Origin of the sequence: Pseudomonas sp. PS01299, from assembly GCF_029960145.1 — a bacterium.
GTDB lineage: Bacteria > Pseudomonadota > Gammaproteobacteria > Pseudomonadales > Pseudomonadaceae > Aquipseudomonas > Aquipseudomonas putida_A.
Window position 1 is genome coordinate 56,409 of the sequence record NZ_JASCPO010000001.1, and the last position, 54,176, is coordinate 110,584.

A 54,176-nucleotide genomic window follows, 5' to 3' on the forward strand; every position below is an offset into this window, starting at 1 on the left:
ATGGGCTTCTTTCGTCGCAGCTTAGCGCTCCTGATTCTTTCTCTTCTCGCGCTCCGCTTGTTTCTCCGCCTTGCTGTTCTCGCGATCAACCACATCCTGGGTTCGAGCATCGCCAGAGTTCGTACTAACCCAACTCAGGACAGGCTTGTAGTCTTTGATCATAAGCTCGAACTCATAGGTTCGATTGCTACGCTTTTTGTCGCCCGCCGGCCCTTCGCTCACGGAGCGGCCGGTAACGTAGAACTTGTTCTCGTTGAGGTTATCGCGGAGCACTTTCTGCGGCTCGAAGCTTAAGGTCACACGATCCTGGCGGATCTGATGAATCTGAGTATCGAGAACCTTCATCGTATCTTGATAGATCGACTTATCGAGGATAGGCCCCAGGGCATCTTTTACGACAGAGGCATTATGCGGGGTGACGTTGCCTAGCATCATCGCGATGTAAAGAGCCCATGCGTCGGCGTACTCCCCGGAACTTTGCGTTTTACTGACCCAGGCGGTCTCAGTCAGGGTAGGTGGTATCACGGTGACCACTTCATCCTTGTTGAGAGCAGAGCAAGACACCAGCAGATTGCTCAATACAAGGCCAGCAACGGCAATGCGCAAAAACTGATTTTCTCCGCGCATGCCATCGAACGAATTGCTAAGCGACTTAAAAAGCATCAGACGAACTCTCTCTCGTAGGAATTGGGCATGGATCGCACACTCTTCCGGCCAATGGCTCCCCAGTGCCAGTAAATGGCGTGAAGCAGATAGCCGTCAGGGCGGTTGTCGCAGAAGCGACGATAGAAGCGAGCGAGCAGGAGACCCACCACTGTGCAAAGAATCAGCTGTGCCAGAAGAACGCCTGCAACCAAACCGATCCCTATCGGCATGACCTCATCCAAACGCCAAAACATCACGTGTGGCGGCTGGTCGATGTATGCCGGAATTTTGATTGGCTCGCTCACTTGGCACCCCCTGCTTTGCTGAGACTGGCAATCGCTTTGAGGATGCCTTCATGACTAGCGTTAGCACCTTGGAGAACCATCGACATGCCTGTCTGGTTGTCCAGGAGCAGGGTTGAAGGGGTCTGTTGGATGCCCAGCTTTATGGCTTGATCAAGATCGCCAGTAACTCGCTCGATGGCCTGCTTCGAGTCTGTGCAGGCTGCAAAACGCTTCCCATCCAGGCCAAGCTCTGTCGCAAGAGAAACGAGTGATTCTGAAACCCCCTTGCCGTTGCCACCGGTTTTATCGAAAACCGTCTGGGTGTACTTCCAGGCAGCATCTGAGCCGCCTTGCTCACCAGCACACTCGATCGCCAGGGCTTGCCGGCGTGATGCCTCGCCAAGGGCGGGGACATGGAGAATCGCGGCATTGATTTGCCCCGCTGACGACTCGATAAGCGCTTTCAGCAGGGGGAAGTGATCGCGGCAGTAAGGACATTCCGTATCCGTCATCTCGACGAGCGTGTACCGAGCAGATGAAGAGCCATAGATCCAGTTGTCCGGAGCTGCGGGGATATCATCTTCTGGAAGCTGTTTGAGGTTACCGATGATCTCTTGGATAGAGGCGGGGTCGACTGCTTGTGCTCTCGCAATAGTCAGCTCACCTTCGAGAGTATTGATCTGGCCTTCCAGCACGCTCACGGTGGAGAAATAGTGATAGGAACCAACAACCAAAGCGGTGGCAAGGGCTGTGATGGTGATAGCAAAGGGGATGGTTTTCGTTGCCATAAGGGTCAGCCTGTCGTGGTGTTAGGGGCATTCTGCGGACAAACGCCGCCTGAAAGTTCCGTTTTCAGGCGGTTTTATGGTCAGAATTCAAATGCGCTTTGGCAGGTTACTGATCAGCACGGACAGCACGACAGGCAGCATGATGACGATGAAGGTTGAGATAACGAGTGGCGGTAAAGGTAGAGGCATCAGCACGCTGAGCACGATGAGCATTCCGCCCCATGACAGGACGATCGCGGCGTTGTTATTCAAGAACGGTGATGAGTAGTCGAATCCATGCCGCTTGGCATTCCAGCGCATCCAGCCGGCGTAAATAGCAGGCACCAGAACCGCGATCAGCAGTGGCAACCAGTAAAGCGTTAAAACGATCCGGTAAACCATCTGGTAGATGATTTTCTGGACGGCCTCACCTCGGGACTCAAGATACCGAAACCACCAATCCACGTTTTTTTCGAAGGCATCCACGGTGCCGCCACGAGGCATCAGCATGTCGGAGACAATCTTTTTTGCCCCGGAGTCGATGACAAGTGCCGAGTAGTAGCGATTGGTTTTTTCCAGCACCTTCTCCATGTCCGAATCGCCAAGCAACTCAATGCCCCATTTCCGCTCTTTCAGCATCACCGTATCCACAAGCTTGTTCGGCGCAACAGTCGCCAGCATCAGGATCAGGACAAAGAAGAACGCTATAGAGGCCATAACGCCCTTTGGCCACTTCTCTTCAAGCATCTCAGCCATTGATCAGGAACTCCCGGATAGGTTGCGGGACATTTGTTGTTTCGCACCACAGGACAACATCATCCGGTGCAGGGGCGTTGCCGTAGCTCGTGAGGATCTGGAGGATGTGGCCGAGCACCACCCGGAGCCGAATAAAGTCGCTGATGCCCTCACGACACATACGCTGGTAAGCCACCAGCACATCAATCAGGGCAGCACCAATTACCTCGGGTTTATGGCCCGCCTCAAGCATCTTGAAGATGAATTGCGTGCCACAACGCCATTCCAGGTCAAACGTGCGCAGCCGAGTTGTTGAGGCCTCATCCAGGCCAGTGAGCCGCTGAATTTCTAGTGGAATCGAGACAGTCATTTTTTGCTCCGGAATCAGTTGGCAGTCGGGCCGGTAAGAATGGGTAGTCGCCCCTTGCGGATATCACCGCCCGCAAACACCGCGAGATATTCGAGATCTGGTAGCTCGCCGAGGAGCGCTGTTGGGAAGCGCTCACCCTCCTCTTGCATAAGGCGCTCACCAACATTCCCGCCCTGCACCACCCCGCCTTCACCTGCCGAGTTGCCCTGAGTACGCATCACGTATTTGTAGCGAGTTGGCGTCATCTTTTTCGCCACGAACTCCTGCGTATCGGTATCAAGGATGCGGAGGCAGATGATGTTGTTCGCGTTCCCCAAAACCTGCATGGCCTTGGCTTCGTCACCCATGCGGGCCTTGAAGTCGGCGATGGTCTGGGTTGCGATGTAGAGGTTTATTCCTGCGCCGCGGCCCTTGTTCAGCAGCTGGATGAGCTGGTCATTGATCACCTCGGCGGCCTCGTCGACAAAGATGTTCACCGGCTTAGGCAACCTGTGGTTGTAGATCTCGCCCGCTGTCGACGCCAGATCGGCCAGGGCCAGCGACCCGATGGTTGAGCCCACCATCGGGTCGGCAAGCGAGTCGAGGCCTAGGTAAAGAACCTGGTCGGCATTGATGACCGAGTTGAGGTCACTGATTCGGCGCGGGTCTTCGTCGTCGATGTGCGGGGAAAGCAGCGGCCCCATTTCACCGGAGGTGAGCATCACCAGGATTGGAAGAAGGCCAGCGATCATCTTGCTGAAGTGCGATCGCTCGTGCTCGAGCATCGTGAGCAGGCCTTCCAGATCGGTATTGGCCTCAACTTTCGCGATATCGTTGTAATAGACCTTCCGTAATACCTTCGCCTTCTCTTCGATGTTCCGAACCTTGGCCGAGAGAATTGCTGATTCGGCCATCCTCGCGAATTCATCTTCACCGAAGACCTTTGAACCGAAGGCCATGACCACTTTGATGGTTAGCCCTGGAACATCTCCCTCAAGGGTTCTCCTGAGACCAACAAGCGTGGGCAGGATGTTGCAGATCAACATGGCCTGAATCACGCTATTCAAGGACATTTGAGCAAAGGCTTGGAAGGGATCGCCGGCTTCGCTTTTCATCAACACTGCCACACGGGAGGCAACTTCCGTTGCCCGGCCGTAGTTCTTTGTCAGCGACAAACGAACCGACTTATCCGGATGTGCAGGGTGGAAGTATTTGAACAGGCTGGCCTTCCCCATCGCCTTGCATGTGCGCTCGCATGTTTCGGCTAGGCCTTTATCGCCTTTCGGATCGATTACGATCACGGGCTCACCACGAGCGATGCACTGAGATATGGCCAGGTCGAACCAGCGGGTCTTACCGGCCCCTGTTGTGCCCAGCACGAGGTGGTGGATCGAACGCTGGTCTGCTGGCCGGAAACATGGCTCCTCTTCATCCATGCCGATCCCGTGTATCCATTTCGTACCCTTAACCTCAGCGTTGCGGCGGCCACGCTTACCGATAATGGCCTCAATATCCATCGCTTGGAGCTCGAATGCGTACTGCCCGTGCCGCTGTCGCCAAGGGAAAGCCTCGCCGAAATAGAACTCGTGTGGGTGTCTCTTAACCAGCTCCATCACCTCCTCCAAGGTGATGAAGGAGAGATCTGCTCCAACGAGACAGGCTTTTGCCCGATGAACGCGGAGGGCCCTTGGTATGGCCGCTAACGCAAATCCAGCCTGCACGCCAAGCGTTATCAGGTATGGGGTTACCGGCATCTCCGTCATCAATTGAACGGCGGTGCCGGCGAGCATGGACGAACCCCACGCAACTGCTTCCCGCGCCTCGTAGTTTTTCCGCCAGTAACTGGTGTAGTCCCATTCACTCATTTTTGGGGAAGCTCCTCGTAAAGGGGGCGAACGAAGATTTTTCTGCGCTTGGCGACCTTGACGGCATCGCGGAAGCAGAACACCGCGTTCTCTAGAGATGTTGGCGTGATGCCGAACTGCTCAGCGACATTCGTGAGCATGTAGGTTGTGAGGCTGAGCACAGGTGATCCGCCTATTTCCTCAAGTACGGCCTTCTCGATCAGCGACTTCACAGCCTGCTCGAGGCTTGGGATGTCGGCCTCGCGAAGCCGGGATATGTGAGGAATAACCCAGTCCAGCTCCGCTAACTTGCAGTAAATAACGCTGTAGTCGGACGTGAGCATGAAGCCTTCACGGGACTGTAGGGTTCGGGTCAGGGCTGGCCCCTCGACGGTAATGTCCTGCCACAGCCAGCCCGCATGGACGAGCGGGTGGATGTCCTCAGCAAGGAAGGAGGATTTCCCCAGTCGAACGAATACCTTGTTTCTCGCTAATGCCGCGTTCTCGGGGTCTTGAGTAGCGGTGATGAGCTTTTGGGCAAGATCAGGTTGTTGTTCCAGCAGGTAGCATTCGTGCGCTGTAAGCTTCGAGACGACACCGGCTGGCAAGATGCTGGAAGCGCCTGGCACCTCCTCCGCCACGCGGCAGACCTCTCCGTCTTTCTGCTTCTTCGATTCCACCGGAGGCGTAGTTTTAGGCGTGCGTTTGCCTTGCCCCATGATGGAGTTGAGGGAGATCTTTTCCTGACGAGGCAACAGCTCCTGCGCCCCCTGCCCTGATCCAGCCTGCGTATCAGCATCAGAGGGATCGGAGCTAATTTCAGCCTCAGCTGGCGGGAGTGATTCTTCTTGCTGAGGCTCAGCCGCCGGCGAGTGAGGACTCAAGAAAAGCAGCATTTCCTCAAGGCTGGCAGGAGGCTCCTGAGGTGCTTCTTCCTCCTCCTCAGCATCCACAGCTTCCTCTGGTTGGGAGGAAGCAATTACAGCCGTATCGTCACCTGCCGGCTCTGACTCCACACCCACAGGGGCGTCTTCGGCGGGGTTCTGCGCTTGTTTGAGGCTAACCCCTGAAGAGGCGGTTGTTGGTACCGGAGCTGCTTGCCTTGGAGCCGCTTTTTTCTTTCTTGCTGGTTTCGACGATGCGGATTCTTTTGGAGGTGTAGGCCCCGAATCAGCGTCAGTATCCCCGCTCGAGTCCCCAGTCAGATCAGCCCCAAACAGGTCTTCCTGATGCTCACTCAGCGCGTTCGCTGCTGCGCCAGCCGTATCGTTAGGAGCAATGACATCCTTCTGCTTTCCCTCCTTCCCAAGGCTGATGGAAACTGGCGGCGGAATCGGTGTGGTTGGAAAAAGGATGTCCGGATTCACAAGCTTCATGCAGCGCAGCGCCGGGCCTTTGCCGTTCTTGCGCAGAAGGTGAGGCGTAACCAGCCAGTACAGGTCGCCGTTTGGGGCTCTCTCTGCTATCCCGTGCTCTACCAAGGTACCAATTAGCGTGTCAGGTGATCGCGGGATGGCCACAACCCCATCACCGACCAGCATGCTCACAATCTCCTCGGCACCCTGGTTCCAAGCGATGTAGACGCCATCAGTTGCAACCCATACGCGGCCGGCAGGCGTGTTGATCTTCCAGGTTCCGTCACTCAGCAACCGCAGCATTGCATCCGACACCAACCGCGGTACCGGGACACCTGTTGCATTGCCCCCGCCATTATTCGAGCCTCGATTGAGGTCACGCTTGGTGGATGCAGAGTCGGCCCACTTGACCAACTCGGTCAGAGGCGAGCTTCCGCTCCCGGAAATTGCATCGAGGAGCGCTTCATAGATGTCGTGGCCACCTTCAATCAGCCACGCCTGTACGGCTGGCGGAATGATCCGTGTTGCTTGCGCTACAGAGACCTGAACGTGATTCCCATGCCTATTGGAATTCCAATGCAGGAAATAGCGGGTCAACTTGTTGCGCACAGACCAGTCATGAAGCGTTTCCTGCGCGTAGATCCACTGGTTGTTGCCTTCAAAATCGGTGGCGCGAATATCCGTGAGAGGCTTCCCTGCGTCGTGTAGCAGCCCTGACGCGATGCCCGCGACGTACCACCGACGCAGGCGCATGCTTCGCCGTGCCGGGGTCTCGTTTGTATCAAAGGCTGTCGTAAGGCACCCATCCAGGGTGAGCGAGGCGACCTCAAGGCTATGTCGGAGCAACCCCCCTGGGCCGGAGTGATGGTGGTTCTCCGACGCCGGCAGCATGTGCGCCAATTCGGCGAAATTCACCAGGATCGGCTCAACGTAGAGCTTGAGGTCACTGGCAGGCATTCCGACTGAATGAATAATCCGATCGAACAGCTCGTGCTGATAATTGCGCATGAACCACTGCCCGCTAACCAGCCCTGGATAACCCTCTTGGTAAGGTGGGTACCGAAGGTTTCGCCAGTTATGGTTCTCCAGGTACCGCTTGATTTCAGGAGTAATCATCTGCTCGGCCGGGTGCGCGAAGCTGTCCGTAAGGGCACGCTCGCTTCGAGGCCACAGGCGTTTCAGGAATGAAAATGGAGGCATACGCTTCTCGGCCATGTTGTGTGCTGAGAATGATGCGTGAGGGATACCGCCTTGAGTTTCGTTTTCAGGCAGTTTTATGGTCGAAAAAAAGCCCGGCAAGTGCCGGGCTGAGGGGTTAGAACCAGAAGGTTCCGAAAAACTGTGACGGCTCTTCGACCGTCTCATTTATTGCGTCCACCTTTTGCCGTATGCGGGGCAACGGCTCAGGTTTGGCCTTACTTTCATCGTAGGAGGCATCCACAGAGACCCGCGTAGCCATTGACGAACCGGTCTGGTGTCTCGCGATCACATCGGGCGGAATAACCGCCTCCAGCTCGTGCGCAACACCTTTCCAATCCACAGTGCCAGCCACTTCGTAGCTCGTGACTTTCACACCCAGAGCATCGGCCCGGCGGAACTCCCCCAGCAACGGCAGGATCTCGGCCTCAAGGTCTTTTGCTTCCTTGGTGAGCACTTTCAACTGGGCCTTCAGCTCAGCAATCTTGCTCTCCTTCGCTCTCCTGGCATTTGCTAGCGGACGCCATGCAGCCAGGTCCAGCCTATCCAGCGGAATAACGTCCCGCTTTGGATCGGCCTCAGGCGGCACACCGCGCATCACCAGCCCCCAGAAGATTTCTTCTGCCTGAATGATTCGTCTCACCAGAAGGTCATCCCAGTCAACGATCAAACAGCAGGGTTCATGCTTCGGCGACCAAAACCACAGGTAACCGCGCCGTGCTCCACTGACGATCATCTGGTGCATCACTTGCCAGCGGTACAGCTTAAATGCCTTGCTATGCTCCCTGAGTTGCAGCACCTCCAGATGGTTGGTTTCGGAGAGATTCTTGATCTCTACCGGAGACTTGTCATCCAGAACCCCATCGAACGATGCCCGAATAAAAGGGTATGCGGTCGACTCTGCACAGAACGGCAAAGCCATCTTGCCGTACTTATCCTCAAAGGCTTGTAGCGCTAGCGGTTCGAATTTGACTCCCCTCCTAACCTGCGGGATTACCGACAAGTCAGCTGGCTCGACAATTCCAACCAATTCCTTCCACAGCTCCAGGGGCGTTTTATCAGGGTTTTCACCCATGATGACAGCGCAACTGGTTGCACTGATGCCTTCCCTTCGCCACTCGTGCCAATCAGGAGTCCGCTGCGCGATGTCAACGATTTTCATTGTCGACACCCTCATGGAACCCCAGCCTGGCCATTACCTCATACGCATGCAGAACACCGTTGTTACGGAACTCAGCACAGAGCTTCAGGTCGTGGAACAGCTCGGTTTTCTTCAACTTTGTGGTGCTGTAGAAGCCCTTCGCAAAGTTTGTTTCTGGATCAAGCACATCGACATAGCCGAGCCCGTCAAGCAGCGTCTTGCGTAGCAAGTCAGCATGGCTCAGCACATTCGCTATGCGCTCATCTAGTGGGCCTGATGTGAAGAAGTTGAACTGCAAGCCAATTTCTTCTCCGAGCAGCCGTAACGCCCTACAGACGGCGTTATACCGCTCCTTTCTCAGCTCTTCGGCCTTCGCATGGAAGTCCTGGAGCCGCTTACTGTAAACAACACCCCATTCGCGCAGCTGCTTTTCGTCTGCTTCCGTCAATCCCTGAAGGTCAGGGTTCTCAGGCCAGTTATCCAGATCCATGAACATGCTGAGTTTCCCCAACATGGTTTTTTCTTGGATCTCGACTCCTAACTCCGAATTGCGGTGAGCGACGATTGCGGCTTCTACGGCATGGAATGCCTTGCAGCATGACTCAAAGGTCTTCATTGATTTCTCCTTTTCTCAAGTTCACCACCAAGGCTCGAAAACCCAAGTGGCAGCCCCGAAAAGGCGAAAACCCCAAAGGGCTGTCGCCCTTTGGGGGATGTTTTTTCTCTGGTGTTTCCAGTGATGCTCACGCTTACGCAGCAATCGCGTAGCGGGAGTAGATTTCTTCTCGCTTTAGCATGGCGTCCTCGAAGCTCAACTGACCTGCATTGCAGGCCTGAATCACTGCGACGATTTCCATGCCGCGTTGCCATTCAGCGGTACCCGACAATCGATCAAGTGCTCCCATATCGAGAAGCGCGTATCCATCGTCAAGCATGTCGCCAATGCACAGTTCCGGCGTGTCATGCGCGCAATGGCCGGTGAAACCATCACGTTGAAACGCCTGCCACCGAAATCGCCCTTGCTGAGATGCATCTGGGAGAAGTACACCCCAGGCATCCCGGCTCCGATGCTTCAGCGTTAAGCCAAGGCCGTGGATAGTGAACTGACAGAGCAGGTATTCCAGGAGAATGAGCTTCACCTGAAATTGCTCGATCATTTCGTCAGCGTATTCAGCGAACGCACCACCCTCTTCTTTCATCTCCCCCCAGCTAGCAAGGGAGTCCTTCAGGCCCTCAACGGTTGACGGTCGCATTGTTCTGCTCTCCTGGAAGGGAGTGGGTCAGAACGGCAAAAAAGCCCGGATGGGCCTTCTCTGCTTTGTCGATCGCTTCGCCGAAGGTGGTTGCTTCACAACGGAAGGTAGCCTTCTGCCGTGTATGCAGGATGGTCATCGATAGGATGTAAGTCCGCATGGTGTATCTCCTTCTCAGTTATTTAGCCCTGAAAAAGAGGCACCTTCCCTGAGGGGGCGGTGCCCCTCAGGGATAGCGATTACTCAGTTGATACGCTGGTATTGCCCAGCTTCAACCAGCTGCTTTGCTTGGCCTGCAAGATGCTCTACTACGCCGTTAGAAAGCGGATCGCTGCCATAGAAACCCCAGCAGCTATCTGTCTCCTCGCCGTTTTCAACTACCTTGAAGCCCCACACATCGCCGGTCAGGTACTGGTCATAAACCACGACCTCCCCAACCAGCATGGCGGTTACTTTTTCGGTGCGTGCCTTGTTCAGCCGTTTCCAGCCCTGCTCAGCACACACTTTCGCCTTGCTCACGAAAATAAAGCCCACTTGCCCACTGTCCCAGGGACAGGCGAACGGCTTGGTTTTCATCGTGATGCCGCTGTGATCGTAGAGATACAGCGGCATGATGATCGCCTTGCCTGTCATTTCGAGAGCTTGTTGGATATCAGGTACATGAGTTGAGTCGAAGCCCATCTCGTTGAGCTGCCTTTCGGACAGGTGCTCGTAGATCAGGTCAAGCGCCTCAGTAGCTCCATCCTCATCACCCAGAATGTAGCGGCGATGAGCGCAGACCATCATTGCAAGGTTGTCCCACTTGCGCGGGTTCTCTGCGTCGGTGTCCTGCATGAGCTGTACGGTGACTTTCGGTTGTGCAGTTGCCATATCGTTTTCCATTCTCAAAAAACGACGAGGGCAATGCACCCCTTGGGGGCGATATGCCCCGTCAGGGAGTTTATTTGCAGATGCCTTACGGCAGCAGCAGGGTCAGGATGAAGACGATCAAGTCAGCCATCTGATTGGTTCCTTTTTAACTGACGGAGCCCCCCTTACGGGAAAGCCCCGTAGGGTTGTGGTCAGTTCGAAGCGCCCTATGCAACAAGGCCCCCCAAAGCGTTTTTTTTGCGTCACTCGCCTTGCGACTGAGCAACGTACTGCGCAGCTTTCAACTGGGTTACAGCGTAATCCCGAGCGTCTACACGCCACGTCGAAACGTACTCGAACGCCGGCTCCCAACTATTGGCATCACGAGCACGCCGAACAACTTCCGCAACCTTCTTGATCACCTTTGCAGGTAAATCAGCAGGTGGCGGGACTTGGCTTCCATCACGGACAACTTCACCTTCAATCACATCGTCTGCCGGGGCAGGATCTGCAACCTCTGGTTTAGCGGCCTGTTCGGGGTTTACGGTGGGTTCTGGCTGCTGATTAACCTGGTTAGAGGTCGGCAACGGCTCAGTTTCCACCACATCAGCAGCGCCCATATATCGCTCAACAACTTCAACTGGTACATCGTTGGAAGAGAACCCTTCCCCAGCGTCTGTATTGAGGTACTGAATCACTCCGTCCAGCTTTGAGCCGGTCTGAGGCCAGTATTTCCTTGCAATCTTGATAGCCGACTTCTTGCGCATGGAATCTTCGAAGTCAACCCAAGGGCCTTTCTTCTTGCGTTTCCACAGCTCCGAAGCATCGCGAGCAGCATTGATTTCATCAGCGGTAACCGCCTCAACGTGAACGCGGCCATCCGGCAGAAGAGCTTCGACGTAGCAACCTACAAACTCCCCACGATCAGCCTTCTTGTCGAAGGGGTTGAAGGTGTGGGTCGGGCTTTGTCGCTTCCCTCTGTACTCGAATTTGTCTTTCGAGTAGACCAATTCAACGATGCAATCACGGATCGCGCCGTCGTTCACAGCGACCTTGACCATGCCCCTCCAGGACACGTCCAAAACCACCTGCCCGTCTCGGGGCACCAAGTACGCAAGCTGTCGAGATTGATTAAGAGTCAATCCGTATGCCGCAACCTGGCTGAACGCATTTCTAAGGCTTAACGGGTTAGTAGTCGCGCACTTGCACAGATAGTCGTTGTTCATCATGGCCTGCGATGCAAACAGCAGCTCATTTTTGAACAAAACGTCAGTCTTCGACGACTCCACCAGCTTGATGAACTTATCTTCTTGCTTCGCAATAATTGCAACTGCGTTTTGGAAGTTATCGCTCATTTCATTTTCCTTTCTAAAAAGAAAACGCACCCGAAGGTGCGTTAATTCTTGACTGACTTCTGCCTGATTAGATGATGTTTAGAAGCAAACGGCTAATTGGGGCAAAAGGGATGTCGTCGTCGAAGCTGTCAAAATGCTGATCATGCTGTGGAGCAGGATCGCGTGGTGACTGACTAGGACGTTGTTGTTGCTGTTGCGGACGCTGCTCACGGGGTTGCCCTTGAGAGTTGTCGCGCTCTGGCCTACCACCCAGGAGCTGCATTCTGCCCTGCATGTCGACGATAATTTCGGTGGTGTACCGTTTGATACCGTCTTTTTCCCACTCTCGTGTTTGAAGCTTACCTTCGATGTATACCTGCGATCCTTTCCGCAGATACTCACCAGCGATTTCAGCGACTTTCCCAAACAATGAAACACGGTGCCATTCGGTCCTTTCGACTTTCTGTCCCGTTTGCTTGTCAGTCCACTGCTCACTTGTTGCAAGGCTGAGATTGGTTACTGCATTACCGTTCGGTAAGTAGCGAGTTTCTGGATCTTGACCACAGGTGCCAACCAAGATCACTTTATTTACGCCGCGAGCCATAGTATTTCTCCATTTAGATAGAACTACGGGGCGGCATTACCCCAATACGGGGGCAATAGCAGCCCCGTTGGGGTTTGGTTTTTCATGGGTTTTTGGTTGTACTTTTGAGACGGCCAACAAGCCGACCATGCGACGAAGCGCATGACTAAATCAGTCCACACATGTGGGCTGACTTAATCTGGGAATTCATGATGGTTGAGATTCAACCATGAGGCGCTGGGCCTGCTAGATGGACTGCAAGGCATGCAATCCGGATTTATAACGCCGAGCTACTCGACGTGATAGGAAGTCTGCAACAAGCAGAATCCAATGGCAAGCGGGTTTTTTGTCGGCGTTTTTCAGTCGCTTTTTCGTCCTGAAAACGGGCCATCCCCTTTTCTGTACAGAGGAAAATGATCCTTACCAGCCTCAGAGGATCAACCATGCACCACCTTAAATCTCTACTGCCGCTAGGCCTGGCCATTGGCTTGGCGCTCACAGCGGGTTGTGCCAACAAGCCAGAACCCCCTGCCCCAGGCACGCCATTCGAGGTCGCAAGCTACGAGCCCGACATGCGCGAATACCACACCAGCTGGGGGCATACGGGCCGAGGCGGTGCAGCATTGCGAAAACCCACCTATCAACCCGTTCTTGGCAGCCTCGATGTTCTCGAGACCCCGGCCGGGAAGCTTCACCCAGAGCTGCAAGCACGCCTTACAACGAACGATAGCGTTGCAGTCCCCTCATCCATGTTCCAGGCCAACTGTGCTGACTCTGAAAATGTGGCGCAGGCCTTTGCTCTTGGCCAACCCGCTGCAAGCGAGCGCATCGTCACCTTGGCCAACGCGGCCGGTTCGGTCGATGACTACATTGCCGTCCGGAACAAGCTCTGCAAAGGGGCTCAACGGTTGAGCTACGAGGAGTGGGTCATTCTCGTCGAAGGCACCCCGAAGGATGTCCCTCTTCACCTGAAACCGTCTTTTTCCCCCTCCTATAAGTGATCCGTCATGCCTAAATTCAATCCCACTCTCGCTACAGCCATTGGCGTTTCCATCGTGGCCTCTGCCGTTGCTATCGGTGTCTCTGTCCACATGGGTCAGAGTTACACCGACATCGCCGTAAAAAATGCCCTTGTGGAGCAGTTGCCAGGCGCGGTCGACAAAACCCTGAAGGATCGTGAAGTTGAGAAGATCAACGCAGCGAAAGCGAAAATTCTCTCGAAGTGGAGCGGCGCAGCTGACACCACCATTGAAGGTCGGCACATCTACGGCAGCAAGGACGCCCAGTTCACCTTGGTCGAGTTCGTTGACCTGGAATGCCCTTATTGCAAGCGCTTCCATGACACGCCAAAGCAGATGGCTGACAAGTCCGAAGGGCGCATTAACTGGGAATGGCAGCATTACCCCCTGGCCTTCCACAACCCCGCAGCGGAAGTGGCAGCTCACGCCTCTGAGTGCGTGGGCGAGGTTGCCGGCAACAAAGCCTTCTGGGCCTTTACTGGCGAATGGTTCGCTCGCACTCAACTCAATGGCCAAGGTGTCGAGGACGTAGAGCGTCTTGCGCAGGAGGTTGGTGCTCCCCTTGATGCCTATCGTCAGTGCATGGAAAGCGGCAAGTACCGGGCCTTGATCGAAGGCCAGGTGAAGAAAGGCACGAACATGGGTGTCACCGGCACGCCAGCAACGGTCGTAGTCGACAACCTGACAGGCAACAAACTGCTGGTGAAGGGTGCCCAAAGCACGCAGGTGCTACTCCAAACCATGCAGCAGCTGGTCAAAATGCGCGACGAGGCTCCCAACCAGGACAAGCTGGATACCCCTGCTGAGGGCGCGGCCAATGAGATCGGTGCTCAATAGGCTGGATGAATGGGCCGACCGGCTAGACGCCGGCGGCACTCGTGCGCTTTGGGGCGCTCGTGACGCCATGACCCAGCAGCTAGAAGGTCGGGTGGGCCTTTTCCGTGCGCTACGCAGGGCCAGTAGCTGGGATGAGGTTTTCGATCTCATCTCAGCCAACGGATACACCCTCATTCCAAACGGAGAGGATTTTATCGCCGCTGACATGAGCACAGGGCTGATGTTCTCTCTCTGGGATTGTGGTCATAGCCGGCTCGTATTTGAGGAGCGGCTTGGTCACTTCCCGGATTCACCTCCTACGAGTCGATGACTCCAACCCCGCTCCGGCGGGGTTTTTCTTGTGCTTGGGATATTCCAGAGCAGTGATGTACTGAGCACACCTCAATAAACGTATCAGGGAGATACGCCATGAACGATCTACCACGCATTGCATCGTTTCGCCAGTTGGACGAACACCTGAAGAAAACTGGTGTTCCACGCGACGAACAGATGATTCGCAACAACATCTACATTGCACCGCTTGACTGGTTTGCAATTGAAGAAGGCTTCAATCTGAGGCCCATCGATCCTGACCATGCCGAAGGCTTCGCCAAGTCTTATGAGCAGGGCCTGTATGTGCCTCCAGTCGTCGCAGAACTGAAGATCATCGACGGCAACCCTCGCCTCGTGATCCGAGAAGGCCACCATCGCCTCACTGGCGCTCGCATCGCAGATGGGCGCGGTGCAAATCTTCCAGGCCTGATGGTCAACGAGTTCAAAGGAAATCAGTCCGACGCTGTTGTGATGATGATCAAGACCAGCGAAGGCAAAGAGCTGCTGCCGCTGGAGCGAGGAGAAGGCTACAAGCGCCTGGCCGGGCAAAACTGGATTCCAGCCCAAATCGCCGATCGCATGAACAGGAGCGTCACTCATGTTGAGCGACTGCTGCTTCTCGCCAACGCCGAGGAGAACGTCAAACAGCTCGTTCGCGACGGCGCAATTAAAGCGTCGCCTGTCATTGATGTTCTGGTGGAGCTGCGAGGAACTGGGCAAGACCCATATCCAAAGCTGCTGGGGATGATCGAAGGAGCAAAGGCCTCCGGTCGTACCCGCGCAACGGGCTCAGACGCCAACAAGGCGCTTGGCAAGTTCAAGGTGACACCCAAGGAAGCCATGAGTGCGTTCAGCGCACTGAGCGGCCTTACAGGAAGCCTGCGCGATCAACTCAAGTCCGGGGGCGATGCGCAGCATGAGTTGCGGCTTGACTCGAAGGCGGCGGAATCGTTGCTTAAGATCCTGGAGAAGTATGAGGCCAGCCAGAACACGGCTGAAGCCTGAGGAGGCAGTAATGCTGCACATTGAGCGCAAGGTAGGGGAGTCGATTCGGCTCGGCAACGACATACAGGTGATCGTCACAAAGGCTGCGAACGGTACGGTCAGGTTGGCGTTTGAAGCGCCGAAAGAGGTGAAGATCTACCGCGAAGAGATCTACCAGCGCATCCAGAACGAAAAAACACCCTGATCACATAGTCGGTCGTTCGACTTCGCTTGGGATCGCCGCCGAAGACGGTAACCTATGGCTATCGAAAAAAGGAGTTTCACCATGAAGAACCGCAGTATAACGATTCGCACCGGGCTTCTCGCCGCAGCTATTGCTCTCCTGGTCGGGTGCTCTTCCTCGCCGAAGGCACCCACCGTACAACTGCCTGACCCGCAGAATGTGCCGAAGGAAAAATGGTCTGATGCGATGCACGTTCTGACTGCCATGAACATTTCTGGTCAGCGTGATGTTCCCCGAGAATTCGTTGTATCCGACCCGACCACGGCGACTCCTAGTACAGGAGGCTCGAGTGTGGCGGACGCTGCTGTTGCCGCAGGCGGCTATGCGTCGCCTCCTCCTGGTGTCAGCAGCAATGCAGCTCTTGGCCTAGGGGTAGGCCTCTTCCTCCTCGGCGGCTCGAGCGATCCAGCTCGCACCTACCAGACTGCCGCTTGGGTACCCAGCACGCTGGCAAAATCGCCCGAAGAAGCGTCTGCCCTGGTCTTGAAGCTAATTGAGGAGGCGCGAGTCAAAGCCTTTCCTCATAACCGCTCAAAACTCAAATCGCTGGTAGGTAAGTATCCGTCAGGTCACGGGAAGGCCTACGATAGTCCCGCAGCTTTCGTGAAAGAAACTCCCGTGCAATTTGCCGACAGAGCCACGCCCCCACCGAGCTTTATTAATGCCGCCGAGGCATATGGGCCAATCTTCATTCTCAATGAGCAGTACACAGTTGATGGAATAAAGAACGACATAACGACCTTGGAAGCCATGACTAAAATTTCCGAAATTCTGCCGGAGTGGTTCTACATGTATCACCCAGGCCAGAAGCTGCGAAAGAACTCTGTACCCGCGCGCATCATCAATAAAGGCCAGGCGATGTATTTCATTGGGAAATAGCAAACGCCGCCATTAATACAAGAAGCCCCGCACTTGGCGGGGCTTCTTTTTATCTCATATCTTCCTCAGCTTTTCTCTTCACCGCGTCAACATCGAAACCCTCTAGCCTCTGCAAGTTCCGGTCTAGCGTGTTGAGCCGCGTCTCACCCTGCGTTATCTGAAGTCTACTTCCACTTCCTGTCACGTCCTCAAGCGATACGGTGTTCGCGGTTGGCAGCCGCCCTGCAAGATTCAGCATACCGATCCACTCAGACAGATCCACACGGGACCAATCCATTTGCGCCATCTGAGCTGGCGTAATTCCTTCGCACGTAGGTGACTTCACGTCACCCCATCCCAAACCCAGTTGCTCACGGGCTGACTCTTGAATGATCCGGGCCACAACCGAGCCGAAGCAGCAATAGGCTTCTCGTTTTTCGACGCAAGAGCCAAGAGCTTCGGATGCGCAATAGCTGCCAACGAAGTGGCATTGCCGCGTTTCTTTTTTTGCACCCAGCTCGAATTCCTTCTGTTCGCATTCCCAGATGATGTTGATCAGCAGATCCACGATCACGTAAACCATGTACACCCAGCCGATGATGTTCACAACCATCGCAGCTTGCGACCCCAGACCGGTAACCGCGCCATCTGCTCCGGTGGCAAATACCGCGTCGGCCGCAGCCGTCGCCCCCATCTCAACCATCGCGTCATAAGCCTGCTGCATGAGCCATTGCTGAAGTTCGCTCATCAGGGTTTCCTGTACCGCGCCCTCAAAGCCCTTCTGGAACGCAGCAGTGGCGCTATCCACAATGGTGCCCCACTGGCCCTTGATAACCGAGGAGCCAACAGACATCGCCGCTTCAGTACCCGCAGCCCAGTACCCCGGAGCAAAGAGATTTCCTGTCCTGCTCAATGCCTCGAGCGAGCTGGTCATCTTCAGTGTATTCATCGTCAGATTCACATAGTCGAAGATGGACACGCTTTCTGGGGCTTCACAGCAGTCGACGTAGCCACCCAGCGCCTTCTTGCACTCCATAGCCTCGCCTTTGAACACCTTGCAGTCATTGGCCTGGTTGATATCGGTACCATCACCACCGCAGTCCAAGTCGTGCTCAGCAAACTGAGCAACCTGAAGCATGGCCACCGCATAGGCAAAATCGCCGCTTTTCGTGTTCGACGAGTCGAAACACTCACTGCCCATACAGCGCGCCCCACCAGGGCATTCGATTTGTGCCCCAGTGTTCACGATGGTTTCGTAGCTGGTGTCATAACCGCAGTCCCAGACCTCCTCGAAGGCATAGCACGAGCCTGTCTCGCCTTTTGCGCCATCAATACAGCCTTGAGAGATAAAACCACAGCTGGGATTCTGCTCGTATTGGGTGCAGGTATTCAGGTTACCGCCATCATTTGAGGGGCACCGCTGCACACCCTGGGCGTCCGTGTAGCAATCCATATTCCCCTTGTAGTAGGAGCACTCGGCGCTTACCTGGGCCTTCTTGCAAAGAGGATCAATGCTCGGGTGCGGGGATGGTGGCATGTCAGAACGGCAGATCTGAACGCCATTGGTTTCGGTACACCCGTTAGCATCAACTGCCGGCATAGAGGTGCACGACATCTGTGCGTTGGTGCAGAACCCATCCTTGATCATGTCGAACATTGGCAGGCGCTCTTCTGGGCCCCAGCCTTTATCAACGAACGCCTTTGCCGGGTCATAGATGATCTTGATGCGGGCGTAACCCTCACCACCACCGGTAACCGAGGTGCGGGTTTTGAACGTGATCACGTCATCATCGCTGCCGAACTTGTCAGTGATCACCTTGTTCGGAGCTACGTTCCAGCTTGTTCCGCGTTCGCAGCTTCCAGCTGTTTCCGGCGGGAAGACACCAGGTGTGTGCGTCCAAAGCATTTCGTCATTGAAAAGGATTTGGAAATAATCGTCGAAAACAGCTCTGTCGACGGTAGCTGAAATAATGGCGTCCTTGGCTATCACGCGGAATCGGGTGTACTCCTCATAGATTTTGCAGTTCCCGCTCCAGTAGTTGTCTCCTACCGTGCCGACCCAGATGTACAAGCAACCTGGTCCGCACGACTGAAAGTTTGGCTGCCCGGAAACGTATTCGATTACACCTACCTTGTAGTCATGCAGGAACTCAACGTTTCCGCCTTGATCCACGACGCGCTCACATGTTTTGTAATTGGCAACATGGGCGTTTTTCGTCACGTTCTCAAAAACTTCGGTAGAGGTGCAGTCCGCGAAGTTCTGCTTAAACCCATCCATGAAGTCAGGGGAACGAACTTGATCAGCCTGATTGAGCATAGGGTCGTTGGAGAGATCTACCGACATGCGGTTGCCGCTGTCGATCAGGGTTCGGTATGCCTCTCCCTCAGAGGACGATTCCGATTGGAGGCGGGTATTTGCTCGCAACCCGAGATCGATCGTCTTCACATCGTCGCCGTAGACGTTCTCGAGCGAGGCAGTGTCTCCAGTTTCAGGGAAAAGATCCTGAAGCGTGACGGAGGCGTCCCCACCATCGAATACCTGAAGTGCCTGCTGGCCTACCGATTGACCGGCCGCAGATCCTGCTGTCACAGCGTCGGCCCAGGCTGTGAAGGTCATGCTGTTGAGATACAGGCCGATCACGGTCACGTTGACCAGCCGTCTCAGCGTTGTTTTGAGTGGTTGTCGCATCGATCGCATGTCCAAAAATGGGGATGCTTCGATGCTAGGGGAAGGGTGAGAAATGATGGCGCGGTTTCAGGCAACAAAATCGCCTGAAAAAGCAAAGCCCCGGCTGGTGGGGTCACCGGCCGGGGCTCGCTGTGTTTTTGATCATGCCTCAGGCACTACTAAGACCTGGCCATCACTCGGGATCAAGCGATGAATCACCGCCCATGATTTAACGAACCGGGTATCCGGATCGGAGGACGAAACAGTTCTGGCGATCTGCTCGGGGACTTTGAACACCCGTCCAGACTCGACCATCAGTTCTTTGAGTTCTTGGCAGAATAGTGCGTTTGCTGCGGTCATGTTCAACTCTCCAGGTGTGGGTGATCCCCAGAGCCCTTCACACGGAAGGGCTCTGGTGGATCACCCACGGAGGGTGACCACGCAGCGGTCTAGCCGAAGCTAGACTTGAATCCGTTCACTGGGCCAACCCCTGAGGGAAGGCTCAGTGGGCCTTGATGTTCGTGCCGTGCTTCTTGTCGAGACGGTCAGCGACCACATAACCGATCACGCCGGTTAGGGCCAAAGCACCGACAACGCCTACGATTGCGTAAACAAGCATCTGCATCGAGTCCATTTCATTCTCCTTTCGGATTGCTCATCGCTGTAATCAAGGATACCACCAAATCGGCGATCATCATTACCACGCCAAGCACCAGACAGAACGATACGACAAGCGGATGCGTTCCTGGTGTAACGATGGAAACAAAAGCGGCTGCCAACAAGCTACAGCCAACGCCCATAAGTGAAGCCTTAATCCAGTCGAATAGTATTTTCTTGTACATCTTTTTTACTCCTCAAAAAGACGAGGAGTCCCAACGGGATTCCCCGTCAGGGTTTAATTATTTCCAACTCCGAGCCGTTCGGCTGAGTTAGAAGAACAACAATAAAGCCATTTGCCTGCGAATAAATCGCATAGGCAAAGTTCGATTTTTCTGCCAACGATGATGCGCTGCGAACAGCGTCAATTGCGTTTACATGAAACATCGGGACGACCTCTTACGAAGCAAAGACTTCCAGTAAAACCGAAAGCTTTTTGCCAAGAGCCTTATTGAATCAAAGCGCGTGACGTGCCTTGATCATTTCTGCGGTGTGAGACTGCTGAGCAGTTTCAACGCCTGCATCGAACGCCTTGAAGCCAAGTTGAATGCCACCAACAACAAGAGCGGTAAGGACGATGAGAGTTTTCATGGTGTTCTCCGTTAGCAAAAGATGCAGACGGAGAACCACCCTGGCGGGAAGTAATCTCCCCGCTGCGGGTTTTTTATGCACGCAGAAAAACCAATATCCAGTTGCCTGGATGTCGATAATTTGAGTGCTATTTTTAAGCCGGTTTGAAAGCGTGGCTCTGCTTTTTGTGACTCATCACATACATGATGAGAACACTGCCTGAACGCATACACGTTTCAGGCCTTGGCGGACATGCTCATGCATGGCGCTAAGTTCTAAGCACAGAGGGCTCTGTGCTGGAGGGGTTCTTGAGAGCTCGACCTGAGGCCCGCTCTATGCCTGCGATGATACCAAACCGATGCCCTTTAACAAGATGGCGAACCAAAAAAAAGGGTGACCCGAAGGCCACCCTTTCACACTCATAGCCCATTAGGTGAGAACACCTTGTGGCCGCATTTATTCCGGAAACGGTCAACAACCATCTCCATTGGCTCCTCCAGCTTTATCGGCTGGAAAAAACCTTCTCCCCGCGAGTGCTTCAGGAGGATGACGCCCCCTGATGACAGCTCCCATAGGTGAACCTTTGTGCCCCCTTTGGTTACCCAAGCCTTACGGCTTATCGAGGCCTGGCCTTGCAAACGAGCAGCTTCGAGGATCGCGTTCATCGACTTCTCCATACATCCATGCAGGGAGAAGCCCCGCGGGGGATTTCTCCCCCTTGGGTTGTGTTTTTTAGAGTCCTGAATATCTGCTTTCGAGCTTCAATTTTTCTGGCGAAACCGGGAACCAGTAGCAATCCCAATCCAGAAAAACGAATGCATCAGGGCGAAACTCAGGATCGATCTCCCGGACGAATCCAAGGATTTTCTTTCCCTGGATTTCGACTCCGTATCCATTTGTCACCGTCACGGTATCGCCAAGGATGAAGTCGCATGGAACAGGCGCGGCTTTTGCCATCTTTTCTTCAACAAACCGGTGCATTTTCATCTCCATTTTCATGGAGAACCCCGCCGGGGTTCCCCGGTAGGGTTATTTGCAGATTGCGTTGGCCAGCTCTTCAGCGTGCAGCAGAGCGTACGCTCTTCGCTCCTGGCTCATGTATGGCCAGCAAGAGCCAACTGCGTCCGAATAGCTCCCGAAGGCATCAATCCAGTCCCAGTAAATGTTCTTGCTGTCCACACGTCGCATTTGGTCAGCAGCCGGACGAACAAGGCTGAAAACCTTGTACAGCTCGCCACGCTCAACCGCCTGCTTTACAACCTGAAGCTCGCCTTCCGTCATAGCCTTGCGGCAAACCTTCTCGACGAGAACGCCGGCAGCGCGTTTCAGCAGCCTTTCAACTAGCTTGACCACCTGATCGTTACGAGTAACGAACGTCCTGGCTTCGCCGGCCTGGGCATCCTTATAAGCATTCATCTGATTCTCCATTTCTACGAAACGCAGAAAGGGAGAAAGCCCGTAGGGGGCTTTCCCCCTATCGGGCTTCTATTTACTTAACCAGTTCTTTGGCTGCGATTTTCAATGTGGTAGCGCGAACATCTTCGAAGTCGCACATCATTGCTTCACAACAGACTCGGGAGCTAAACGGATGAACTTCGTCCGAAAGTACCCAATCCATTGCTTCGCGCCAATTCTGCTCACTGAGCTGAGGATGAATGATCTGCCTCAGAGTGATTTTCAGCAGGTATTCCCGCATCCACTCAACGTAATCATCGGTGATTTCGTCTCGTGTCCGCAGGGCTTCCAACTCAGCGTCTGACATTTCCAGAATGTCGAGAAATCCAAGTTGAAAGACTCGCGCATGGCTTGCCTTTCTCCGTGGTCTCCGCTCAAACGAGCGGCGCTGAATAATTACTTGTTCCCCAAACAGATCCAGCAAGGGCAACGCAGTCGCAGTATTTTCCATTTCAGACCTCCTCAAACCGACAGAGGCCTCCCACTAGGGAAAGCCCCTAGTGGGTTGAATGGTTATTTGTCAGGCAGCTAATGCTTCGCGAACAAGCTCAAAGAGCGAGTTCTTGAGATTCGCAACCTCCCCAACAGCACGGTATTGGCTGAACAATGCTTTCAGGATGTGCTCATTGGCACTTCCGAAACCAAGTCCAATCACTTCGATGCCGCTGACCTCACACCGCTGAATAAACTCTTTCGCTGCATGAGTAGTACCTGCGTTCGGTTCCCCATCCGTTATGACGAAAAGAATCTTCTTCTCGCCCTTCGCACGAAGAACTTCAACAGCAGCCGGCCACAGTGCTTGCGCAAGAGGCGTACCGCCCTCCGACATCACACCAAAGCCACCTTCGCTTACCGCCCTGATCAATCGCTCTTTCGGGCTCTTGATCAGTGCGCAGCGCTCAACGCCATCGTTTGCCTTGTTGGGAAACGACATCGCGCCGGTTGTCACCAGCGGAAGTCCCTCCAGCGCGCTTAGCACCGCATAGACTGCGGCTTCGGCCTGATCCATCGCAGACTTCATACTCCCCGACTTGTCGAGAAGAATCTGGATTGATGCAGACTGACGCTCTGCTCGAGACTTACTTCTAAACACCCGCGTTTCGCCGCCTTTCATCATGGCGATACGGCCAGTGTCGATCCTCTTGCCCTGCCGCTTCAGCCGAACACGGCAATCAACCTGCGCCTGTAACAGCCCATTAAGGCACTGTCGTAGACCGGCAGATTGCTCGATGCCCAATTGCACACGGCGGACGCTCGCTTGATCGGATCGGTTCCTCCCCCTCCCATCCAGAGAGAATGGTCGGAGCGGATTACCGTCGCGCACTGCCTTACGGCCTAGCAACTCACCCGCCTTGTCGCCAACTTCCGAGATCAACCCTTTCAGGTCGGCTTCGGTTGCATCCTTGGCCTGCTCGCGCAGGTTGCTGGCTTCTGGGGAAGGTTTGCCGCTGCCATTGCTGGACTGCGAGGTTTCTTGGCCATCGTCGCCGGCATTGCTGCCGCTACTTGGTTGGGATTGGTCTTGCGGCTCGGAGCCGGACTGGCCTCCATCAGATGTTTCCTGCTTGGATTCGGGTTGCCCCTCCTCTTTGCCTTCATCACCTGCACCCGCACCACCGTCTTGCTTCTGCTCCTGCTGCTGATCGCCTCCACCCGACTCTTGCGAGTCCTGAGGAGCACCCTCCGAGCCTTGCTCGGGCTGCGGTTGCTCATCTTCCTGCTCATCCTCTTGCGAAGGCAGCAGGTCGATAATCGCGTCCACCAGAGCGAGAACATCTGTTGTGCTCTCGCACGTCAGGGTGTTCTTCACCAGGGTCAGGATCTGATCCGTAAGGTCAGCCCCAAGAAGGGTCTCCATACGGGCCAGGTAGGCTTTTGCTGGAACCTCAAGCTGCGGTTCCTGGAGTAGCCAGTAACCGCCGTAGAGAATTCCGTTGTGAATCACATGGAGCGCCGGGCAGTCATCCACCTGCTCAGGCCGAAACGGCTCAAGCAGAACCTTGCGGTTCAGGTAGCGGATGTCCGACTCAGTACCTGGGTACTGATCCATGCTCAATCGTTCAATGCGGATGTCCTCAAGAATGTTCAGCAGATTCTTGCGGAAGGGTGTCGGGCATGAGTCGCGAAAGCAGCCCATGTCTGTGTTGCGGACATGGGAGCATTCATGTGCGATGTACCCGAAGGACAGCGGCAGATCGTCCTCGGTGAAGGGGACAAATACGTTTTTTCCATCTGTCTTAGCCTGGATACCCTCAACGTGCACTTTGACGCCAGTTAGCTCGGCAAGGTGCTGTGCATAGATCGGCAGAGTGCCGACCAGGGATTGATTGCTCATCGTTTATCTCCTTTCTCGCCACCGCGAAAAGGAGTAACCCCGCGAGGAGGGCTACTCCCACGCGGGGTTTGTTTGTGATGTCAGAACCAGAAGGTGCCGAAGGGCATATCGGGTTCGGACGGATTGATTACGAGGGGTTCTTCAGACTGCTCCACTGGAACGGATTCAGCTGGTTCAACAACCTCGGGTGTTGCTGGTACTTCGTTGATGCTGTCGTGACAACTCGGAGTAGCTACGCTTGCGCTCAGCTCTTCCTCGACCATCGTTACGGCATCCGCGGGTACTTCAGCATCAGGTACAGCAACAACAGCGACAGTCTCGGCCGGGGCCTCGATCTCAACTGCTGTAGGAGCCTCTGTTTCAACACCGGCCGGGGCCTCGGTTTCAACTGAAGGCAATGCTGGAACGAAGGCCATCGATGCATCTTCATGACCGTTGGCAATGTTCAGGTTTTTGATCAGCCGCTTGATCGAGTCCTCATCAGAAAGGGCCGACACAAGGGCTACAACGCTGTTGTACTGAGAGCCATTAACCACCCCGGACTTGGGGAGAGCCGCAAGGACTTCCTCAATGTGTTCGGTTAGGGCTTTGACCTCACTGGACAGGAACATCAGGCCGCGAAGCTTGGCGTTGATCTTCCGAACAGTGTTCAGCGTCGTTTGTGTGACATGGCCACGAGTGGCCAAGCCTGTTTCAAGCAAGCGCTCGGCTGTATCTGCCGTCTCAGCGTACAGCTGATCTGACAAACCACGGACCTGCGTACCCAGCGTGTTAGAGAGGTGCTTGTCGCCATCAGGGGAAACACGGCATGCCGCGTACCCAAAATGCATCCCTGCATCTACCTGCGCCTTCGGTGTCACCGAGGTGCGGATAGCATCACGCCATTCTTGCTTCTCCCAGCCCTTGTCGATCCACTCAGTGATCCAGCGTTCGTAGTTAGGGAGAAAGTTGTTTTTCAAGTCGTAGAATTGCGATTTGAGCGCTTCCAGTCGGTCAACAACCTCCTGGATCTTGTCCTGGGAAACTGCATAGCCACCGAGGAACCGCACACCACACTCTTCCACCACCTTTGTAGCCTGCCGCTTGATCTTCTCAAACGGTTTCAGCTTCTCCGGGTCGATTACACGCATCGAGCCGAGTGAAGCCAAAATAGCAGGAGGAATCTTCCCCTCCAGCATTTCAGGTTTAAGCTTTTTCCGAGCAGTCCACAGATGGATACCGGAAAGATCGACCAGCAGTAGTTGGTCTAGGATTTTGATCTCATTCTGTTGAATGGACATTTCACGATTCTCCTTTCTCACATGCATGAAAAAGGGGGAATCGCGCCCGGTGGGGGAGATTCCCCCTTAGGGTTTTTACACAGCAACTTTCCAATCGCCACCAAAGACACTCTGGGCGATCTTACGAATTGCTGTCTTCTGAACTAAATCGCAGCGATTGAGCAGCGATTCATCCAGCGAAAGTTGAAGCGGATTAGCCGCGCCCTGGTGAGTGTATCCACAAGAGATACGCCCCCAGCGAAGCAATGTCCGAGTGGACATCGTGACGCTTAGGTAATTACCACCTAACCCTTGATGTTGATTACGAATGGAGTTCGCAACCTTCACCATGTTTTTCGCCATCTCTTTCGGAAGCATTGGCAAAGCAGATATCAAAGTTGCTACTTCGTTATCAGCCTCAAGGTACGGAACCTCAAACACTCGGAAGCGATCCAGCGATGCCAGGTTCTGCTGCATGGTGCCAGCATGTACTCCCGATGCATCACCCTGTCCCGCCGTATTGCCGCAAGCGACAAACCGGAAGTTGGCATGAGGCTTCACAACCTCACCATTGTTTTCCGCAATCACCAAGGGTCTCCCCTCCATGACAGCGTGCAGACCTACAGTTACTGCCGGATCAAGCGTGTCGTACTCATCGAGCACGAACACAAACCCATTACGCATTGCTTGGGTCAGCGGCCCATCCACAAACTTCGTGTTCAGGTCGCCGCTCACCGGATCAGTGACAGGCAGGTTGTAACCAGTAAGCTCCGGCATTTCCATCCGACTATGTGCCGAAACGGTGATGCAGGGCCAATTAAGATGGGCAGTGACTTGCTCTACGAGCGAAGACTTACCCGATCCAGTTGGGCCGAGGAGCATGCAGCTATCCCCAAACGGAGCGTAGAGCCAACTCATGAACGGCTTGACCAGCATCTCGCGGAAAAAATACTTCTTCTTCGGCGCGACGTGATGCATCCACTGGTGTCCTTCTGCAAAACCTGGCGCTTGCGCGTTGGTATTGAAGCCGAACTCTTTCATCTCAACTTTTGCATTGAATTGCATTTTATATTCTCCGTTCTCGAAAGCAGTTGCCCAAGAAAAGGAGAATCCCCATAGGGGAAGACTCCCCCAGTGGGCGGTTTATTTTGTGCAGGTTTACGCAGCAACTACCAGATCAATCACAGACAGGCTGTCTTCACTGGTTTTTTTGGTGAAGCTTACGACTGGTGTGAGCCCGTGATAAACCAGCTCGGCACACAGCGAATGCATCATCCATGGCGGGCAACTGACCAGAACGGTAGTTGTGCCAGATTTTTTTGCTTCAGCAAGGGCAATTTCGGCAAGACGCTCAACGCGCTTTGCAACACTTTCCTTGGTCGGCAACACCGGGAAGAAAAGGAGATTACGAATCTCCTGAAATTCCTTCCAACTCGTAAGATTACGAACCCCGAAGGCTTCGAGTTCACGGGTAGTTTTAAACTTGGTCAGATTAACGACTTCGTTGGTATTGCTCATATTCTCAACTCCAGTTTTCAGAGCGGAGAAATCCCATACGGGTTTCCCCGCATGGGTAGGTTTTTAAGCTGATTAGAGTCGCAGCTAACGACCCGTGCCAGGCACGGACAAACATCTACGCTCATGCGTGGATGGTTGATTCTGGGGGGTAGCATAGGTCAGACGGACTTATGCTTACTTGAACAGCCCCGATCGGGACTGTGAGGGTTCTTGAGCTGCAATAGCGCGCAGCTTACGCACCTTTCGGTAGGGCCATGATGCCTATTTACAGGGATGCCTGCAACCCTCTGGGATCACGCAAATTTGCGGTCAAGCAGGCCCGGAGGAGAAAGAAAAGCCGCCCTTAGTCAGCCTTGGGCGGCTCGCTTATCGTGCTTCTGGGCCGGCTCACATCAGGTGAGGAATTCCATGGCATTCAGGCTTGCTTTCCGTGCCGGTCGGGCCTCGACACAAGCGTCAAAAATCAAAATCAAACGGCCATAAAAAGTAAAAACCGCCAGGCCCCTTCCGGAACTCGCCACCTGCGGATTTACCAAGGTCTGTCAGGTAATGCATGGTATCTCGAAGCTCGAGGTATCCCCCCGCAACAAGCCGATCCATCAGGTCTTTCGTCTTGATGCCCATTTTTGCAGCCAACTTTGCAGAGGTGAGCTTGGCCATAGCGCCTGAACCACCATCAGCCTCATCGGTCGATGCCGATGCTGCCTGAGCAGCAGCGCCACCGCCTTCGACCTTGACGACCATTTCCATTGCAATACGCACCTCATCGCTTACACGGACAATACGCTGAGCCTCGTCGTAGGCATCGCGGTAGCACTCCGAGTCAGCCTCCCGGGTCAGCAGGATGCCCATCTCGTTGTTATTGACCTGGCTGAACTCGTAGAGGTTGAGGCTCGTGATGATGGCCACTTCTTCGTTGAGGTAGCACTTGGCATGCAAATTCTTGCAGAAGCTCGTGCGAACGAAGGTCAGGGCCTTGAGCCAGTTAATTTCCTGAGGGTTGAGCTCGCTCTTGCCGTAGACGATCCGCACGTCAATCTTCATGCGGTTTTTGTCTTCCAGCAGCTCGCGGATGCGATCATTGATTTTGAGGAACGGGCTGATCAGGATCAGCCGCTCTTTGGCGTTCTTGATCAGCTCCTCCAGGTAGTAATTGGTAGCGCTGGTGTTAAGAAACTTGGGCATATAATTTCCTTGACTTCGTGAATTGCTCGGGCCTAATGCACCCGCGATTGCATGCACCATAAGTGCTCAAACATGGCCACGGGCTCCATCCCAGAAGGATTTTAGATGGAAGAAAAACGCTGGGAGCAGGATCAGCACTAAGCTCGCTACTACAGATAGGGTCACCACCGTCACCGCGCCGTTGAGTGCATGCCACATGCCGATCTCGAGATAGCGCGTCCCCAGATCCGCTGCCTTGATGATGAACGCCATTGCTACGCCTTCTCCTTGGAATGGGATCATCTGGAGCAAGAAAATTAATCCGCCGAAAGCGACCGCGATGATCGCGAATCCCTTGAGACCCAGGGCGGTATCGGCTGTGCTTGGGATGGCGTGCATCGAGATAACCAGGACGAGTAACGCCAGAGCAAACCCCTGCAATGAGCCAGTACCCAAGTCGACGATCGCGGTAACAGAACCGGTGGCCACAGCGCCGATCCAGACAACCAACGGCACCAATCCCTGGTCGGGAAGGCTCTGATCGTATGATGTGCCAAGGGAGATAACGGCGATTGCGCCCCCGGCCAACAAGGGCGCTATGCCCTGAACAAGGAGACCAATCGAGTTGCGCAGAGAAAACGGGCTGTAGGAAAACTCGACGTAGCCCAGCTGCCCAGTGATTGCATCCGGTGCGAATAGAGCAAGCTTCCTGATTCGCAGGCCGAAGAGCAGGCATGCAATCGCGTGCGCCATTTCATGTACAGGCCCGCCGATGATTCCAGTGTTCCGATAGACGATCCACGTCTTTACCGAAAACTGTGACACCAGCTTACCCCAGACAAAAATCGCGCCGGCCGGCACCAGTAAAAGCGCGAGATAGAGGTAGATCATGCGCGCTGCCCCGCTGCTGCTTCCATCTCCCGCTTGGCCTCAGCGTGACTTTTTTGGATCACGACCTGGGTGATGCTGTTGATCACCAACACCTTCTTTGCTCTTGTGGCTGCGACATAGAGCAAATTCAACTCATCAACCCGCTGATCAGGGGTGATCTTCTCTTCGTCGAAGATGTCTGGGAAATCTTCTTCCAAGACAACCACATCCCACTCCAGCCCCTTCGAGCGGTGGCAGGTGCTCACAATCACATCTGCATCAAGAGGATCATCTGTTGAGTTGCGGCGTAGCGCCGAGATCAACTTCGGAATGTCGTTGTGCTCCTTGAGTATCCTGAGCATCCGATTCATCTCGGCATCCTTCGACTCCTCTGCCGCTTCGGCAAACCCTCCAAAGTCGCTGAACTGCCCGAAAAGGCGCTTGTTGCGGATCTCATCCTTGCGGCCGACCTTCAGATGGTAAACATCCTCGAGGTCGGAGATTTGGTATGCCTCAATCCCCCCGTTCCAGTAGACAACTTGGCCGTCAGATACAGCATCAATGGCCGTCATGATCACGCCGATCACCGTGCGGTTGAGCACGGTGTAGTGGTTACATCCAGAGGGCAGCGATGTCGTCACTTTGTCGCGGGCACCAAACCCAACCAGGGGACGTGTTTCCCCTTGCTGTTTGAGGATCGCATTGGCTACGCCGGCAATCATCGGCCCGAACCGGAACGAGTTGGTCAAGAACATCGACGCCGCGCCCTGCACAATCTGCGTATCCAGCGCGTTCTCAGCCCCTCGCCAACGGTAGATCTGCTGCCATTTGTCGCCGACAAATATCTTCCTCGCCTTCTGACCAGCGACCAGGGAGGCAGTTACGGGGTTACTGTCCTGCGCCTCATCGAAAAGGATCACGTCATATGGCAGCTGGGGATTACTGAGCTGGAAGAGCTTCAGGTATGCGTCATGCTGGCAGGGGAATTTGCTCTCGGTATCGATCATCTCGTCCCAGAGTTTCTGGGCAGAATTTATCGTCCGGTCGAGGTGATCGGCTCCGTGCTCCGCTGCCTCTTCCTCGCTGAGCGCAGCAAAATAATGCGCCTCACTGATTTCTTCGTCAGCGCTCGAAAGGTAGGCATTGAGCACAGCGATAGCGTCTCGAACATCTCCCCAGTTCCGTGTTTTGAGGAGCCCGGCAGCATCCGTCAGACGGATATTCCCGAGCTTGTGCTGATAGTGTCGGCCAAACTGCGGCCAGGCCAACTGGTGGGATGTCTTGCACACTACGTTTTTCGGAAACTTCTCCGCGCCTTCATCCCGGATAGCGCGGTTGTACGCCAGATAGAGCATGCGCAAGTGGCTGTGATGGTTGGCATAGGCAACAAGCGTTGTCGTCTTGCCGCACCCGGCATAGGCCTTCACCACCAGATGGTCACCTTGGTATTCGATGATGGGGAGCTGTTCTGCGGTCGACTTCATTGAGGCGACTCCATTCTGTTTTTTGCACATTTGCCGCCGTAGACAGACAGCGCTGCTAAGCACCAGAACGAAAACACGGCATCAATCAGGTCGCCCATTGGTAGATGGCGAACAACCAGGGCTACCGGCTCTGTCACCACCAGGAACGTCGCATACCCTGCAACGGCATGCATTCCGAAGGTGCGTAAGGCCGCTGCAATGAGAAGGGCAAATAGTGCGCAAGACACCAAGCTATGCGTGGAGCTGGAGCTTGGGGCGAAGTGGGTACAGGCGACGACCATGCCAACCGCTACTGCCATCAAGCCAGCAGTGTGACGACTGGATATCGAGCGCAGCTCTTCGCCGCTGTGCCTGAACGTCAGAATCATGACCGCGTGCGAGCCGATGCCTGCCAGGTAGTCAATGAGTGGTGATCGGCATATCGCCGGAAGATATTTTTCGCTGGGCATGTGAGTCTCCTTAGGTGAGGAGATCGTTTCATGCAGGTCGCTGGGAAAGGTCTGGTTTCGGGCGGTTTTTTGGTCTGAATTACGCAGACGCCGCCCCAGATCGGGGCGGCTGGCGGGGGCTTACTGGTTGACGCGATCCTTGAAGGACTTGCCAGGGGTGAACTTTGGCTTGATCGAGGCAGCGATGGTGATCGGAGCCCCGGTAGACGGATTACGGCCCTGACGCTCGGCCTGCTTGGTTGACTCGAAAGTACCAAAGCCCACGAGGCTAACCTTGTCGCCGCCGGCAACGACATTTTGAACCGTCGAGATGAGGCTGTTCAGCACCTCTCCCACGGTTGACTGGCTGTGCCCGCTTTCGTCGGCAATCGCTTTCACGAGTTCTTGACGATTCATTCGCTTTTACTCCTTGGTTGTTGAAAATCGCATGGGTGTTAAGTCCCAGCTGAAAGCAGTGAAACATGGCTCTGGTTGACATCCTCCCCGGCCTAAACGCCGGAAGATTCCCTCTACAGGACGCTCATGCCCGAGCGCGAGAATGTTCCTGGCCGCGTTCACATCGCGGTCGTGAGTGACACCGCACTCACAGATCCATTCCCTTATTCCAAGCCCTGCGATACCTCTCGGCCTGCTGGCGGGCAATGCACCGCAACAGCTACAGGTTTGGGTGGTGTACGCCTCGTTCACGACCCTGAAGACGATGCCTGCGTGCGCGCATTTGTAGGCCAGCATCGTTTTCAGTTGACCCCAGCCGGCATCGAGCACCGACTTGGCCATGGTGGTTCTGACGAGTTTCTGCGGGCTGACATCGCCCACGATGATCATGTTGCAGCGCTCGACCAGCGAGCGGCTGAATTTGTGCAAGGCATCCTTGCGCCGATTGACGATCTTCGCGTGGATGGCCCGCACACGAGCCTTCTTGTCGGCACGCTGGGCTTTCGCCAGCCTGGGCTCCAGGTCGCGGTAGAAACGGCCGTTCTCCAGTCGCTGCCCGTCGCTACAGGTGGCCACGTCCTTCAGGCCCAGGTCGATGCCAACTGCCCCTTGCCCCGCTGATAGCTGGGTATCCAGCTCGACGACGACATTGAAATACCAGCGGCCTCGAGCGTCTTCGCTGAAGCTGCCGGAACGGAAGCGGTACTGGCCCAGCCCGTAGCTGTCCCAGACCTTGAAATAGTACCCGTTGTGGTAGATCTGGCCATTCTTCCAACTGGCAGCCGCGGTGTTGAACGGCACCCACCCGAGCGACCGCCGCACACCACCAGACTTGCGCCAGTTCAGCCTCGCCTTGCGATACTGCTTGCGCCGGGTGACGTATTCAGCCGCGACGTATTGCAGCGTCTGGCTATGCAGGCCAAGTTCCTTACCTGCGCCCTTGGTGTACGGATGCAGATCAAAGGCAGACAGAAACACCCCACGCTCACGGATTGAGCGATGGCTGAGTTCATTCAGGTAGTTCCAGACGAAATTCACGCTGCGCGCCATCTGCCGCAGCAGCGGGGCGTGCTTGTCTCGAACGCGAACTTGGAGGGTCTTCGTGTGGTTCATGGTTCCACTCTGCCACGGCTTATCTAAAACCCAAGGGTCGCTACGCGGCACGCGCTATTCAGCCCCAGCCTGAACGCCAGGGTTTTCCGCGCAGCCTAGATAATCCCAAGCCGCCGGCTCACCCGAATCGGCGTTTGCTTTTGGCGCGACGGACGTTATAGCCCTTCACCCAGCTTTTCATGTCTTCACTCGGTGGTTTGGGTTGCACGGTACCGATCCATGCGCGATCTGGCAGCTCTTTCATGTATGCCTGGTATGCGTACTGAGCCCACCCGTCTTTCTTGCCGGTCTCACGGGCGTACCCAAGCAGCTCGCAGAAAGTGTGCTGTTTACTGGTCGGCCCGAGCACTTTGCGTCGATCGTCTAGCTTCACCAGTTTGCCGGTGGCCACCGCCACCCCATCCGGTATTACGATTTCGTTGCCACACTTCGGACAGAGCAATCCGCTGAAAACAAAGCTGCACTTCGGACATGGCTTGGTTTTTTTCTCCTGATCGCCTTTGTCCTGCGGGCGGCGGTCAAGACGCTCCCCTTCCCCATTGTCCATGGCGTCGGGCACCTCGTCCGTTGGCTTCCCGTTAAGCAAGAGGTTCCCGGAGTGGTCAATGATAATGCAGTCGATTTTTCCAGTTTCAGGCGAGAGTCGCAGCCCGCGGCCAATCATCTGGTAGTGAAGCATCAGGGACTTGGTAGGCCGCGCTATCACGAGGCAACTGGTCGAGGGGTCATCAAACCCCTTGATCAGCATAGCCACTGAGACCAAGACCCTTATCTTGCCCGCCTTGTACTGGCGCAAGATCTCCTCGGTCTCATGCGGCGGCATATAGCCATCGATATGAGCTGCGGCAACCCCAGCTTTTAAAAACTCAGCAGCGAGCTTCTTGGAATGCTGGACGTTGCAGGCGAAAACCATTGTTTTGCGGTTTTCACCCAGTTCTTTCCAGTGCGTTACCACGTCACCAAGCAGCTTGGCGTCACCCATGACCGTGGCAAGCTCGTCCTCGATCCAGTCACCATTCGGCTTCGTGCTCACCCCCTTCAGCGAAGGCACGGAGGGCGCGTAGCACTGTGTAGGGACAAGGAAACCTTGGTCTGTCAGCTCGGAAAGGGAGATGCAGTTGACCAGTCTGTCAAAGATGCGGCCCAGGCCTCGCCGCCATGGGGTAGCACTGAGCCCAATAACTGGCACCTTGTTCCGCCGGCACCACGTGATCAGCTCAATGTGGGCTTCGTGGATGACATGCGCCTCGTCAATGAGAACAAGGTGTGGTTTGTGGTGGTTGAGCATGTAATCCAGTCGCGGACGCAAGCTCTGGATCGTTGCGACCTGGATGGGCTTTCGGTAGTCAGTGCAGGGATGGTCTGACTGAATTGCACCGGCGACCAAACCATCTTTGTGGAACCGCTCAAGCGTCTGATCGAGCAGCTTCACGCTGTCGACGATGAACCAGGCCCTCCGGTTCTTCGCCTGCGCACCGGCAATGATGTGCTTGGCCACCTCTGTCTTACCGGAGCCCGTTGGACTCATCAGCATCTGAATGATCGCGCCAAGGCTTATGCCCTTGCGGAGTTCAAAATCCTGCTGTTGTTGGTAGGGTCGGAGCTGCATCGAGGTTTCCCGCTGTTAGAACTACAGGTAGGAAACCATCGCTTCGAAATAACCCAAGTCAGGTGCTCGATCCGTGGGAAGGAGACGGCAACAGAGCGCAGCCAGATTGAGGTGGATATTTTTTCCTGCTAAAGCGTGCCGATACAGGCCTTCCGTGTTACTCGCATCTCGACTTGGGTTTTCCGGCCGGCGTGCGACTGTGCTCGACAGTGCCTGAGCTTTCGCACAGGCGTCGACGCAGGCCAAAAGATAGGAGCCATAGATGGATGACGTAGGAAAGGCGCGTGCTCGCAAGTTTGCCGAGTCGCTGCGCGATGCAAGCTGGGTTATCGATGACGAAGCAGCCGGTGCACGAAATGCCGTTGGATTCTGGCTGTACTCATACAACCTGGTTGCTGGTCCCCGGCTCGTTGGTCAGCTGACGCTGGATGGCTACCGAGCAATGCAGGGCGGTGAGGATCTGAAGAATCTTGACGGACTTCAGCCCGCTGATGTTCTCGGCGCGACCCTCAGCGCCTATGACGCTCTGCCGCAGCAGAGCCGCAATGCTCGGGAGTCGCAAACCGTCATATCAGCGCTGTCGCTATACGCAAGCTCAACTATGACCTGGCAGGCGCTGCCGGCTCTCAAAACTGGAGCCCACCAACACTTCATGGTGTTCGATTGGCTCACGGCCTCCGGCAAGAGGATTTTTCGCCCCGCCGCCGCAATCACCGGTTCCGTTCTTGCTCCTGAAATCCTGACCGACTTCAGTAAGCAAGTGCTCACCGCCCATTTGTCGAAACACCCCCACGAAACGCCTTACTAACCCCCAAAACTACAGGGACTTTGCTCATGCCAACACGCGGTTGGATCTTGGGATTCTCAACGATCGTGAGAGAAGGAGGCAGATCAACCTATACGGAGAACCATTTATGCAGGTCGTCACGCCCCAAGCCCGGCATCAGGCTGGACTTACCCTCAGCCTGGCCATTGGAGTTACTGGCTCACCACAAGCGCTTTCTCGACTGAAGGCCAAGCTCGAATTAGCTGTTGAGGATGCTTTGCAAGATCTCTCCCAACAGGCCAGCAATGAGCTTGGAATTGAGATCGGTCGCTGCAACATAGAAACGTCCATCTCCCAACCAGAGCGCGACGGTTCGGCGGAGCAGCTGGGAGTCCCCTCGGGGTCTGCATCCTCAGCTCCCCTGAAAGCAGGATCATGCCTGTGAGCGCCGCATCCGCCGTGACACATCACCTCGAGCACGAGCGCTTTGTAGTGCGGGATATCTCTGACCAGTATGAAGCTCCGACCTTTGACCTGATTTTCCGAGACCAGGAGCACGGAGTTGAGCGTTGCTCCGACAGCGTGTGGAGTTCGCACGAGCAAGCCTCGGTAGCAGCGGAGGCACTGGAAAAGGCGGATCGCCGTCCAGTTCACTGGGGTGTGTTGAAGAGCCTCTAAACGGGGGCCCATAGAACTCAGGCGACCATTTGTGTCGCCTTTTTTTCGCGCTGTCAGCCCCTACGACTCAATCCGCCAGGTAGCCGGCCGTATCGAGGTGACTTGGGTTTTTCAGGCATGCCTATAGCGTGGCCAATGCAACGCGACCGAAACCGAGGAGAAAAACACCGCACAACCGCAAACAGCGTAGCCCGCTTTCAGGCGATAAAACCGCCTGAAATCGGGACATTCTTCAGCCAATACCTAACAAACTATCCGCCGACCAACCACCAAGGATCATCAGTATGCAATTCAACAATTTCTCATCCTCCTCCAAATCTCCCCTGGCTCTCGGCTCGATTGCCGTTGTGGCCGTTATTGGTGTGGGTCTGCTGCTGGGTTCGTTTTATACCGTCGACGAGAAAGAGCGCGCAGTAGTCCTGCGCAACGGAGCCTTTATGGAGGTGGCAGATCCTGGGCTGCATTGGAAAATCCCCTTCATCGACAGCGCCAAAGCGATCTCGATACAGAACAACGCCACCAAGTGGGACGGCTTGCAGGCGTACAGCCGTGACCAGCAGGCTGCAACGCTGTCGGTCTCGGTCAGCTGGCACGTGCCGGCAGGCGAGGTCGCGGAGGTCTACAAGGGCTACGCCGATCTGGACGGCCTGCTGACAAGGGCAATCAGCCGCCATGTCCCGACACAGGTAGAAAACGTCTTCGGTCAGTACACCGCCGTCAACGCCGTACAGCAACGGGGCAAGCTGGTTGCCGATATCGCCGCCGCAATCAAGGGCGCAATCAGTGGACCGGTGGTGATCGACAGTGTGCAGGTCGAGAACATCGACTTCAGTGACGCCTACGAGAAGTCGATCGAAGAACGCATGCGCGCTGAGGTTGCCGTGAAGACTCGCGAGCAGCAACTGGCCACTGAGCAGATCCAGGCGCGGATTGTCGTCACCCAAGCCCAGGCTACCGCGGATTCGGCACTGGCCGCCGCACGTGCCGAAGCGGAAAGCATCCAGCTGCGCGGTGAAGCGGAAGCAAAAGCCATCGACGCCCGCGCCCGCGCCCTGGGCAGCAACCCCGGCCTGGTCGAGCTTACCAAAGCCGAGCGCTGGAACGGCGTGCTGCCTACCACGGTACTCCCAGGCGGAACCCTGCCGTTCATCGACGCCAAGAAGTAATCCTTCCTCCCACACAAGAAGCCCGCAAGCCTGACCAGCTCGCGGGCTTTGTCATTGAAAAAGGAATCTACCAATGTCCACAGAAATTCCCTCTTCCGGTATGCCCAAGCTGGCCCTGCTAACTCAGGCTGAAAAGCTCATGAGCATTGTCATCGCGGCGGCTGGCTTGCTGATCTTCGCGTGGCTGGCGATCTGCGTCCTCGCATCCGCCTGGTTGACCTTCCAGGTGCCGATCACCAACGAAGATATGCGGAACGCATCGTTCCTCAGCCCTCGAGTTGGTCTTTACTGGCATGGCTCCGTAATGGGGGGACTACTCGCGCTGTATGGGCTAGGGCAACTGCTAAGTCTGCGCGTGGCCGGCTTCTTCCTGATCGTGCTGGGCATGTCCTTCATCTTCGCAACGTCCGAGGTAAGTGCTCTGCGTCAAGGCATCTTGGACGGTGATATGAAAATCGGCTGTTTCAGCTACGAGTCACTGGAGTGTCGGAAAATGCTCAAGCTGCCAGAGGGTGACGGACAATCCATCTACCGCAATCCGAGCCAAAAGAGAGGGGGTGGTTACGCGCCATGGTATGAGCCGATCCGGGCACATTTGCATACCAAGGTTACGGCGCTGCTGCCAAACACCATTCCCGGTGTTGCTTTTCTTCAGAGCCCGGTCATCGCCGCGTTTCATGTCGGCAAACTACAGAACGTAGTGGAAGCCCAGCGCAGCGATGTATCGAAATTCAGGGCCTCGGTAACCCAGTAGACATGCCGGTGGCAACGGAGAGAAAAATGCACCGAACCATACCCAGCTGCACCTTCTTATCGCGCAGCGAGGCTGAAGCATACTCGCCAGGCCCTGACTGCCATCTGATATCGATATCTGATGGCCTTGAAGATCAGGCCTGCATCGACGAAGCACGCTGGAAGAGCGTGAGCTACCACCACTTCATTGATGCTGGCTTTGACGAAGAAGTCATTGAGATATACGGGCCAGATTTTGAGCGGAATTACGTCGATTACCTGCTCAGCAGCAAGGCTGACGTGCTGCGGGAGCGCATACGAGAAATTGCAGATAGAGGGGAAAATATCGCTGTCAATTGCCAGGCCGGCCGATCCCGCAGTGCCGCGGTTGCTTTGTTTATCAGCAAACATCATGGGTACCAGCTGCATAAGCCGACCCCAGACGCAAACCAGTGCGTCTACCGGATGTTGGCCAACGATGTTCGCCTGATGGCAGCCTACCGTGCAGCATGCACCCCAGTGGAACCAGAAGCGCCGAGGCGAAGCCTTCTCTCGGCAATCAAATCGCTGTTCTCCTGAGAGAGCAGAAGACCGCAGCGAGTCATGGTAAATTAGGCCCTGGGCAGCTTCATGGTAGAAGCTACGCTCCCAAGGCACTCCTCCCCCCTCCTGTCTCGTCTGTGGTGTCGCTGAAGCTGCTCGTTTTATTACCGGAGCCCGCCAGGCTTGCCCTCGGCGGGCTTTTCTTTGAGCAACGCACTGTCGCTCCACCAGCCATTGGGTTTTCGGCTAGCCGCAGTACGCTCATAGCTGAATCTTTTGTCACCCACATGCAGTCAAGGAACGGATCATGAATGTTGAAACAACGCGAGCGGCTTACATCGAAGATCGCCGGCAGACAGAGGCCGAGCGCAAGGCCCGTGCCGCCGAAAAGCTCAAAAATCACCAGTACACCTGCCTGGTGAAGCAGGCCGACGTTGAGGTCTGGCGTTGCAAGGCCGAGAGCACCACCGCCTATGCCTTCGACATAATGATGACCCGGTTCGGAATCGCCGTTGTCGGCGATATCGGCGACCTGACGTTCAGTGTCGGCCTGGGCTATGGCATATCGTTCCTGGCGGGCGATGACGTCACTTACTACCTGCACACCAAGCTCAACGAGTCCCACAAAAAGCAGGTATTCAGCACAACCCTATTCCGTCAGGTGCTGGTGTCGAGCATCTGCAGGGCGTTGCATGACGAGTGCTCTGAGGAAATTTGGGACACCCTGCCGGCGTGGGCTCAGGATGCTGATCTGGTTCGTGGTTCGCACTGGCAGGAGTTTCGGGCGCTGACCCTGATTCATCGCCGCGACCTCGATAATGGCGATGATCGCTGGATGCACTGGGACGACCTCTTTGATACTGCCGAACAGATCGGCTGCACCGAGGAAGCGCACCAGTTCATGCGCGACAATGCCGAGGTGCTTTGCCTGGGTGAAGAATGGTACGAGCACCGCATAACGAAGACCTGCGACAGCCTTTATGCTCAGCTCTACATGATCAACCACGCGGCCAAGGCGATCATGTCTCAGGCCGATCAAGCGGCCGCTTGACGGAAAACGCCCAGCCCCCCAAGCCCCGACTTCGCCGGGGCTGAGCCAGTAGAAGAGCCTAATCCAGAGGATGAGTCATGGTTACAGCAGCACACTATGTCGCAAATGCGAAGGAACTGTTGACCGATTTTGGCGTGCACCAAGTCGCTGAAGGCGTGTGGTCATTGACTGACGTGCAAACGGCCAGTGAAGCCTACATTCACCATTCCCAGCAGCCGGCAGCTCTGGCCGCATACGCAGCTGTGAACCCTACGTTTGCTGCTGGTCGGTTTCCAAGCTACGCCCTGGTTGATCTGGTCGACAAGATCCCGAGCATGGATTACGCAGAGTATGCGGCACTAGCCATCGTATGCGGTGCGCAACTGCCATCCTTCGATGGTTCCGATGCTCGAGCACGCATCTTCGGTCATGCTGTTTGGGGCATCGTCGACAAGTATCAGCTCCAAGGGTGTTTTGAGCGGCACGATCAAAAATACCCAAGCAATGGGGATCACTACAGCATGCGTCCCCGTGGCTATGACTGGGCCGGTGACTGGAGTGCGATCCCGGATGCACTCAAGGCCATGCGCAAGTCCTATCGCTCCATGACTCCTCTCCAGCAAGTGATGACGCTGACAATCATGCACCTGTACCGCCAAGGGAAGGACAAGATGTTCCTGACTGGCGGCTGCCCCACAAAGATCCACGCGGCCGAGGCACTGAAAATTCTTCGCGAGCATTCGGCTCTGTCCGACTGGGGTCACCTGGTCACGAACTACGCCGGCTGGTAAGGAAAACCGCACCAGGTACCCCCCAAGCCCAGCCCTAATCGAACTGGGCCGAGGCAGCTGAGAGAGGCGCGATTTTCGCGCCCGCGAAAGTGAAGGAAAGGAATATGGCCGCCAAAGCATCTGATACCCACCATCCACTGATCGACGGCCCTTGGCAGGGCGGAACGATGAGTTTTCGCCGAAATACCTTTTGCGTCGATATCTGCGAAGGTGTGGAAAATCTCAATGATATGGCACTCCCAGGCACAGTGATTCAGCAGGGCTGCACTCGCCATCGGTATTACCTTCAGCAACAAGAAGGACGTTCGGTCTGGAGTGTCATTGAGCCGCCCAATGCTGAGGCTATGGCAGCGAAGGAACTGGCAGATTTTCAGGCGTTTCTTGATGCACCCGAGCACGCAAAGGCGTATTGGTGACGCAACCCTTCAAGTGAACGCAAAACCCTACCAAGGCATGCTTGGCCAACTGCTCGTTGCTGGCCGGGCCGTTTCTCCCCACTACTGGATCGAGCTTGGGATTTACCGGGTCGACTACCGCGCCCGGATGTGGCTCGGCACCGATCCTGAAATTCCCCACGGCGTTTTTCCTCTGGATGGGAGGCCTTCAGCCCAATACACCGGCATCAGGGTGCAAATTGATCCCCTGCCCCCTTCTGTCTACGAAATCCTGATCATGCCGCCGCTTGGCATCGCCCCTCCCGTGGCTCGTTGAGTCTGGTTGGGATTCCCAGCTCATGCCGTAGCCTGATGGCATCTCCTGGATAACTCGGATCGCCATATGTCTTACACCACCGCCACCATCACCGAACTGTTTGGTCTACGCGACAAGGTAGGCCTTACAACCGCTTCGGGCTTCAAAGCTCGTGTGCGCTTTGTTCAGCTGGCCTACCGCCACAATCTCGTGCATGAGATCACCAGCTACCAGTTGTGGGATCGTGGGTTTGAAGGGCTGGGCGAGCGTACTTTTGATACCTGCTTCGAGATGGGAGATAGTCCCGAAGTTATCGCAGAGCTGATCCGTGACGCGCGCACCCACGGCTATGCCGGAAACATAGAGATGGAGGTAGGAAATCCCGACTGCTTCGCCCGTTGGTGCGGCTACGCAGACCGCCAGCAAGAGCTTGCATTTTGAGGACTAGCACCTAGAGCAATCTCAGCCCGGTTCGCCGGGCTTTTTGTTGGCTTGGGATATTCCGGAATGGAAATAGCCTGAAGGCATCTCCCCCTCTGACAACAAGGAGTTGCCTCATGCAGTCCCCTTCATTCAAGTCGAGCTATTTGCCGGAATACCTTGCATGGCTCATGTTCCTAGCCGGGGTGGCCAATGCCACGCTGATCTGGTCTGGGGTGTTCGCAGCCGCGCCTCAGGCCTTCCTGCTGCTTTTTGGCGGGCTTTTCGGCACCGCTGGCATCGCACTCCTCGGCTTACTCATGTTGGCCACCTGGTGCGCCCTGGGGTTGCTGCTGGCCGCTCTTACCCGCCGGGCGCTGGAGTGTCGGTCATGAGATTCAAGAAGTACCTGCTACGTCAGGAAAAACGCACTGTCACAGAGCGAGTCAACTACCCCGGCCTGAAGGTCGGAGCTTGTGAAAGCAGGCTGGGTTGACCAGGGAAAGCGGTATTAACCCGCTCCGTTTGCACCAGGTCGAACCGACCCACCCCGGAATGCTTCCTCAGTTCCGGGCACTGGAAGGTCGGGATCATGCTGGCGAAAGGTAAAACGCCGAAGATTCCGACCGCCGCGACAGCGGGAGCCGGGTGCAGACATTCCCGAGGGGAGCGAGCCGCAAGGCTCCGTCACCAGGCCCGTAAGGGCATAGTTCAAAGGAGGATCGCCGTGGCGGTCTATGTGTTGGATAAGACAGGCACGCCGTTGATGCCATGCAGCGAGAAGCGAGCGCGATTGTTGCTGGAGCGCGGTCGCGCCCGCATACACCGGCAGGTGCCGTTCGTGATCCGTCTAGTGGATCGGCGGCAGGCCGATAGCGCGCTGCAATCGCTGACGCTCAAGTTCGATCCGGGCAGCAAATTCACTGGCATTGCCTTGGTACGCCAGAAGGGCCAGCGGGTGTCTGTTCTCTCACTGATGGAATTGGCCCATCGGGGCGCAGCGATTCGCCAGGCCATGCAGCAGCGGGCGGCGTTTCGCCGTCGCCGCCGTGGTCAGAACCTGCGCCACCGCACACCGCGCTTCGACAACCGCACCCGGCCGGAAGGCTGGCTGCCGCCAAGCTTGCGCCACCGGCTGGACACCACGCTGGGCTGGGTCGGGCGGATGCGTAACTGGGCTCCGATCAGCGATCTGGCAGTCGAGCGGGTCAAGTTCGACATGCAGGCCATACAGAACCCGGAGATCAGCGGCGTCCAATACCAGCAGGGCGAGTTGGCCGGCTACGAGGTGCGTGAATACCTGCTGGAGAAGTGGGGCCGCTGCTGCGCCTACTGCGACGCTGAAAATACGCCGCTGGAGATCGAGCACATCGTTCCGCGCAGTGCCGGCGGCAGCGACCGGGTGCCCAACCTGACCCTGGCCTGCCGGCCCTGTAATCAGCGCAAGGGCAACCAGCCAGTCGAGGTGTTCCTGAAGGCCAGGCCAGAGCTGCTGGCCCGAATCAAGGCGAAAGCCAAAGTCCCACTTCGGGATGCCGCCGCCGTCAACGCCACCCGCAATGCCCTGTTCCGTGCCCTGCTGGATACCGGCCTGTCGGTCACCACGGGCACCGGGGCGCAAACCAAATTTAACCGACGATGCCTCGGCCTTCCGAAGACCCACGCGCTCGATGCAGCCAGTGTCGGTGAGATCAGGGCCATCGAGCACTGGCAACGCCCCACGCTGGCGATCAAGGCCACCGGACGCGGCGAGTACCAGCGCACCCGCCTTACCGCCCACGGTTTTCCACGCGGCTATTTGACCCGACAGAAACGCCATTTCGGTTTCCAGACCGGCGATCAGGTGCGCGCCGAGGTGCCGACCGGCAAAAAGGCTGGCACCCACCAGGGTCGCGTCGCCGTGCGCAAGACCGGCAGCTTCAACATCCAGACGCCTGATGGCGTAGTGCAGGGCATCCACCACCGCCACTGCACCCTGATCCAGCGAGCCGATGGCTACGCCTATTCCGACACCCCGACCGATAGCGCCCAACCCCAGAAGGAGGCAGCGAGAGCAGGGGCGCGCTGAGCGCGCCGCGCTATCCTCGCCGTTCAGGCAAGGTTTCTCGCCGCAAAATGATGAAGAAGGCCTTTGAGCGCAAACAGGCGCGGGAAGCTGAATCACTGCCACTCTTCGGCGATCAGATTCGCGAGATCCAGCACAGCTGGGAAGAAGAAAAGCGTCTGCGTGACCTTCACGAGGGCAAGGTCACCGACCGTATGCGTCAGAACCATGCCGCCGTGTGGCGTAAAGCACGAGCTGCGTATTTCGCCTTGAATGCAGAGACCCGAGCCAAATGCCGTGCAGCCTGGAACGCCTGGGTAGGCCCGAGCGACCCGCTGTACCTGATCTATGTCGTAAACCAGTTCAACGGCGTAGGTGCTGCCAGAGAGGCCAGAATGGCCGCAGACCGGCGGGCCTTGAACAGCCGAATCATGGCCCGCCTTCAGGCTCAGCCTGAATTGCTGTGAGAAGGTTTGCTGTGGCTACCTGCCGGCCGGCTTCTTCTTGACCGGCAATCTCTCTACGTTGGCCGAGTGCTCAATCGCTATTTGACGATGGACAAACTCCAGGAATTCTTGCGCCGTCCGGTGTTTTGGCTTCCAGCTTTCACACAAGCTAAGTGCGGCCGCGATGTCCGCCTTTGGACTCCCACTCTGCCGATAGTCGAGGGTTTCAGATAATCCGCGCACGATGTCTGTATGAGCGTAATCGACGTAGCCACCCAGTGCCTTTTCCTTGAGCGCTCGCTGTAGTCGCTCCTGATACTGACTTGTCATGGTTGGGACATCATAGAAATCCAGGATGAATTTCTCCTGGTGAAGCGCCATCGCCAGCGTTGTAATCCGTATTGCGTCCTCCGCCGTTGCCTGGGGCCTCCGGAATGCAGCTCTAACCTCGGCGTCAATCAGGGCCTTGCGAGCTTTAAGCCGAGCCTCCCTCTGCTTCTCCTCCCGGCGCTTGATCTCTTTGGCGTGCTCAACACGAATATTGATCGAGCGGACGATCTCCCCGGCCTTTCGGATGGCGTCAGCCTCCTCCGGCTCGAGGAGTTTATGCAGTGGGCCTCCCAACAATTTCTGGGTATGCGGATTTAATGGTTGATATGTGAAGTAGAAAGCGGAAGGGAAAACTAAATCCACAACGGACTAAATGGTTGATAGCTAACCGTGCCGGTCTTTCCAGATCCCCTTCCCTATAGCCATATGTAGGGAACACTTGAAAACTAGGCATATCTGTCTTGACAATAGCCCCGGTACAAGAAGCGGGTGTCGTTGTGCTCAGCCAGCCTTTCTTCGCCAAAAGCAATATTGCCACGAAGAGTGGTAGCCTACGGGCTCAGTACCTCCCCAGTTGGGTCATCGCCCGGCTAGAAGGTATTGAGGCGGCTCGGGGTGCATTGCACCATGTCGCGCCGGTCGGCAAGATGGAAGACTACATTGAGCGGATGTTGCGTAATGTCACGCCCTACTTGAACGAGGTGCACTGACCATGCATATCCAACCTACTCCCTTGAGGTCACAACAAAGCTAATGATCGATCTACTTGTTTTCCTCCCGGCATGTTTCGCACTGAACCTGGCGTTCGGCCCCAATAACCTCGTTGCGATGACACACGGTGCGCAAAAGGGCGTAGGGTTTTCCTTTATGGCAAGCACAGCACGGCTTGCCGTCTTCGTGCCCATGATTGCTGCTAGCGCGCTTGGTTTAGGGATGCTTTTGTCTGCTTCGGCGTTGGTCTTCAACGTGATCAAGATCGTTGGTGCCGCCTATCTGGTCTGGATGGGCATCAAGCTCCTCAGAACAACATCTGGCTCGACTAACCTAAACGCAGATGCAATGAAACCTTCGCTTCGTAAGGCATTCCGTAGTGAGGCGCTGATCGCCATCAGTAACCCCAAAGCAATCCTCATTTTCGCGGCATTCTTCCCGCAATTCGTGGATATAACGAATTACTGGCTGAGCTATGCAACTCTTGGGACGGTTTTTATCGCGCTAGAGGCCGTTGCAATAGCGATATATGCGTCAGCAGGGCGTTTTGCAGCAGCTTTCGCAGCAAACAAGCTGCACTGGTTTCAACGCGCCTCAGGTGGAGGAATGATTGCTTTCGGCATCCTGCTTCTTCTTAGTCGCCAACCTTCGCGTGTTGCCTAGGTTCTTAAGAACGCTTTAGCCAGTTGCTAGTCGTCTTAAGAGAATAACGTATGACCGAAATGCCCGACAACATCCTGCACCTGCCCTCATACCAGGTGCTGGGCTGCAAAGCCACCGACGATGAAATGCACTTCCAGGTAGACGCGCCCGATCCCATTGCTTGCGAGGAATGCGGGGTGCAGGGTGAGTTCGTGCGTTTCGGCAAGCGTGATGTTCCCTATCATGATCTGCCCATCCACGGCAAGCGGGTCACCCTCTGGGTGCTCCGCCGCCGGTACATCTGTCGGGCCTGCGAGGCTACCTTCAGGCCCCAGCTACCGGAGGTGGTGGACGGCTTCCGCATGACACTGCGGCTACATGAATACGTAGAGAAGGAGTCCTTTAACCACCCCTACACTTTCGTGGCGCAGCAAACCGGATTGGACGAGAAGACGGTACGGGACATCTTCAACGCCCGCGCCGCGTTCTTAGGCCGCTGGCACCGCTTCGAAACGCCTCGCATTCTGGGCATCGACGAGCTGTACCTGAACAAGCGCTACCGCTGCATCCTGACCAACATTGAGGAGAAGACCCTGCTCGATCTGCTGGCCACTCGCCGTCAGGACGTCGTGACTAACTACCTGATGAAGCTGAAAGACCGGCAGAAGATCGATATCGTCAGCATGGACATGTGGAATCCATATCGAACGGCGGTCAGGGCGGTGCTGCCACAGGCCCGCATCGTGGTCGATAAATTCCATGTGGTGCGCATGGCCAACGATGCTCTGGAGAAGGTGCGCAAGGGGCTCCGGAAAGAGCTGAAACCAGCCCAGATCCGAACCCTCAAGGGAGACCGGAAAATCCTGCTGAAGCGCGCTCACGAAGTCTCAGACCGGGAGCGGCTGATCATGGAAACCTGGACAGGCGCATTCCCGCAACTGCTGGCTGCCTACGAGCACAAGGAGCGCTTCTACAGCATCTGGGACGCCACCACACGACCCCAGGCAGAAGCCGCCCTGGACGAGTGGATATCCACCATCCCGAAGGGCCAGAAAGAAGTCTGGAGCGATCTGTTTAGGGCGGTGGGCAACTGGCGCGAAGAGATCATGACCTACTTCGAGACGGACATACCTGTCACCAACGCTTTCACGGAGTCCATCAACCGACTGGCCAAGGACAAGAACCGTGAAGGACGAGGTTATTCCTTTGAGGTGATGCGGGCGCGAATGCTCTACACCACGAAGCACAAGAAGAAGGCCCCGACTGCGAAGGTCTCTCCGTTCTACAAGAAAACCATCGGTTACGGACTGCCAGACCTCGCAGAGGAGCTCAACTACGGGGTCGATCTATCAACCATCTGAGGGTAGCATCAGGTTGGTGAGGGGAAGGTGCCCCATCAACCATTAAATCCGCATACCCCAATTCCTCCGCGCAGGCATCGACCATCTTGGGCGCGACCCGAAACGCTAGCTGAACGGAACCAACACCAGGTGCAGGCACCGTCTCGGGAAAGAGGCCACCCGCTGGTTCGCTCGTCAGAACAAGGATATTGCTGCCAACCTTGAACTCGACCCATCCATCTCCTGCAGCCTGGCGAAACTCAAGCTGCATGATTTCTTCGTAGAATTTTCGCATCGCGGTCATGTCGCGGGTATAGATAATGGTGTAATCCAAAGCGCGGATTTGGTTGAGTGCGGATACGGTCTTACTCTGGGAAAATGCTTTCGTCGGATTAGCCAAGATTGCCGAACCAACAGCGGCCATTGCGATGCTCTGACGGCGGGTTAATGGAGTCATAGATCATCCTCTGTGTCTTCTTGGGTCTGTGATACCCGTCGCGTCCTGAGAGGCCCCCAAGTTTCGACTGGCCTATGAACCCTTTGCGGTGATGCGGGCTTGATGCGCGATACCAGACCGACTCCATGGCGTTGATCAAGCTCGTTCTTTCAGCATTTTCCCAACCGTAACGATCGCATCGATTGCAGGAACGAGTTGCTGACCTAGATCGGTTAGGCTGTATTCCACCGTGGGTGGAGAGGTCGCCACGACCGTTCGGTCGACAACCCCCTTTGATTCAAGCTCTTTCAGGCGTGCGCTCAGAACTTTGGCTGATACCGGCGTAATGTCTTCTTTTAGCTCGGAAAATCGGCGCGCGCCTCCGCTGAGGTACCAGATGATGTTGGGGGTCCACGCACCTCCAATAAGCCTCATACACTCGTTCAAAGGGCAGTCGGGATCGTGGGCCGGAGACCTATTTTTTCGTCGCTTCAAAACTGTCAAAGCACGTCCTTTCCGTGGTTACCATCTGGAAACTTCAAAATAAGAGTAACCTGAGGAAAGCTAATTACAAGATGTAACGTTGGACCTATCTAGTCTGCATCTGGTGCGTAACTCGGATGGAGGCAAACTCATGCAAAGCACGCAAACCCTGGATCTGCTGAAGATCAAACATCCTATAATTCAAGGCCCTTTTGGTGGCGGGCTTTCGACCGTGGAGCTGGTTTCCACCGTTTCTAACCTCGGCGGCTTGGGGTCATTTGGTGTGCATTATCTGGAAGCCGAAGGCATTCTGGGTGTCGCTTCTGAAATCCGGGAGAAGACCAGCAACCCTTTCGCGCTGAACCTTTGGGTGTCTGATCACGATCCAGAGGCACGGGATTACTCCACTGATGCCTACGATCGGGCTTGGCGCCTATTTGAACCGCTTTATCGTGAGCTCAACCTTCCCAAACCAGAGCAACCGCCGCGGTTCCACCCCAGCTTTGAGGAGCAGGTGGAGGCAATCCTTGAAGCACAACCGGATGTGTTCAGCTTCGTCTTTGGAATACCGCCAGCCCGCGTGTTGGCAGATTGCAAGGCCCGGGGCATCACAACAGTGGGGGCCGCAACAACATTAGCCGAGGCGCAAGCGCTCGAAGCTGCAAATGTCGATGTGATCCTCGCCACAGGGTTCGAAGCGGGCGGGCACAGGCCGTCCTTTCTGGACCGGGCCGAGGACAGCTTGATGGGCACCATGCCGCTTACCCGTGTTATCTCAGAGATGTGTTCAAAACCGGTCATTGCGGCGGGTGGGATTGTGGATGCCGGGGGCATCGAGGCGGCGTTGTCCCTCGGTGCGGGGGCCGCGCAATTGGGCACGGCGTTCCTGGCCTGCGCGGAATCCGGCACGGTGGATCAACATCGGGCGGCACTGTATTCGGATCGCTCTGCCAGTTCAGAACTGACACGTGCCTATACCGGGCGACTTGCCAGGGGCATGTCCAACCGTCTGATCAAAGACATGCAGGCCGTGGCAGCTCAGCTCCCGCCGTTTCCAGTCCAGGCATGGTTCGTGGCGCCGCTGCGCGCAGCAAGCATCGCTGCAGGGGGTGATGAGTTCCTCTCGCTCTATGCAAATCAGGCCGCACCGCTTCTGAAGCACAGGAAGACCGCCGATCTGATGGCCGACCTGATCGTCGGCATCGCGTGAGGCCGTTCCCAGCTCAGTTCAACCCCTCTGAAATCATGGAGCCTAAAATGAAACTCTACTATTCCCCCGGTGCGTGTTCATTGTCCCCGCACATCATCCTGCGCGAGGTGGGCGCGAAATTTGAACTCGATCTCGTCGATCTTCAGACCAAGAAAACTCAATCCGGCGACGATTACCTCGGTATCTGCTTAAAAGGCTATGTTCCAGCGCTGGCGTTGGATACCGGCGATGTCATTACCGAAGGTGTGGCTATCATTCAGTACATTGCAGACGGCGTTCCAGAAGCCGATTTGGTCCCTCCGTCCGGAAGCATTGAACGGGCCAAGCTGCAAGGCGTTCTGAATTTCATTAGTGCCGAGCTTCACAAGTCCTTTTCACCTTTGTTCTCAGCGACAGCCTCCGAAGAACAAATCCAGGCGGCTCCTGCCAAGGTGGGCAAATGTTTCGACTATATCGAAGCGCGGTTTTCAGATAGCCGCACACACATCATGGGAGATACATATACGATTGCGGACGCCTATTTGTTCGTTGTGGCGCGGTGGGCGGGTTTTAAGGATATCAGCTTGGATGCCTGGCCTAAGTTACAGGCCTATCTGCAACGGATCGGAGATCGACCGGCCGTGAAGGCCGCAATTGAGGCCGAGACGTCCGGCTAGCGTAAAGCGGAGGCGGCTCAGCGTATGAGGCCTGGTGCGCGTTCGATCATGTGTTGATGGAATACGCTGATGTGTTTGCGCTGAGCCGCCGCACCCTTCTGGAGAATTCACTTGTCGGTGGGGTCGGAGCCGATCAATTTAGAAGAGAGCGGTAATCGCGGGAGAGAGTCAGCGGTTGCCTTGGAAGGGACCGTCAGCCGCACAAACCACTGGCTCCGCGGACTTAACGCTGTACTGCGTTTGCAACGGTTTACTGATTGCAACACTGCGTCAGTGTTCTGAGAGAGCTGACTAACTGTGAAGCACGTCTTCGTCGAGCGTTTGCGATTTGGCTTCGCGCCAGTCGCTGACCCGGACGGTGATTTTTCCAAATGGGCCGTGTTTGAGATGTGCGAATGCGTCTTGCACATCTTCAAAAGCGTATTCCTTATCGACTACCGGATGGATGTCATTGCGCTGAACAAAGCTGATCAATCGCTCAAGCGCGCGTCGATGTCCGACCGAGACTCCTTGCAGTCTTATTCTGCGCAGCATGAACGGAATCGCACTGATCTGCGCATCCATCCCGCCGAGGAAGCCGACAAGCGATATCTGGCCCTGTGGCGCAGCTGCTGTCAAAGATCGGGCAAGGTTATCGCCGCCGATCAATTCCAGAATGTGATCGACACCGGCACCGTCGGTCAGTTCGATAACTTCTTCGGGCCAGTTTGGGTGGGTACTCGTATTTATACCAGCCCAAGCACCGAGCTTGAGCGTCTGGGTGAGTTTGTTCTCACTTCGCGAAGTAACGATTACGCGTGCGCCGATCGCTTGCGCAATCTGCAATCCGGCAAGTGCAACGCCCCCTGTGCCCTGGACGAGAACGGTTTGACCCTCTCGGACATTGCCGGTTTCGGCGAAAGCGAACCATGCCGTCAGTGCTGCTACAGGGAGCGTGGAGGCCTCCGCATCCGTCAAATCACTTGGTACTTTGACAGCTGCCGCTTCCGGAATGACGATGTATTCAGCAAGCCCACCAGGCAGAGGTCCGCCCAAAGACAAACCATGGGTGAGCATCGACCGCGGCGGTTGACCGTCAATCCATTCGGTCCAGAAGTTACCAATCACCCGGTCTCCAGGCTCGACGCTTGAGACGTTGTGCCCAACGTCAACGACCGCACCACAAAAGTCCGAGACAGGAATGAATGGCATGTTAGGCCGTTCCGGCAAAAGTGCCCCATCGACCACCAATTTGTCGCGATAATTCAGCGAGACTGTTCGTACACGTATCAGAACTTCCGTCGCAGATGGAATCGGTCTGTGTGTTTCAACCATTTCGAGGTTGCTTAGGCCGAATTCCCTGAGCGCCCACGCCCTCATCGTTTTCTGTTTCATGAAATCTGCACCTCACGATTGCAGGTGATCTGTTGTCGATCACGTGACATCTGGGCACAGCCTATTGTATATTTCATATAGTTAGTTGGGAATTCTTATCCTATCATTTGCGAAAAAGGATCGTGAATTTATGCGTCTCCTCCCGTCTATCAGCGTCGAAGGCATTTCTGCGTTCGTCTACACGGTAGAGATGGGCAGTTTCACTGCAGCATCACAGGCCTTGGGCCTTTCAAAGTCTGCGGCAGCAAAGAGCGTGGCTCGGCTTGAAGAACGCCTGGGTGTACAGCTTTTGCTGCGCACGACGCGTTCGATCACGCTTACGGATGAGGGCAAAGTCTTTTTTCTGAAGAGCAAGGAGATTCTTGAAAACATTGAAGCTGCAGAGACGTCGATGAGTTTGCGGCGCAGGGAAGTGACGGGCGTTTTGAGAGTAAGCTTGCCCGTTTCTTTCGGGCGACTATGGGCTGCTCCAGCGCTTTTGGAGCTTACGACTCAATATCCGAGTTTGGTTCTCAACTTGTCTTTCACGGATCGTTTTGTCGATCTGGTTGAGGAAGGCTTCGACCTTTCTGTGCGGATCGGCGCGTCAGATGACAGCGCCACTATTCTCACCAGAATGCTGGCGGAGCAGACGTCGATCCTGTGTGCAGCGCCAGCCTACATCGCGCGTCACGGGACACCCGACAAGCTGGAGGATCTCGCTTCGCACCGATGTATCTTCTTTGAGCATGGTGGGCGCCTTCTCCCTTGGCATCTCGTTACTGAGGACGGTGACATGGTCGAGCAGTCATACGCTGGATGTTTGACAGTCAATCACGGTGAGGCTCTTCTGGATGCCGCCTTGGCAGGGCATGGCATTGCGCGGCTATCTACTTGGCTTGCCGGTGAACACTTGCGATCAGGCGCTCTTGTTCCAGTGTTGTCTTTTTCGGACATGGTAGACCGGAGCATCAACCTATTGTGGCCGCGACGACGTGACCATGCACCCAAAATCCGGGTCGCGATTGATGCACTGGTCGCGCGTTTCGCATCACCCGTTCCTTGGGGTAGATGACCGCGCCCCAAGGCTGGTTGAACGTCAAGCAGCGGCTGCACCGCGCACGAGGCTTGGCGCGCGTTCGATCAGGTGCTGATGGAACGCGCTGATGTGTTTGGGATAGGTCGCTGCACGGTTCCAAAGTGCGTCAATGCGGATCAAGGCTGGATGCTGTGGCGCCAGCATGACCCGACAAGTCTTATCCCGAAACTCCCTCGAAATGCGGGAGCCCGGCAGAATGGTGGACCCGATGCCCAAATCGGCCCATTCCTGCATGACGTGATAGCTCATCGTGTGCCCGGAATACTCCTTCAACTGAAGATCCGCGCTGGAGAAAAGGGATCGCGTTGCATTGGCCAGACCGCATCCGTCATAGGATAGAATGAACGTGTCATCTGCGATCTGTGAAAGTAGGACGGCACCCTCATCAACCTGGGTCATGGCAGACGACCGGGCTGGAAGATATCGCAGCTCTTCTGTGTAAATCTCGGTGCTGAAAGTGCTGCGCGCCGTGGGCTCATGCGGCAGAAACGGGCAGAGCATCACATCAATCTGCCCCTTTTCCAGACGGGCATCCAGATCATCCAGAAAGCACTCCTTAAAGAAGACATCGACATCGGGAAATTCTGTTCGATATGGAGCAATTACCTGTGTCAGGAGGCGCATGTCGATCAGCGGTGACAATCCAATACGAAGCAATTGATGTTGTGGATCGAAGAAGGCTTTTGCCCGGGCCTGCAACTCTCCTTGCGACTGAAGCACTGCATCGATCAGCGGTAAGACGTCTTTGCCAAAGGCGGTCAGGTTCACTTTGCGGGTTGTGCGATCGAACAGGGCTCCGCCGAGTTCTTCTTCTAACTGCGCAATCCCATTGGAAAGGGTTGGCTGGGTGACATGGCATCGTTCAGCCGCCTTGGTGAACGAAGCTTCGGCCGCAGTCGCTGAGGCATATCGGAGCTGGTTGAGGTTCATTTATAGCCACCAACTATTGGTCATATTCTGAGATGCAATTTCTCTATCAATAGCCTGACCGCTACAGTCCATGCAACCCTAGTCTAAATTTGAGGTCTGCCATGAAACTCTATGACTGCACTGGTGCAGTGAACCCACGTCGCATCAGAATTTTCCTTGCTGAGAAGGGGATCGATATCGACTGCGCTCAGGTCGATGTCTTCAAGGGCGAGCAGTACAGTGAGGGCTTCACCAAGCTCAATCCGCTCAAAGCCGTACCCTGCCTCGAGCTCGACGACGGCGCGGTCATCTCTGAGGCTGTTGCGATTGCCCGTTACTTCGAGGCTACGCAGCCTGAGCCGTCTTTGCTTGGCAAAACACCGAAGGACCAGGCTTTGGTCGCGATGTGGCAACGGCGGGTCGAAGAAGGCCTGGTCGGGGCGGCCACGACCTTTTTCCATCACGCCACTGACGGTTTGGGCGAGGCGGATCGCTATCGCAATAAAGAATGGGGCGAGGCGAACAAACCGCGCGTTGAAGAGACCATGCGCTGGTTAGACCAAGAGCTGGAGGGACGGGACTTCGTCGCTGGCGACACGTTCAGCTTTGCCGACATTACGGCGCTCTGCGGTGTCGATTTTGCGGGTCTGTTTGGCATTTCGATCCCGGCTGACTGCACGCATCTCGCGGCGTGGCACGCGCGCGTCTCTGAACGTCCGACCGCCAAGGCCTGAAACTGATCAAGGAGAAATAACATGAACGATTCACAACAAAAGAAATCTGCGATCATTGCCGGTATGGCGCCGGGCTTTGGAGCAGCGATTGCAAAGACGCTGATCGCGGATGGCTACAACGTGTACGGCCTATCCCGGAAAAGCAGCCTTGAGGGAGAAGACCTCGGCGCGTCTTACACCCACCTGCCTTACGACTTGAGCGATCAGGCGCGTGTCGAAAAGGCGATTGAGCTGATTGACGGGCAGGATGGCCCTGCAACGGTGCTGATCTACAACGCGATGCAGCTCATCCCGAAACCCTTTCTGGAACTGACACCAGAGGAGTTCCAGGCGTCTTGGGTGTCGACCTGCTTCGGTGCAATGATCACGGCGCGGGCCGTGCTGCCCGGCATGGTTTCTGCAGGTAGCGGCACAGTGATCTTCACCGGCGCAACAGCGGCTCTCAAAGGCAATCCGCGCTTTGCAGCCTTCGCATCAGCGAAGTTCGCGCTGCGTGGCCTGGCACAGTCCCTTGCCCGCGAATTTGGCCCGCAAGGGATCCACGTCGTGCATTCCGTGCTCGATGGCATCATCTGGGGACCCCAAGCCCAGGAACGCTTCAACATCAAGGAAGAAGATTGTCTCGACGCTGACGCGATCGCGACGGCCTATCTGCAGCTGATCAATCAATCCCCCAAAGCCTGGACACATGAATTCGACATGCGCCCTGCGACTGAGAAATTCTGAGGACTTCATCATGACGTACAGTGTACCAGAGAGTGTAAACACTGATCTTTCTCAACCGGCCATCG

65 protein-coding genes (1 of these 65 only partly in view) are annotated in these 54,176 nt (G+C 55.7%); 26 read left to right on the forward strand and 39 right to left on the reverse strand.

Features of this window, described 5'->3' with window-relative positions; translation table 11 throughout:
- Positions 1-21: 21 nt before the first annotated feature.
- The 14 genes from QMX91_RS00295 to QMX91_RS00360 all read right to left on the reverse strand — a co-directional run bounded on the left by QMX91_RS00295 (position 22) and on the right by QMX91_RS00360 (position 12,357).
- Positions 22-663 carry a TraE/TraK family type IV conjugative transfer system protein gene (locus tag QMX91_RS00295; RefSeq protein ID WP_047296878.1) on the reverse strand — a complete coding sequence of 214 codons (642 nt, stop codon included), beginning with the start codon at positions 661-663 and terminating at the stop codon, positions 22-24.
- A complete protein-coding gene (gene traL / locus QMX91_RS00300; protein ID WP_013100901.1) occupies positions 663-950 on the reverse strand; it encodes a type IV conjugative transfer system protein TraL in 288 nt (95 codons plus the stop codon). The genes QMX91_RS00295 and traL overlap by 1 nt, the downstream gene beginning before the upstream one ends.
- Positions 947-1,717 (reverse strand): thioredoxin domain-containing protein, encoded by a 771-nt coding sequence (locus tag QMX91_RS00305; protein WP_013100900.1) that lies wholly within the window; start codon positions 1,715-1,717, stop codon positions 947-949. Before QMX91_RS00305 ends, traL begins: the two co-directional genes overlap by 4 nt.
- An 87-nt stretch (positions 1,718-1,804) precedes the next feature.
- Entirely contained in the window at positions 1,805-2,452 is a 648-nt protein-coding gene (locus tag QMX91_RS00310) for a DUF4400 domain-containing protein (protein ID WP_043859865.1), read from the reverse strand.
- On the reverse strand, positions 2,445-2,801 hold the full coding sequence (locus QMX91_RS00315; protein ID WP_013100898.1) for a hypothetical protein: 357 nt from the start codon (positions 2,799-2,801) through the stop codon (positions 2,445-2,447). The genes QMX91_RS00310 and QMX91_RS00315 overlap by 8 nt, the downstream gene beginning before the upstream one ends.
- A gap of 14 nt (positions 2,802-2,815) precedes the next feature.
- Positions 2,816-4,645 carry a conjugative transfer system coupling protein TraD gene (gene traD / locus QMX91_RS00320; RefSeq protein ID WP_013100897.1) on the reverse strand — a complete coding sequence of 610 codons (1,830 nt, stop codon included), beginning with the start codon at positions 4,643-4,645 and terminating at the stop codon, positions 2,816-2,818.
- On the reverse strand, positions 4,642-7,344 hold the full coding sequence (gene mobH / locus QMX91_RS00325) for a MobH family relaxase (RefSeq protein ID WP_169884888.1): 2,703 nt from the start codon (positions 7,342-7,344) through the stop codon (positions 4,642-4,644). Before mobH ends, traD begins: the two co-directional genes overlap by 4 nt.
- Entirely contained in the window at positions 7,295-8,338 is a 1,044-nt protein-coding gene (locus QMX91_RS00330; protein WP_013100895.1) for a YqaJ viral recombinase family protein, read from the reverse strand. The genes mobH and QMX91_RS00330 overlap by 50 nt, the downstream gene beginning before the upstream one ends.
- Positions 8,325-8,933 (reverse strand): hypothetical protein, encoded by a 609-nt coding sequence (locus QMX91_RS00335; protein WP_013100894.1) that lies wholly within the window; start codon positions 8,931-8,933, stop codon positions 8,325-8,327. The genes QMX91_RS00330 and QMX91_RS00335 overlap by 14 nt, the downstream gene beginning before the upstream one ends.
- 133 nt (positions 8,934-9,066) lie before the next feature.
- Positions 9,067-9,570: a hypothetical protein gene (locus QMX91_RS00340; RefSeq protein ID WP_128655745.1), complete on the reverse strand. Its 504-nt coding sequence runs from the start codon at positions 9,568-9,570 to the stop codon at positions 9,067-9,069.
- The gene (locus tag QMX91_RS00345) at positions 9,551-9,730 is read right to left on the reverse strand and encodes a hypothetical protein (protein ID WP_128655743.1); all 180 of its coding nucleotides are present in this window, start codon (positions 9,728-9,730) and stop codon (positions 9,551-9,553) included. Before QMX91_RS00345 ends, QMX91_RS00340 begins: the two co-directional genes overlap by 20 nt.
- An 83-nt stretch (positions 9,731-9,813) precedes the next feature.
- Positions 9,814-10,440 (reverse strand): hypothetical protein, encoded by a 627-nt coding sequence (locus QMX91_RS00350; RefSeq protein WP_128655741.1) that lies wholly within the window; start codon positions 10,438-10,440, stop codon positions 9,814-9,816.
- 242 nt (positions 10,441-10,682) lie between these two features.
- Positions 10,683-11,774 carry a RecT family recombinase gene (locus QMX91_RS00355; protein WP_128655738.1) on the reverse strand — a complete coding sequence of 364 codons (1,092 nt, stop codon included), beginning with the start codon at positions 11,772-11,774 and terminating at the stop codon, positions 10,683-10,685.
- Between the two features lie 67 nt (positions 11,775-11,841).
- Entirely contained in the window at positions 11,842-12,357 is a 516-nt protein-coding gene (locus QMX91_RS00360; RefSeq protein WP_128655736.1) for a single-stranded DNA-binding protein, read from the reverse strand.
- Positions 12,358-12,779: 422 nt separating this feature from the next.
- Between QMX91_RS00360 and QMX91_RS00365 the strand changes: the two genes are divergently transcribed.
- The 5 genes from QMX91_RS00365 to QMX91_RS00385 all read left to right on the forward strand — a co-directional run bounded on the left by QMX91_RS00365 (position 12,780) and on the right by QMX91_RS00385 (position 16,611).
- Positions 12,780-13,337 (forward strand): hypothetical protein, encoded by a 558-nt coding sequence (locus QMX91_RS00365; protein WP_017849501.1) that lies wholly within the window; start codon positions 12,780-12,782, stop codon positions 13,335-13,337.
- Positions 13,338-13,343: 6 nt separating this feature from the next.
- Positions 13,344-14,192 carry a DsbA family protein gene (locus tag QMX91_RS00370; RefSeq protein WP_124097839.1) on the forward strand — a complete coding sequence of 283 codons (849 nt, stop codon included), beginning with the start codon at positions 13,344-13,346 and terminating at the stop codon, positions 14,190-14,192.
- A gap of 408 nt (positions 14,193-14,600) precedes the next feature.
- Positions 14,601-15,509, forward strand: coding sequence for a hypothetical protein (locus QMX91_RS00375; RefSeq protein WP_102685503.1), 909 nt, complete (start codon positions 14,601-14,603; stop codon positions 15,507-15,509).
- Between the two features lie 10 nt (positions 15,510-15,519).
- Complete coding sequence (gene csrA, locus QMX91_RS00380; protein WP_102685502.1) at positions 15,520-15,693, forward strand: carbon storage regulator CsrA; 174 nt, start codon at positions 15,520-15,522, stop codon at positions 15,691-15,693.
- An 81-nt stretch (positions 15,694-15,774) separates the two neighbouring features.
- Positions 15,775-16,611 (forward strand): hypothetical protein, encoded by an 837-nt coding sequence (locus QMX91_RS00385; RefSeq protein ID WP_102685501.1) that lies wholly within the window; start codon positions 15,775-15,777, stop codon positions 16,609-16,611.
- Between the two features lie 49 nt (positions 16,612-16,660).
- On the opposite strand, the gene traN is transcribed toward QMX91_RS00385, so the two are convergent.
- The 20 genes from traN to QMX91_RS00485 form a co-directional block, all read right to left on the reverse strand.
- On the reverse strand, positions 16,661-19,279 hold the full coding sequence (gene traN, locus QMX91_RS00390) for a conjugal transfer mating pair stabilization protein TraN (RefSeq protein ID WP_102685500.1): 2,619 nt from the start codon (positions 19,277-19,279) through the stop codon (positions 16,661-16,663).
- A gap of 141 nt (positions 19,280-19,420) precedes the next feature.
- Positions 19,421-19,618, reverse strand: coding sequence for a hypothetical protein (locus QMX91_RS00395; protein ID WP_013100883.1), 198 nt, complete (start codon positions 19,616-19,618; stop codon positions 19,421-19,423).
- A 142-nt stretch (positions 19,619-19,760) separates the two neighbouring features.
- Entirely contained in the window at positions 19,761-19,892 is a 132-nt protein-coding gene (locus QMX91_RS00400; protein WP_255311629.1) for a hypothetical protein, read from the reverse strand.
- A gap of 1 nt (position 19,893) precedes the next feature.
- Entirely contained in the window at positions 19,894-20,100 is a 207-nt protein-coding gene (locus QMX91_RS00405; RefSeq protein WP_011077965.1) for a hypothetical protein, read from the reverse strand.
- 271 nt (positions 20,101-20,371) lie between these two features.
- Complete coding sequence (locus QMX91_RS00410; protein WP_013100880.1) at positions 20,372-20,506, reverse strand: hypothetical protein; 135 nt, start codon at positions 20,504-20,506, stop codon at positions 20,372-20,374.
- 398 nt (positions 20,507-20,904) lie between these two features.
- Positions 20,905-21,150 (reverse strand): hypothetical protein, encoded by a 246-nt coding sequence (locus QMX91_RS00415; protein ID WP_013100879.1) that lies wholly within the window; start codon positions 21,148-21,150, stop codon positions 20,905-20,907.
- Between the two features lie 67 nt (positions 21,151-21,217).
- Positions 21,218-21,466 carry a hypothetical protein gene (locus QMX91_RS00420; protein ID WP_033040893.1) on the reverse strand — a complete coding sequence of 83 codons (249 nt, stop codon included), beginning with the start codon at positions 21,464-21,466 and terminating at the stop codon, positions 21,218-21,220.
- Between the two features lie 48 nt (positions 21,467-21,514).
- A complete protein-coding gene (locus QMX91_RS00425) occupies positions 21,515-21,901 on the reverse strand; it encodes a hypothetical protein (protein WP_013100877.1) in 387 nt (128 codons plus the stop codon).
- 73 nt (positions 21,902-21,974) lie between these two features.
- Positions 21,975-22,391, reverse strand: a complete 417-nt coding sequence (locus tag QMX91_RS00430) for a hypothetical protein (protein WP_282412121.1) — start codon at positions 22,389-22,391, stop codon at positions 21,975-21,977.
- Positions 22,392-22,460: 69 nt separating this feature from the next.
- Positions 22,461-24,275, reverse strand: coding sequence for a nitric oxide reductase activation protein NorD (locus QMX91_RS00435; protein ID WP_033040889.1), 1,815 nt, complete (start codon positions 24,273-24,275; stop codon positions 22,461-22,463).
- A gap of 80 nt (positions 24,276-24,355) precedes the next feature.
- Positions 24,356-25,555, reverse strand: a complete 1,200-nt coding sequence (locus QMX91_RS00440) for a DUF3150 domain-containing protein (RefSeq protein WP_028622350.1) — start codon at positions 25,553-25,555, stop codon at positions 24,356-24,358.
- Between the two features lie 75 nt (positions 25,556-25,630).
- Complete coding sequence (locus QMX91_RS00445) at positions 25,631-26,599, reverse strand: AAA family ATPase (RefSeq protein WP_028622351.1); 969 nt, start codon at positions 26,597-26,599, stop codon at positions 25,631-25,633.
- Positions 26,600-26,692: 93 nt separating this feature from the next.
- A complete protein-coding gene (locus tag QMX91_RS00450; RefSeq protein WP_023049098.1) occupies positions 26,693-27,052 on the reverse strand; it encodes a hypothetical protein in 360 nt (119 codons plus the stop codon).
- Positions 27,053-27,508: 456 nt separating this feature from the next.
- Positions 27,509-28,237 (reverse strand): phospholipase D family protein, encoded by a 729-nt coding sequence (locus QMX91_RS00455; protein WP_028622352.1) that lies wholly within the window; start codon positions 28,235-28,237, stop codon positions 27,509-27,511.
- A gap of 66 nt (positions 28,238-28,303) precedes the next feature.
- Positions 28,304-29,107: a hypothetical protein gene (locus QMX91_RS00460; RefSeq protein WP_028622353.1), complete on the reverse strand. Its 804-nt coding sequence runs from the start codon at positions 29,105-29,107 to the stop codon at positions 28,304-28,306.
- On the reverse strand, positions 29,104-30,570 hold the full coding sequence (locus QMX91_RS00465) for a 3'-5' exonuclease (protein WP_028622354.1): 1,467 nt from the start codon (positions 30,568-30,570) through the stop codon (positions 29,104-29,106). Before QMX91_RS00465 ends, QMX91_RS00460 begins: the two co-directional genes overlap by 4 nt.
- Positions 30,567-31,019, reverse strand: coding sequence for a hypothetical protein (locus QMX91_RS00470; protein WP_043859625.1), 453 nt, complete (start codon positions 31,017-31,019; stop codon positions 30,567-30,569). Before QMX91_RS00470 ends, QMX91_RS00465 begins: the two co-directional genes overlap by 4 nt.
- 120 nt (positions 31,020-31,139) lie before the next feature.
- Positions 31,140-31,415: an HU family DNA-binding protein gene (locus tag QMX91_RS00475; RefSeq protein ID WP_043859655.1), complete on the reverse strand. Its 276-nt coding sequence runs from the start codon at positions 31,413-31,415 to the stop codon at positions 31,140-31,142.
- 6 nt (positions 31,416-31,421) lie between these two features.
- The gene (locus tag QMX91_RS00480) at positions 31,422-32,567 is read right to left on the reverse strand and encodes a transposase (protein ID WP_236466237.1); all 1,146 of its coding nucleotides are present in this window, start codon (positions 32,565-32,567) and stop codon (positions 31,422-31,424) included.
- A gap of 118 nt (positions 32,568-32,685) precedes the next feature.
- Positions 32,686-34,176 (reverse strand): DEAD/DEAH box helicase, encoded by a 1,491-nt coding sequence (locus QMX91_RS00485; RefSeq protein ID WP_033045069.1) that lies wholly within the window; start codon positions 34,174-34,176, stop codon positions 32,686-32,688.
- Positions 34,177-34,438: 262 nt separating this feature from the next.
- On the opposite strand from QMX91_RS00485, the gene QMX91_RS00490 reads away from it, so the two are divergent.
- The 13 genes from QMX91_RS00490 to QMX91_RS00550 all read left to right on the forward strand — a co-directional run bounded on the left by QMX91_RS00490 (position 34,439) and on the right by QMX91_RS00550 (position 43,503).
- A complete protein-coding gene (locus QMX91_RS00490; RefSeq protein WP_047297036.1) occupies positions 34,439-34,984 on the forward strand; it encodes a hypothetical protein in 546 nt (181 codons plus the stop codon).
- Positions 34,985-35,090: 106 nt separating this feature from the next.
- Positions 35,091-35,387, forward strand: coding sequence for a hypothetical protein (locus QMX91_RS00495; RefSeq protein ID WP_047297035.1), 297 nt, complete (start codon positions 35,091-35,093; stop codon positions 35,385-35,387).
- Positions 35,388-35,904: 517 nt separating this feature from the next.
- The gene (locus QMX91_RS00500; protein WP_047297031.1) at positions 35,905-36,786 is read left to right on the forward strand and encodes a prohibitin family protein; all 882 of its coding nucleotides are present in this window, start codon (positions 35,905-35,907) and stop codon (positions 36,784-36,786) included.
- A gap of 73 nt (positions 36,787-36,859) precedes the next feature.
- Complete coding sequence (locus QMX91_RS00505; protein ID WP_047297029.1) at positions 36,860-37,540, forward strand: hypothetical protein; 681 nt, start codon at positions 36,860-36,862, stop codon at positions 37,538-37,540.
- 26 nt (positions 37,541-37,566) lie between these two features.
- Positions 37,567-38,097 (forward strand): dual specificity protein phosphatase family protein, encoded by a 531-nt coding sequence (locus QMX91_RS00510; protein ID WP_080963868.1) that lies wholly within the window; start codon positions 37,567-37,569, stop codon positions 38,095-38,097.
- A gap of 271 nt (positions 38,098-38,368) precedes the next feature.
- Complete coding sequence (locus tag QMX91_RS00515) at positions 38,369-39,112, forward strand: hypothetical protein (protein ID WP_047297025.1); 744 nt, start codon at positions 38,369-38,371, stop codon at positions 39,110-39,112.
- Positions 39,113-39,189: 77 nt separating this feature from the next.
- Positions 39,190-39,882: a hypothetical protein gene (locus QMX91_RS00520; protein ID WP_047297023.1), complete on the forward strand. Its 693-nt coding sequence runs from the start codon at positions 39,190-39,192 to the stop codon at positions 39,880-39,882.
- Positions 39,883-39,986: 104 nt separating this feature from the next.
- Positions 39,987-40,298, forward strand: a complete 312-nt coding sequence (locus tag QMX91_RS00525; protein WP_169715572.1) for a hypothetical protein — start codon at positions 39,987-39,989, stop codon at positions 40,296-40,298.
- Positions 40,267-40,593, forward strand: a complete 327-nt coding sequence (locus tag QMX91_RS00530; RefSeq protein WP_047297040.1) for a hypothetical protein — start codon at positions 40,267-40,269, stop codon at positions 40,591-40,593. The genes QMX91_RS00525 and QMX91_RS00530 overlap by 32 nt, the downstream gene beginning before the upstream one ends.
- 66 nt (positions 40,594-40,659) lie before the next feature.
- A complete protein-coding gene (locus tag QMX91_RS00535; RefSeq protein WP_084341938.1) occupies positions 40,660-41,013 on the forward strand; it encodes a hypothetical protein in 354 nt (117 codons plus the stop codon).
- A 116-nt stretch (positions 41,014-41,129) separates the two neighbouring features.
- Entirely contained in the window at positions 41,130-41,387 is a 258-nt protein-coding gene (locus tag QMX91_RS00540) for a hypothetical protein (protein ID WP_047297019.1), read from the forward strand.
- Positions 41,388-41,731: 344 nt separating this feature from the next.
- Positions 41,732-43,060, forward strand: coding sequence for an RNA-guided endonuclease IscB (iscB, locus tag QMX91_RS00545; RefSeq protein WP_257154432.1), 1,329 nt, complete (start codon positions 41,732-41,734; stop codon positions 43,058-43,060).
- 47 nt (positions 43,061-43,107) lie between these two features.
- Positions 43,108-43,503, forward strand: coding sequence for a hypothetical protein (locus QMX91_RS00550; protein WP_047296792.1), 396 nt, complete (start codon positions 43,108-43,110; stop codon positions 43,501-43,503).
- A 15-nt stretch (positions 43,504-43,518) separates the two neighbouring features.
- Here QMX91_RS00550 and QMX91_RS00555 read toward each other — a convergent pair whose 3' ends face one another.
- A complete protein-coding gene (locus QMX91_RS00555) occupies positions 43,519-44,175 on the reverse strand; it encodes a hypothetical protein (protein WP_039614006.1) in 657 nt (218 codons plus the stop codon).
- A gap of 390 nt (positions 44,176-44,565) precedes the next feature.
- Between QMX91_RS00555 and QMX91_RS00560 the strand changes: the two genes are divergently transcribed.
- Positions 44,566-45,186, forward strand: a complete 621-nt coding sequence (locus QMX91_RS00560) for a LysE family translocator (protein ID WP_014819627.1) — start codon at positions 44,566-44,568, stop codon at positions 45,184-45,186.
- A 50-nt stretch (positions 45,187-45,236) separates the two neighbouring features.
- Positions 45,237-46,526: an ISL3-like element ISPst9 family transposase gene (locus tag QMX91_RS00565; RefSeq protein ID WP_033939138.1), complete on the forward strand. Its 1,290-nt coding sequence runs from the start codon at positions 45,237-45,239 to the stop codon at positions 46,524-46,526.
- Here the strand turns inward: QMX91_RS00565 and QMX91_RS00570 are convergent.
- Positions 46,495-46,962: a VOC family protein gene (locus tag QMX91_RS00570; RefSeq protein ID WP_052261070.1), complete on the reverse strand. Its 468-nt coding sequence runs from the start codon at positions 46,960-46,962 to the stop codon at positions 46,495-46,497. The two genes, QMX91_RS00565 and QMX91_RS00570, sit on opposite strands and share 32 nt — an antisense overlap.
- A gap of 135 nt (positions 46,963-47,097) precedes the next feature.
- The gene (locus QMX91_RS00575; protein ID WP_025828124.1) at positions 47,098-47,376 is read right to left on the reverse strand and encodes a helix-turn-helix domain-containing protein; all 279 of its coding nucleotides are present in this window, start codon (positions 47,374-47,376) and stop codon (positions 47,098-47,100) included.
- 199 nt (positions 47,377-47,575) lie between these two features.
- Here QMX91_RS00575 and QMX91_RS00580 point away from each other — a divergent pair, with 199 nt between their 5' ends.
- Together QMX91_RS00580 and gstA are read left to right on the forward strand one after the other, a co-directional pair.
- Entirely contained in the window at positions 47,576-48,634 is a 1,059-nt protein-coding gene (locus tag QMX91_RS00580) for a nitronate monooxygenase (protein ID WP_025828123.1), read from the forward strand.
- A 47-nt stretch (positions 48,635-48,681) separates the two neighbouring features.
- Complete coding sequence (gstA, locus tag QMX91_RS00585) at positions 48,682-49,290, forward strand: glutathione transferase GstA (RefSeq protein WP_017516422.1); 609 nt, start codon at positions 48,682-48,684, stop codon at positions 49,288-49,290.
- Between the two features lie 291 nt (positions 49,291-49,581).
- Here the strand turns inward: gstA and QMX91_RS00590 are convergent, their stop codons facing one another.
- Complete coding sequence (locus tag QMX91_RS00590; RefSeq protein WP_052261069.1) at positions 49,582-50,664, reverse strand: NAD(P)-dependent alcohol dehydrogenase; 1,083 nt, start codon at positions 50,662-50,664, stop codon at positions 49,582-49,584.
- A 130-nt stretch (positions 50,665-50,794) separates the two neighbouring features.
- Here QMX91_RS00590 and QMX91_RS00595 point away from each other — a divergent pair, with 130 nt between their 5' ends.
- Positions 50,795-51,718, forward strand: coding sequence for a LysR family transcriptional regulator (locus tag QMX91_RS00595; RefSeq protein ID WP_017516420.1), 924 nt, complete (start codon positions 50,795-50,797; stop codon positions 51,716-51,718).
- Between the two features lie 24 nt (positions 51,719-51,742).
- Here the strand turns inward: QMX91_RS00595 and QMX91_RS00600 are convergent, their stop codons facing one another.
- Positions 51,743-52,672 carry a LysR family transcriptional regulator gene (locus tag QMX91_RS00600; RefSeq protein WP_017516419.1) on the reverse strand — a complete coding sequence of 310 codons (930 nt, stop codon included), beginning with the start codon at positions 52,670-52,672 and terminating at the stop codon, positions 51,743-51,745.
- 101 nt (positions 52,673-52,773) lie between these two features.
- Between QMX91_RS00600 and QMX91_RS00605 the strand changes: the two genes are divergently transcribed.
- The 3 genes in view from QMX91_RS00605 to QMX91_RS00615 are tightly spaced (at most 21 nt apart) and all read left to right on the forward strand, a layout consistent with a single transcriptional unit that may run on beyond the window.
- Positions 52,774-53,385, forward strand: coding sequence for a glutathione S-transferase (locus QMX91_RS00605; RefSeq protein WP_017516418.1), 612 nt, complete (start codon positions 52,774-52,776; stop codon positions 53,383-53,385).
- Between the two features lie 21 nt (positions 53,386-53,406).
- The gene (locus QMX91_RS00610) at positions 53,407-54,111 is read left to right on the forward strand and encodes an SDR family NAD(P)-dependent oxidoreductase (RefSeq protein ID WP_017516417.1); all 705 of its coding nucleotides are present in this window, start codon (positions 53,407-53,409) and stop codon (positions 54,109-54,111) included.
- A gap of 10 nt (positions 54,112-54,121) precedes the next feature.
- Positions 54,122-54,176 carry the 5' end (the start) of a cupin domain-containing protein gene (locus QMX91_RS00615; protein ID WP_081596628.1) on the forward strand. Its footprint extends 626 nt past the window's final position, so only the first 55 of its 681 coding nucleotides appear in the window; it begins with the start codon at positions 54,122-54,124; the stop codon falls past the right edge of the window.

Excerpts from the sequence above, each read along its gene's own strand:
- QMX91_RS00455 (WP_028622352.1), bottom strand. The coding sequence starts at position 28,237 with ATGCCCAAGTTTCTTAACACCAGCGCTACCAATTACTACCTGGAGGAG.
- QMX91_RS00550 (WP_047296792.1), top strand. The coding sequence starts at position 43,108 with ATGATGAAGAAGGCCTTTGAGCGCAAACAGGCGCGGGAAGCTGAATCA.
- QMX91_RS00460 (WP_028622353.1), bottom strand. The coding sequence starts at position 29,107 with ATGATCTACCTCTATCTCGCGCTTTTACTGGTGCCGGCCGGCGCGATT.
- QMX91_RS00310 (WP_043859865.1), bottom strand. The coding sequence starts at position 2,452 with ATGGCTGAGATGCTTGAAGAGAAGTGGCCAAAGGGCGTTATGGCCTCT.
- QMX91_RS00360 (WP_128655736.1), bottom strand. The coding sequence starts at position 12,357 with ATGGCTCGCGGCGTAAATAAAGTGATCTTGGTTGGCACCTGTGGTCAA.
- QMX91_RS00410 (WP_013100880.1), bottom strand. The coding sequence starts at position 20,506 with ATGAAAACTCTCATCGTCCTTACCGCTCTTGTTGTTGGTGGCATTCAA.
- traD (WP_013100897.1), bottom strand. The coding sequence starts at position 4,645 with ATGAGTGAATGGGACTACACCAGTTACTGGCGGAAAAACTACGAGGCG.
- QMX91_RS00425 (WP_013100877.1), bottom strand. The coding sequence starts at position 21,901 with ATGAATGCTTATAAGGATGCCCAGGCCGGCGAAGCCAGGACGTTCGTT.
- QMX91_RS00385 (WP_102685501.1), top strand. The coding sequence starts at position 15,775 with ATGAAGAACCGCAGTATAACGATTCGCACCGGGCTTCTCGCCGCAGCT.
- gstA (WP_017516422.1), top strand. The coding sequence starts at position 48,682 with ATGAAACTCTACTATTCCCCCGGTGCGTGTTCATTGTCCCCGCACATC.
- QMX91_RS00510 (WP_080963868.1), top strand. The coding sequence starts at position 37,567 with ATGCACCGAACCATACCCAGCTGCACCTTCTTATCGCGCAGCGAGGCT.
- QMX91_RS00375 (WP_102685503.1), top strand. The coding sequence starts at position 14,601 with ATGAACGATCTACCACGCATTGCATCGTTTCGCCAGTTGGACGAACAC.
- QMX91_RS00370 (WP_124097839.1), top strand. The coding sequence starts at position 13,344 with ATGCCTAAATTCAATCCCACTCTCGCTACAGCCATTGGCGTTTCCATC.
- QMX91_RS00535 (WP_084341938.1), top strand. The coding sequence starts at position 40,660 with ATGTCTTACACCACCGCCACCATCACCGAACTGTTTGGTCTACGCGAC.
- traN (WP_102685500.1), bottom strand. The coding sequence starts at position 19,279 with ATGCGACAACCACTCAAAACAACGCTGAGACGGCTGGTCAACGTGACC.
- QMX91_RS00490 (WP_047297036.1), top strand. The coding sequence starts at position 34,439 with ATGGATGACGTAGGAAAGGCGCGTGCTCGCAAGTTTGCCGAGTCGCTG.
- csrA (WP_102685502.1), top strand. The coding sequence starts at position 15,520 with ATGCTGCACATTGAGCGCAAGGTAGGGGAGTCGATTCGGCTCGGCAAC.
- QMX91_RS00505 (WP_047297029.1), top strand. The coding sequence starts at position 36,860 with ATGTCCACAGAAATTCCCTCTTCCGGTATGCCCAAGCTGGCCCTGCTA.
- QMX91_RS00495 (WP_047297035.1), top strand. The coding sequence starts at position 35,091 with ATGCAGGTCGTCACGCCCCAAGCCCGGCATCAGGCTGGACTTACCCTC.
- QMX91_RS00350 (WP_128655741.1), bottom strand. The coding sequence starts at position 10,440 with ATGGCAACTGCACAACCGAAAGTCACCGTACAGCTCATGCAGGACACC.
- QMX91_RS00435 (WP_033040889.1), bottom strand. The coding sequence starts at position 24,275 with ATGAGCAATCAATCCCTGGTCGGCACTCTGCCGATCTATGCACAGCAC.
- QMX91_RS00610 (WP_017516417.1), top strand. The coding sequence starts at position 53,407 with ATGAACGATTCACAACAAAAGAAATCTGCGATCATTGCCGGTATGGCG.
- QMX91_RS00420 (WP_033040893.1), bottom strand. The coding sequence starts at position 21,466 with ATGCACCGGTTTGTTGAAGAAAAGATGGCAAAAGCCGCGCCTGTTCCA.
- QMX91_RS00515 (WP_047297025.1), top strand. The coding sequence starts at position 38,369 with ATGAATGTTGAAACAACGCGAGCGGCTTACATCGAAGATCGCCGGCAG.
- QMX91_RS00575 (WP_025828124.1), bottom strand. The coding sequence starts at position 47,376 with ATGAGGCTTATTGGAGGTGCGTGGACCCCCAACATCATCTGGTACCTC.
- QMX91_RS00305 (WP_013100900.1), bottom strand. The coding sequence starts at position 1,717 with ATGGCAACGAAAACCATCCCCTTTGCTATCACCATCACAGCCCTTGCC.
- QMX91_RS00345 (WP_128655743.1), bottom strand. The coding sequence starts at position 9,730 with ATGCGGACTTACATCCTATCGATGACCATCCTGCATACACGGCAGAAG.
- QMX91_RS00405 (WP_011077965.1), bottom strand. The coding sequence starts at position 20,100 with ATGTACAAGAAAATACTATTCGACTGGATTAAGGCTTCACTTATGGGC.
- QMX91_RS00560 (WP_014819627.1), top strand. The coding sequence starts at position 44,566 with ATGATCGATCTACTTGTTTTCCTCCCGGCATGTTTCGCACTGAACCTG.
- QMX91_RS00475 (WP_043859655.1), bottom strand. The coding sequence starts at position 31,415 with ATGAATCGTCAAGAACTCGTGAAAGCGATTGCCGACGAAAGCGGGCAC.
- QMX91_RS00400 (WP_255311629.1), bottom strand. The coding sequence starts at position 19,892 with ATGGACTCGATGCAGATGCTTGTTTACGCAATCGTAGGCGTTGTCGGT.
- QMX91_RS00395 (WP_013100883.1), bottom strand. The coding sequence starts at position 19,618 with ATGACCGCAGCAAACGCACTATTCTGCCAAGAACTCAAAGAACTGATG.
- QMX91_RS00315 (WP_013100898.1), bottom strand. The coding sequence starts at position 2,801 with ATGACTGTCTCGATTCCACTAGAAATTCAGCGGCTCACTGGCCTGGAT.
- QMX91_RS00520 (WP_047297023.1), top strand. The coding sequence starts at position 39,190 with ATGGTTACAGCAGCACACTATGTCGCAAATGCGAAGGAACTGTTGACC.
- QMX91_RS00330 (WP_013100895.1), bottom strand. The coding sequence starts at position 8,338 with ATGAAAATCGTTGACATCGCGCAGCGGACTCCTGATTGGCACGAGTGG.
- QMX91_RS00530 (WP_047297040.1), top strand. The coding sequence starts at position 40,267 with ATGCACCCGAGCACGCAAAGGCGTATTGGTGACGCAACCCTTCAAGTG.
- QMX91_RS00430 (WP_282412121.1), bottom strand. The coding sequence starts at position 22,391 with ATGGAAAATACTGCGACTGCGTTGCCCTTGCTGGATCTGTTTGGGGAA.
- QMX91_RS00340 (WP_128655745.1), bottom strand. The coding sequence starts at position 9,570 with ATGCGACCGTCAACCGTTGAGGGCCTGAAGGACTCCCTTGCTAGCTGG.
- QMX91_RS00415 (WP_013100879.1), bottom strand. The coding sequence starts at position 21,150 with ATGAACGCGATCCTCGAAGCTGCTCGTTTGCAAGGCCAGGCCTCGATA.
- QMX91_RS00450 (WP_023049098.1), bottom strand. The coding sequence starts at position 27,052 with ATGAGCAATACCAACGAAGTCGTTAATCTGACCAAGTTTAAAACTACC.
- QMX91_RS00440 (WP_028622350.1), bottom strand. The coding sequence starts at position 25,555 with ATGTCCATTCAACAGAATGAGATCAAAATCCTAGACCAACTACTGCTG.
- QMX91_RS00465 (WP_028622354.1), bottom strand. The coding sequence starts at position 30,570 with ATGAAGTCGACCGCAGAACAGCTCCCCATCATCGAATACCAAGGTGAC.
- QMX91_RS00470 (WP_043859625.1), bottom strand. The coding sequence starts at position 31,019 with ATGCCCAGCGAAAAATATCTTCCGGCGATATGCCGATCACCACTCATT.
- QMX91_RS00480 (WP_236466237.1), bottom strand. The coding sequence starts at position 32,567 with ATGAACCACACGAAGACCCTCCAAGTTCGCGTTCGAGACAAGCACGCC.
- QMX91_RS00570 (WP_052261070.1), bottom strand. The coding sequence starts at position 46,962 with ATGACTCCATTAACCCGCCGTCAGAGCATCGCAATGGCCGCTGTTGGT.
- QMX91_RS00595 (WP_017516420.1), top strand. The coding sequence starts at position 50,795 with ATGCGTCTCCTCCCGTCTATCAGCGTCGAAGGCATTTCTGCGTTCGTC.
- QMX91_RS00335 (WP_013100894.1), bottom strand. The coding sequence starts at position 8,933 with ATGAAGACCTTTGAGTCATGCTGCAAGGCATTCCATGCCGTAGAAGCC.
- QMX91_RS00590 (WP_052261069.1), bottom strand. The coding sequence starts at position 50,664 with ATGAAACAGAAAACGATGAGGGCGTGGGCGCTCAGGGAATTCGGCCTA.
- QMX91_RS00565 (WP_033939138.1), top strand. The coding sequence starts at position 45,237 with ATGACCGAAATGCCCGACAACATCCTGCACCTGCCCTCATACCAGGTG.
- QMX91_RS00605 (WP_017516418.1), top strand. The coding sequence starts at position 52,774 with ATGAAACTCTATGACTGCACTGGTGCAGTGAACCCACGTCGCATCAGA.
- QMX91_RS00600 (WP_017516419.1), bottom strand. The coding sequence starts at position 52,672 with ATGAACCTCAACCAGCTCCGATATGCCTCAGCGACTGCGGCCGAAGCT.
- QMX91_RS00445 (WP_028622351.1), bottom strand. The coding sequence starts at position 26,599 with ATGCAATTCAATGCAAAAGTTGAGATGAAAGAGTTCGGCTTCAATACC.
- QMX91_RS00580 (WP_025828123.1), top strand. The coding sequence starts at position 47,576 with ATGCAAAGCACGCAAACCCTGGATCTGCTGAAGATCAAACATCCTATA.
- QMX91_RS00485 (WP_033045069.1), bottom strand. The coding sequence starts at position 34,176 with ATGCAGCTCCGACCCTACCAACAACAGCAGGATTTTGAACTCCGCAAG.
- QMX91_RS00295 (WP_047296878.1), bottom strand. The coding sequence starts at position 663 with ATGCTTTTTAAGTCGCTTAGCAATTCGTTCGATGGCATGCGCGGAGAA.
- QMX91_RS00365 (WP_017849501.1), top strand. The coding sequence starts at position 12,780 with ATGCACCACCTTAAATCTCTACTGCCGCTAGGCCTGGCCATTGGCTTG.
- QMX91_RS00355 (WP_128655738.1), bottom strand. The coding sequence starts at position 11,774 with ATGAGCGATAACTTCCAAAACGCAGTTGCAATTATTGCGAAGCAAGAA.
- QMX91_RS00500 (WP_047297031.1), top strand. The coding sequence starts at position 35,905 with ATGCAATTCAACAATTTCTCATCCTCCTCCAAATCTCCCCTGGCTCTC.
- QMX91_RS00525 (WP_169715572.1), top strand. The coding sequence starts at position 39,987 with ATGGCCGCCAAAGCATCTGATACCCACCATCCACTGATCGACGGCCCT.
- QMX91_RS00540 (WP_047297019.1), top strand. The coding sequence starts at position 41,130 with ATGCAGTCCCCTTCATTCAAGTCGAGCTATTTGCCGGAATACCTTGCA.
- mobH (WP_169884888.1), bottom strand. The coding sequence starts at position 7,344 with ATGAGACGGTCGAAGAGCCGTCACAGTTTTTCGGAACCTTCTGGTTCT.